We start from the raw sequence: 57671 nt of genomic DNA, 5'->3' as shown, positions 1-57671 counted from the left end.
ACCTTGCCCACCGGTGACGGCGACACCCGCTCGCCCTTACGCGCATGGGCATCACCGGAGTAACAGCCCGCCGATCCGGCCAGCAGCAGGGCACAGACCGCGAGCGCGGTGAGAACAGCGCGCGACCACGACATGCGGGGGAGACTAGAACACCGGTCCGACAGCCGGATCCCCCTGGAGGCTGGTTCTTCGTCTCCGTGAGTCGGATTTTCCGGCCGCGCCCCTCTTCTTTCCGGCCGCCCCCTCCCCGTCCCCTTGCGCCCGCGAATCCGCAATCCTACGGTGATGCATAGGAATCAGACGGCAGGGAGCAGGCATGAGCGGGGACGCACGCAAGACCGCCGAGGGACTGGCCTACCTCACCGGTTTCGGCAACGAACACAGCTCGGAGGCGGTGCCGGGCGCCCTCCCCGAGGGCCGCAACGCCCCGCAGCGCGCACCGCTCGGCCTCTACGCCGAGCAGCTCAGCGGTACGGCGTTCACCGAGCCGAGGGCGCACAACCGGCGCTCGTGGCTGTACCGCGTCCGCCCCTCGGCCGCGCATCCCGCGTTCACCCGCGCCGACAACGGCTCGATCCGTACGGCGCCCTTCACGGAGACGGTGCCCGACCCGAACCGCCTGCGCTGGAATCCCTTGCCCGACCCCACGCCCGGCACCGACTTCCTGGCCGGCCTGTGGACCCTGGGCGGCAACGGCGACGCGACCCAGCGCACCGGCATGGCCGTGCACCTCTACCACGCCGACGCCTCCATGGACCGTGTCTTCAGCGACGCGGACGGCGAGCTGCTGATCGTCCCGGAGCACGGCGGGCTGCTGCTGCGCACGGAGTTCGGGCTCCTCCATGTGGAGCCGGGACATGTGGCGCTGATCCCTCGTGGGGTGCGCTTCCGTGTGGAGCTGCTGGATGCTTCAGCCCGCGGATATGTGTGCGAGAACTATGGGGCGCCCTTCCACCTCCCCGACCTCGGCCCGATCGGCGCCAACGGCCTCGCCAACGCCCGGGACTTCCGCGCCCCGGTCGCCGCGTACGAGGACGTCGAGGGCCCGGTCGAGGTGGTGAACAAGTTCTGCGGCAACCTCTGGACGGCGACCTACGACCACTCCCCCCTCGACGTCGTCGCCTGGCACGGCAACCATGTGCCGTACGCCTATGACCTGCGCCGGTTCAATGTGCTCGGCTCCATCTCGTACGACCACCCCGACCCGTCGATCTTCACCGTCCTGACGTCCCCGTCGGACACCCCGGGTCTGGCCGGTGTGGACTTCGTGGTCTTCGCGCCGCGCTGGCTGGTGGGCGAGGACACGTTCCGGCCGCCGTACTTCCACCGGAACGTGATGAGCGAGTACATGGGGCTCATCGAGGGTGCCTACGACGCCAAGGCCGAGGGCTTCGTGCCGGGCGGCGGCTCGCTGCACAACATGATGTCGGCGCACGGCCCGGACCGTGAGACCTTCGACCGCGCGAGCGCCGCCGAACTGCGACCGCAGAAGATCGACGACGGGCTGGCGTTCATGTTCGAGACCCGGTGGCCGGTGACGGCGACGGCCCAGGCGGCGCACGCCGATCACCTCCAGCAGGGCTACGACGAGGTGTGGCAGGGCCTGCAACGCCACTTCCGCCCCTCGCACTGACCCCTCGCCGCCGACCGACACCCCGCACACCTCGCACCGACAACTCCCCACCGGTTCACGTCCCTTGCACCGATGCCTCCCTACCGGTACGGATGGCCCCGTGACCTCCTTCGCCCCGGACTCGATCGTCCTGAACCGCAAGCTGCCGCTCTGGTACCAGGTGTCGCAGTCCCTGCGCGCCTCGATACTCGGCCGCTCGCCCCGGGACCCGCTGCGGCTGCCCACGGAGGAGCAACTCGCGGGGCACTACGGCGTCAGCGTGCTCACCATGCGGCAGGCGCTGAAGGAGCTGGAGGACGAGGGCCTGATCACCCGGCACCGCCGCCGGGGCACGTTCATCGAGCCGGACGTCCAGCGGGCCACCCCGGTAAAGCTGTTGGGCTCGGTGGACGCGATCGTCGCCCAGCAGTCCGGCATGACGACGGAACTCCTGGACCACGGCAAGGCACCGGTGCCGCCCGAACTCACCGACCACTTCCCGGACTTGACCGAGGTGGCGACGTACCACCGCCTCCGCAGCGACGAGAAGACCGGCGAGCCGACGAACCACGCCCGCAACCACATCCGCCCCGAACTGGCCGACCGCCTCGACCTGGACGACCTCATCCGCCGGCCGATGACCAAGGTCCTGCGGGACGTCGTCGGCGCGGACATCAGCCGCATCACGGACACGGTCGAGGCCCGCCTCGCCGACCCGGAGACCGCCCGCCTCCTCCAGGTCCCGCTCCTCAGCCCGATCCTGCACTACACGGGCATCACCTACGACACACAGGGCAGGGTCCTGGACGTGGCTGTCATCCATTACCGAGGCGACCGGTTCTCCTTCTCGGTCACCCTCGACGCGTAGACGCTCCGCTGGCCGGCCGGTTCCTCATCTGCGGGCTCGGTGGGGGCTGGTCGCGCAGTTCCTCGCGCCCCTTGAGGGGCGCGACCCCCAACCCGGCTGCCGTAAGCAGGTCGTACGATGCCAGGCGTGACGCACGACGACGCTCCGCTGCTCGCGGACCTGATGCCGTGGTCCGTCGCACCGATCCGGCTCGGCCGGGGGTGGCCGACGGCACCTGACGCGGCAACCCTGAAAGCGCGCTGGGACACCCTGGTGAAGGCCGAAGTCCCCGACCGGGAAGTGCTGTTCGAGCCGACGCGCTCACGCACCCTGCACTCGGCGGTGTCCCAGCTCCCGGGCCAGCCCAGCGGCACGGAGAAGCTGATCCGCGCCACGGGCCCCTGCCCGGAACCGATCCGCGTCCTGCACGCCCCCTTCGACGAGCAGTGGCTGATCCCCGACCACCGCCTGATCGACGTGGCCCGCCCGGAGTTGTGGCGGGTGGCGGACGAACGCCAGATCTTCGTGGTGGAGACCCCGGTCGTCCCCGGCACCTCCGGCCCGTTCCTGCTCGCGTCCTCGATCCTCCCCCTGCTCCGCCCGGGCCGCGTCCGCCCCCTCTACCGCCGCCCCGCAGCCGAGGAACCGAACCTGGCCCCGGGCCTGCTGCCCCACCTCGCCACCCACCTCGGCCACTCCCCCACCCCGGCGGACGTCCTCGCCTGGACGGTGACGACGGCCCGCCCCGGCCCGACCGTCCCCCTGACCCGGAACCCCGAACTCTGGGCACGCGGCGTCGAGTTGGGCCACCGCCTGCTCTGGCTGATGCGCCGCAACGGCGACCGCCCCAAACTCCCCGGCGGCCGACGCCCCTACGTCCGCGCCCCGCTGCCACCCCTCCCCCTCACCCTCCACTACGACCGCGACGAGGAGACCCTCCACCTCGACGAGGGCCGCATCTCCCCGGTACCCCCCGAGTCCTGGGACTTCGAGGTGAGCGGAGTACGGGTACTGGAGCAGTGGTTCAACTCCCGCACAGCGGAGGCCGATCCAGGCACCCTGGCGGCGATCCGCCCCCCGACCTGGCAACAGACGTGGACATCTGAACTGCTGGAGCTGATCACGGTATTGGCGCTACTGGCGGAACTCCGGCCGCAGCAGGAGGAGTTGGAGGTGACGGACCAGATCACGGCAACGGAGCTACGCAAGGCGGGCGTTCTACCGGTGCCAGAGTCGGCACGCCGCCCCGCATCGGTCTTGGACCACCACGAGGAGGGCCCAGAGGGTCAATTCGCACTCATCTGAGACACCTAGGGGCGCGGGGCTGTATTTGATATGCGGCTCCGCCGCGTGGGCGCGACCAGCCCCCACGCGCCCGCAGCCGCCTACAACTCGTCCCCCTGCGGCGCAAACGCATCCAGAACCTTCCCAAGCGCCATATCAAAAACGGCATCCAGATCAATAGGCCCCGGATCCTCCATGAACGCCGCAGCCATCCGCGGATAAGCCCCACCCGCGATCTGACTCCCCAGGTACGCGATCCGCACCGCGTTCTCCTGATCCTCCGACCACGGCAACGCCCGAGACCGCTCAGCAGTCGCCAACTCATTGGTCACGTACATCGTCACGACCCCGTTGAGCATCCCGACAAGCTGCATCTTCGTGCCGTACGACGCCTCGACCGCATCGAGACAGGCGAGACAGTGCTCCAGATACCGCAGCGCATTGGGGCTGAAGCCATACACAGGTGACATCAACCGCGGCAGCCAGGGATGCCGGTGCATCAGCGTCCGCGTCTGATGGGCCACCCGGATCATGTCCGCCCGCCAGTCCCCCGACGGCTCCCACTCCTCGTGCTCGCCGCTGACCGCGTCGACCATCAGCTCGTACAGGTCCTCCTTGCGGGGGACGTAGTTGTACAGCGACATCGTCCCGCACCCCAACTCGGCCGCGACATGCCGCATGGACACCGCGTCCAGCCCTCCAGCGTCGGCGATCCGCACGGCCGCCGCCGCGATGTCCGCGCGGCGGAACGCCGGCTTCGGCCCCCGCCCCGCACGCTCGGGGCGCGCCCAGATCACTTCGGGTACGGCCGCTCGGTCCGCCATTGATCATCACCTCGACCACCATCCTAGTTACGTACACCGTACGTAGTGCGCTATGGTCGACCCATGACTACTACGTACGCTGTACTTAGTGAAGGTCTGGAGAAGCGCTTCGGCGCTGTGCACGCCGTGCGCGGGCTGGACCTGGCGGTGGCCGAGGGCACGGTCTGCGGAGTCCTCGGGCCCAACGGCGCGGGCAAGACCACGGCCGTACGACTGCTCACCACACTGCTGCGGCCCGACGCGGGCTCCGCGCGCATCGCCGGGCACGATCTGGTCCGGGAGGCTTCGGCCGTACGGCGTCGGATCGGCGTCACCGGGCAGTACGCGTCGGTCGACGGCGACCTCACGGGCCGGCAGAACCTGCGCCTGTTCGCGCGGCTGCACCGGGTGCGGGGTCCGGCGGAGCGGGCCGCCGAGCTGCTGGACCGCTTCGGCCTGACCGAGTCCGCCGACCGGCCCGCGTCCACCTACTCCGGCGGGATGCGCCGCCGCCTCGACCTCGCGGCGAGTCTCATACGACGCCCGGACGTGCTGTTCCTCGACGAACCGACGACCGGGCTCGACCCGGCCAGCCGGAACCGGGTCTGGGACGCCGTTCGGGACCTGAAGAGGGAGGGTACGACCGTGCTGCTGACCACGCAGTACCTGGAGGAGGCCGACCAACTGGCCGACGACATCGCCCTGGTGGACAAGGGGCGGGTCGCGCACAGCGGTTCACCGGCCCAACTGAAGGCGCTCATCGGCACGTACGCCGAGGTAGTCGTCGCGCACGCGGACGCCCTTGCGAAGGCGGCCGGTGTCCTCGACCGACTCACCGGCGCCGAGCCGTCGTTCGACCACGAGCGGAACGCCGTCGGCGCGGTCACCGGCGACCCGACACTCACCCTCCCCCGGCTGGTCCGCGAACTCGACGCGGCCGGCGTGCCGTTGCTCGACGCGAGCATGCGGCCGCCGACCCTGGACGACGTGTTCCTGCGCCTGACGGAGAGCAAGGAGTTGGCGGCATGAGCATGCTGGCGTACGACGGCACCGCGATGCTCGGCCGGCAGTTGCGACGGGTGCGGAACAGCCCGGCGCTGGTGATCCTCACCCAGACCATGCCGATCACGATGCTGCTGTTCTTCGGGTACGTCTTCGGCAGCGCGCTCGCGATGCCGGGCGACGCGTACCGCTCCTACCTCGTCCCCGGCCTGCTCGTCGCGACCGCCGCCAACGGCATCATGACGGGCATGTTCCAGGCCGCCCAGGACTCGCACCGGGGCGTGACGGACCGCTTCCGCACCCTGCCGATGAGCAGGGCGGCCGTACCCCTCGGGCAGGCGACCGCCGACCTGGTCGTCACGGCGGCCGGTACGGTGCCGTTCCTGCTGGTCGGTCTCGCGGTGGGCTGGCGGATCGAGGGCTCGGCGCTCCAAGCCGCCGCTGCCGTGGGCCTGTTGCTGCTGTTCCGGTTCGCCTGCGCCTGGGTCGGCATCCTGCTCGGGCTGGCCTCCCGCAGCGAGGAGGCGGCCGGTCAACTCGGCAGCGCGACCTTCATGCTGCCGCTGCTGTCCAACGCGTACATCCCGACGGACCGGCTGCCGGACTGGCTGCGCACCCTGGCCGAGTGGAACCCGATCAGCGCGGTGACAACGGCCCTGCGCCACCTGTTCGGCAACTCCCCCGTGCCCGAGGGCGCCGCCTGGCCGGTGGCCCATCCGATCGCCGGGTCGCTGGCCTGGTGCGCCGCGCTGATCGCCGTGTTCGCGCCGCTCGCCGTACGCCGGTACGCGCACGGCGAGCGGTGAACCGCTACCGCTGAGGCGGCAGTTCGGGGCCCAGTGACGAGAACTTCTCCTGGGACACCACCTGTTGAGGCGGCCAGGTGATGTTGTCCGGTGGCCAGGTCTGGCCGGTCCGCTCCAGGAACCACTCCGGGGGTTCGTACATGGGTGGTTCGTAGCCGTCGGGCAGGGCCGTCCGCCATACGACGCCCTCCGTGCGCTGCTTGAACTCGTCCTTGATCGCCCTGAGTTGCTCCGGCTGGGTGAGCAGGTCGATCGCCGTCGCCGTGAGATAGCGGGCGGCGGCGATGACGGTCGCCCGGCCGGGTGCCGACGCCGCGCAGGACGTGAGGGCCCAGGTGTGCAGCTTGCTGCCGATGGGGGCGAGGGCGGCGCCCATGGAGACGGTCGGGACGTTCCAGCTGATGTCGGCGACATCCGTCGAGCCGCCGCCGAGGAACACAGGGTTGGGCGGGGCGAGTTCGGCGATCTCGGTGTGCAGGCCCTGCTGCGGCAGCCCGAGCGACTCCTGGAGGTCCCGCGCCAACTGCTGCGCCTCCTCGGTGAATTCGGGCGGCCCGAGTTGCCGCATGTTGTCGTACATCAGCTCCGCGAAGGCCCGGGAGGGGAGTTGGTTCCAGCAGGCGGCGGTGATGCGGTGCCGAACCGATGTCTGCGAGGCCTTCGCCGCCGCTTCGGAGACGGCGATCACCTTGTCGAGGAGGACCTGGACGCGGGCGGGGCTGCCCTCGCGGACGTAGTAACTGATCTCCGCGATCTCCGGGGTGACGTTCGGGATGTCACCCCCGTTGTTGATCACCCAGTGGAGGCGTCCGCTCGGCGCCACGCTCTCCTCGCGCAGGAACTCGGAGAGGGTCGCCATCATCACGGCCGCGTCCAACGCGCTCTTGTTGCCGAGCGCGTGGCCGCCGTGCCCGGCCACGCCCAGGAAGGTGAAGGTCACCGCCGTCATCGCGGTGCTGGTGCCCCAGCCGGTGGCGTTGGAGGTCGAGGGGTGCCAGTCGAGGAAGGCGTCGAGGCCGTCGTAGACGCCCTGGCTGACCGCGTAGGTCTTGCCGATCAGGTTCTCCTCGGCGGTGGAGCCGAAGAACCTGACGGTGACGGGGAGTTGGTGTCGCTGCGCGGCCTGCGCCACGGCCGCCGCTGCCGCTGCCGCCGCCGTGCCGAGGGCGCAGTGGCCGCAGCCGTGGCCGGGACCGTAGCCCGGTGCGAAGGGGTCGTGGACGTACTCGCGCGGGTCGTGGTGGCCGACGCCGCTGTGCTGGGAGAGGCCGGGCAGCGCGTCGTACTCGCCGCTGAAGCCGAGGACGGGGCCGCCGGTGCCGTGGGAGAAGGTCGCGGTGAAAGCCGTGGGGAAGCCGGCCGTGCCGAACTCGACCTGGAATCCGGCCTGTTCGAGGAACGCAGCCTCGGCGAGCGACGACTTCCACTCACGGAGGCTGAGTTCGGCGTGCTCCCAGATCTCGGAGTTGAGGGCGGTGATCCGGTCCGTGTGCTCGGCGATCCAGTCCAGCGCGGCCGTCTTGGCGGGGCTGTCCCGGGCCAGGCCCGTGGGCGGGACGTAGGTGGGTGCCGCGATGTGGGCGGAGGCCGCCATCACCGGGTCGGCGGCGGTCGTCGTCTGGTGTTCGTGCTGGTCATGGGGGTCACACACGTGCGCCTCCGGGAGCGGCGAGGATCGGTGCATCAGCCATACGCATCATGCTCCCCACATGACAAAGGTGTCAGGCACGGGACATGATCCCCGGCATGGAGCCCTTGCCCGCGCCCCCGCCCCAGCCTCTCCCTCTGGAGGGCATCACCGTCGTCGCCGTCGAGCAGGCCGTCGCCGCGCCCTTCGCCACCCGCCAACTCGCCGATCTCGGCGCCCGGGTGATCAAGGTCGAGCGGATCGACGGGGGTGACTTCGCACGCGGTTACGACAGCGCGGCCGGTGGTCTGGCCTCGCATTTCGTGTGGTGCAACCGGGGCAAGGAGTCCATCGCGCTCGATCTCAAAGATCCGCGCGGTGTCCACGTCGTACGACAACTGATCGCCGGCGCCGACGTGTTCGTGCAGAACCTCGCGCACGGGGCCGCGGCCCGGCTGGGGCTGGACGCGGCGACGCTGTGCGCGGCGCATCCTCGGCTGGTCGCCGTGGACATCTCCGGGTACGGGGCGTCGGGCCCGTACGCCGACAAGCGGGCCTACGACATGCTCGTGCAGTGCGAGGCGGGGCTGGTGTCGGTGACCGGGACGCCGGAGCAGCCCGTGAAGGCGGGGATTCCGGCCGCCGACATCGCGGCGGCGATGTACGCCTTCTCGGGTGTGCTCGCGGCGCTCGTGCGCCGGGGTGTGAGCGGGCGTGGTGGGCCCGTGGAGGTGTCGATGCTGGACGCGCTCGCGGAGTGGATGGGGCACCCGTTGCATCACGCGATGCACGGTGGAACTCCCCCGGCGCGCACGGGACTTGCGCACGCCGTCATCGCGCCGTACGACGCCTATCCCACGGCGGACGGCGGGAGGGTGTTGTTGTCGGTGCAGAACGACCGGGAGTGGCGGCGGCTGGCCGAACAGGTCATCAGGAGGCCGGAGTTGGGGAGTGATCCCGACTTCGCGACGAACGCCGCGCGGGTCGTGAACCGGGAGCGCACCGACGCCCTCGTCGGTGCGGCGCTGGGTGGGCTCGGCGCCGACGAGGCCGTGGGGTTGCTGGAGCGCGCGGGTGTGGCCTGCGCGCGGCTGAGAGACGTACAACAGCTGGCGGAGCACCCGCAGTTGGTGGCCAGGGAGCGGTGGCGGGAGGTGGGTTCGCCGGTCGGGCCGCTGCGGGCGCTGCTGCCGCCCATCACCTTGCCGGGCGGAGGCGAGGCGCGGATGGGCGACGTGCCCGCGCTCGGGGAGCACACCGTGGCGCTGCTGCGTGCCGTGGGGATGGCGGACACAGAGATCGCAGCACTGCGCCGGGACGGTGTCGCGGCCTGAGCGCGGGCCCCCGGGAACTCCCCGGGGGCGCCGAGGAGTTGCTCAGCGCCCGCCGAACAGCGAGCGGCGCAGCCTGCGCAGTGGCGCGAAGAGCTTGACGCGGCTCACTCGGGTACCTGTGGCGCTGCGTTCCTGCGTGGTGTCACGCGACGTCAGCTCACGCATCAGCGAGGTCGCCTCTGCCGTCTCGCGCTGCGGGACGGCAGGGCCGCCCAGCACCGAGAGATGGCGGTCGAGGCGCGAACTCGTCGCGCTGCTCCCGCACGTGATCGCAGGGACCCTTGCCCTGCTGCGCACTATCTGTTCCATGTCACTCCCCACCCGTACGAGTCCACCCGGCCCGGGCAGGGTAACCCTATCGCCCCAACCGAGCACTCGTGTATCGAGGTCTCAGGATTCACCTTCCCCGTAAGGGTGTTGACGACCCCTCCTTGATTACTCTCCGAATCCAACCGATTTCAGGGCGAGTTGGACAACTGGCTGAGTTGTGGGCTGCGCAGAGCCCCCGTCGGGCTCGACGGTCACTGCGAGTGATGTTGCGGTTTTGTCGAGTCCGGTGGCGACCAAGGGCGTGTCGTCCTTGAAGAGCCCGAGGGAGCGCGGTTGCACATCGGGGCGCATCAGCCACAGTTGATGCACGCGCCCGCTCGGCAGCGCGCCGTATCCGCTCAGGGTGACGACCGCGCGCCCCTCCGAGGCGGAGGCGATCACGCCGATGCTCCGGCCCGCGGTGTCCGCACCGGTGGTCGCGCGGGCGTCGGGAGCTGCGAGAACGTGGGCGATGTCACGTGACTGCGCCTGCGCGGCGTCCAGCTTGTCCTGTGTCTTGTTCGCCTGCACGGCGAACAGCGAGGCCACGACGAGGGCGGCAGTGGCCGTCGCGGTGGCGAACGGCACGAAGAACGGGCGCCGTTGGGGCACGCGGGCGCGCGAGGCCTGCGGCTGTGTGCCCCACACATGGGCCGGCAGCCGGGGTGTGTACTCCCGCGCCTGTGGCTCCCGCACATGTTCCCGCAGCGGTCCGGGCTCCTGCGGGGTCTGCCGTACGGCGGCCAGCACGCGGTCGCGCATGGCGAGCGGCGGCTGGGCCACGGTGGACCAGGCGAGGCGTACCGCGTCCTCGCTCATGGCCCGCACCTCCTCGGCGCAGCGGTCGCAGCCCCTGAGGTGTTTCTCGAACTGGCGGCGCTCGTCGGGTTCCAGGGCGTCCAGGGCGTAGGGAGCCGCGAGCGAGTGGACATCCCCCCGGCCGAACAGTCGGGCGAGAACGCTCATGCGACACCTCCCAGGCAGTCGCGCAGCCGGGTGAGTCCGTCACGCATGCGGGTCTTGACCGTGCCCAGCGGCAGCGAGAGCCGCTCGGCCACTTCACGGTACGTATAGCCGTCGTAATAGGCGAGGGTGACGGACTGCCGTTGCAGCGCCGTGAGGCGGTCCAGGCAGCGGCGCACCAACTGCCGTTCCAGGCCTGCCTCGACCTCCTCGGTCACCTGGTCGAAGGCGGGGTGGTGGGAGCGGCGGGCCTCGCGCTGCTCGCGTTCGCCGGCCGCGCGGGCGCTGCGCACCCGGTCGACGGCCCGGCGGTGGGCGAGGGTGAGGACCCAGGACAGCGCGCTGCCCCGGCCGGGGTCGAAGCGGGCGGCGGACCGCCACATCTCCAACAGCACCTCCTGGGACACCTCCTCGGACTGCGCGGGGTCGCGCACCACGCGGCGCACCAGTCCGAACACCGGCCCGGACACCAGTCCGTACAGCTCCTCGAAGGCCCGCTGATCACCTGCCGCGACCTGCACCAGGAGCTCGTCGGCCTCCACCCGTCCCCCACTCTTCGACCGCACGCGGCCCATCCCCTCATCACATCCCGTCACACGAGGCGTTCGTAGCGAACACCTCTACGGATGGGTTACGGATCAGGGAGCCCAAAACGCGGGTCAAGGGACGGATTGGAAGGCGCCAAAAAAACTTTTCAGGTTTGACCAATCCGCCCCGGCACCTGCTCCGAATCCTCGTGCGTCAGGCAAGTTGGCACTGAGGACGGACGGCATGACACCTATCTCCAGGAGCGGTGCGGGACGCAGGAAGCTCGCGGCCCTCGTATGTGGCGCGCTGGCCGCCGGGGGGCTCGCAGCCGCCGGTACGGCCGCGCTGGAACCGGGAGTGGCCGCGGCCTCCTCCCACCGGGAGGCTCCCCTCATCTCGGGGACCCCGCAGTACGACAACACGGACCTGTACGCGTTCGTCAGTCCGGACAAGCCGGACACCACGACGATCGTGGCGAACTGGATACCGTTCGAGGAGCCCGCCGGCGGCCCGAACTTCTACCAGTTCGCGGACGACGCCCAGTACGACGTGCACATCGACAACAACGGTGACGCGCTGGACGACTTCATCTTCCGCTACACCTTCAGCACGCAGATCAAGAACAAGAAGACGTTCCTGTACAACACGGGTCCGGTGACCAGTCTCACCGACCCGGACCTCAACATCACGCAGTCGTACGACGTCGAGCTGATCAAGCTGAAGAAGGGCAAGGCGGTCTACAAGACGAAGATCGCCGACGACATCCCGGCGGCGCCCTCGGACGTCGGCGACGCGTCGATGCCGGACTACGCCAAGCTGCGGTCGCAGGCGATCTACAAGACGACCAACGGCGGCGCGACCTTCGCCGGTCAGGCCGACGACCCGTTCTTCGCGGACCTGCGCGTCTTCGACCTGCTCTACGGCGGCAACCTGAGCGAGGTCGGCAACGACACCCTCAAGGGCTACAACGTCAACACGATCGCCCTCCAGGTGCCGAACGACCTGATCCGGCAGTCCAAGTCCCGCCCGACCGTGGGTATTTACTCCACGACCCAGCGCAAGAACGCCAAGGGCTACTACACGCAGGTCTCGCGCCTGGGCAACCCGTTGGTCAACGAGGTCGTCAACCCGCAGAAGGACAAGGACAAGTTCAACGCGTCCGAGCCCAAGGACGACGCGCAGTTCCTGAAGAACGTGACCGAGCCCGAGATCCCGAAGCTCATCGAGTCGATCTACAAGATCAAGGCGCCGAGCGAGCCGCGCAACGACCTCGTCAGCGTGTTCCTCACGGGCGTCAAGGGCCTCAACACCGAGCAGCCGTACGCGAAGCCGTCGGAGATGCTGCGCCTGAACACGTCGATCGCACCGGCCGCGCACCCCAAGCGCCTCGGTGTCCTGGACGGCGACAACGCGGGCTTCCCGAACGGGCGTCGGCTCACCGACGACGTGATCGACTCCGCGCTCCAGGTCATGGAGGGTGAACTGGTCGGTTCCAAGAACGACTTGGGCGACGCGGTCGACAAGAACGACAAGGGCTTCGAGAAGTACTTCCCGTACGTCGCCGAGCCCACCTCGGGTTCGCGCGGCCCGCTCGCCAAGGGCACGACCAGCGGCAGCGACGTCAAGAACCAGCTGGGCGACGCGTTGCAGCCGGCGGGTTCGTCCTCCGACAGCAACAACATGATGCTGATGGTCGCGTCGGCGGCCTCGGGTGTCGCCGGCGTCCTGCTGATCGGCGCGGCCGTCGCGTGGTGGCGCCGCCGGATGACCCACCGCCCGTACTAAACCCCCCGACTGGCGCGGCCCGCACTTCACCTTCCCCCACGGTGCGGGCCGCGCCACCCCGTGTTGCGACTTCCTTGAGCAGTACGGCACGGGCACCCGACTTCTTTGAGCAGTACGGCACTTGCCCCACGTATCCCCACGTACCCACCGATCCGCAGATCCACGGAACCACTGATCCACCCAGGCGATGGAGGAACGGCATGGCCCCGCGCGAGAACGACCACAAGCCGCCGAAGGACGAGCAGCCGGCGGCGACACAGCGGGAGTGGGAGCGACTGTGGGAACAAGGGGATGATTCGGGGGACGGGGGCGGAGAGGTGGGCGCCGGGCCGGAGGGTGGTCGTAGCACGAAGGCGGACACCGGACCGGAAACCGAGCGGAGCGCGAACTCCGGAGCCCAGGCCGACAGTCGGCGCGGCGCGGAGTCTGACACCGAGCCGACCGACGCACGGAGCGTCGACTCCGTCACCGGACCGGACGGCGCGCGCGGTACGAAGACGGCCGCAGGGCCGGCGCGTGAGCGGGACGCAGAAGCGGCGGCAGGGGCCGGAGCGGAATCAGCGCCGACCGACAACTCGGTTCACGGCCAGGAGCCGCAAGCCCCGGGCGCCGAGGCCTCCGAGACCGCGGACGCCACCCACACCCAGACTCCCGATGCCTCCACCGAGACTCGTGAAGCTCCGAGCCCCACCGCCGCAGAGTCCCCCGAGCCGACCCCCACCGGCGACGAAACGCCCCCAACTCCCGCGCACGGAAACGCCGATGAACCGGCGCCCTCCCACAACCACGCCACCGCCGACGAACTGGGCGCCCCCCACACCCACGACCACACCGACGGACCGGCCACCACCCACACCCACGACGGGTCAACCGCCCCCCACAGCCACGCGGCCTCCGATGAAGCCCACACTCACCCCCATCCCGGTGACGCGGACCGCATCGCCGCCGTCCGCCGGGTGGCCGCCGCGAGCCGCCGCTGGCGTACCGTCCAACTCGCCGGGTGCGCCGCCCTGTTGGCCGTGGCGATGACCGCCGGGGCCATCGCCATCGGCGCGGCGAAGGACAGCGGTGCCACCGGGGTCGCCGCGTCGAGTGCCGTGTCGCCGGAGTTGCTCGCCAGTGGGAGTCTGGACGCGAGTATCGCCTCGTTGCAGGCTCATCTCAGGACGCAGCCCAAGGACTTCGACGGGTGGGCGACGCTCGGGCTGGCGTATGTGGAGCAGGCGCGGACGAAGGGTGATCCGTCCCGGTACCCGCAGGCGCAGGCCGCGTTGCAGCGGTCGTTGAAGATCTCGCCCGGCAACGAGAACGCCCTGGAGGGTCGCGCCGCGCTCGCCGCCGCCCGGCACGAGTTCGCGGAGGCGCTGACCTACGCGGACCAGGTCCTGAAGGAGAACCCGTACAGCGAGCGCGCCCTGTGCTCGCGGATCGACGCGCTCGTCGAACTCGGCCGCTACGCCGACGCGTCGAAGGCCGCCGACCTCGCCGACGCCCGCAAGCCCGGCGTCCCGGTCTTCACCCGCTACGCGTACGTGCACGAGCTGCGCGGTGACGTGACCACGGCCCGCAAGGTCCTGGAGCAGGCCCTCGCCGCCGCCACCTCCCCCGGCGACATCTCGTACGTGGCCGGCACGCTCGGCCAACTCGCCTGGAACCAGGGCGACTACAAGACCGCGCTGAACGATTACGGCCGCGCCCTCGCCGCCGACGAGAACTACCTCCCCGCCCTGGAGGGCCGCGCCCGTTCCCAGGCCGCCCTGGGCGACCGCGCCGAGGCCATCAAGGGCATGGAGCTGGTCGTCTCCCGCTACCCGCTGCCCCAACCCCTCGTAGAACTCGGCGAGTTGTACGAGAGCCGGGGCGCCGCGGGCGACAGGGCGAAGGCCGACGACCAGTACGCCCTCGTCGACGCCTGGATCGCGCTGGCCCGCGCCAACGGCGTCAACGCCGACCTGGACACCGCGCTCGCCGCCGCCGACCACGGCAACATCAAGTCCGCCCTGAAGGCCGCCCGCGCCGAATGGGCCCGCCGCCACACCGTGCACACCGCGGACGCCCTCGCCTGGGCCCTGCACGTCAACGGCCTCGACAAGGAGGCCCTCCCCTACGCCCGCCGGGCCACGGCCACCAACTACCACAACGCCTCGTTCATCTACCACCTCGGCATGATCGAACTCGCCACGGGCCACAAGGCGGACGGCCGCGCCCACCTGACCAAGGCCCTGAAGCTCAACCCGGGGTTCTCACCGCTCGGCGCGAGCAAGGCCCGTAAGGCGTTGGAGGCGACCAAGTGACGCCGGTCCGACGCCTGTTGGCTTCCGCGGCGACCGTCCTCACGGCCGCGAGCGCGCTCCTCCTGGTCCCCACGGCCACCGCGAGCGCGCACCCCCTCGGCAACTTCACCGTCAACCGCTACGACGGCCTCGTCGTCGCCCCCGGCCAACTGCGCGTCACGCACATCGAGGACCTCGCCGAGATCCCGGCGACCCAGGTCAAGCCGGAGATCAAGCGGTTGGGCATGACCGAGTGGGCCCGGCAGCGCTGCGACAAGGCAGCCGAGGGCAGCAAGGTCACCGTCGACGGCCGTACGGTCGCCCTCACGCCCGGCAGCAGTACCGCGCGCCTGCGTCCGGGGCAGGCCGGGCTCAACACCCTGCGGGTGGAGTGCGGTTCGACCGCCGCGCTGCCCAAGGGGAGCAAGGTCGCCCTCGGCTTCCACAGCGCGGGGCTGACCACCGGCCCGGGCTGGCGGGAGATCACCGCGCGCGCCGACCGGATGACGCTCACCAAGTCGGACGTGGCGACGAAGTCGAACTCGCACGAACTCACCAGCTATCCCAAGGACTTGCTCTCCTCCCCCGACGACACCACGACCGTGTCCCTGCACGCGCGTCCCGGCGGCCCGGCGCTCACCGACGCCGACCAGTCGACGTCGGAACCGCCCGCCGCCTCCGTGCTGCCGCGCGGCGCCGACCGCTGGACGGAGGCCCTGAACAACCTGGTGGCCCGCCACCACCTCACCGTCGGCTTCGCCGCCCTCGCCCTGCTCATCGCGATCGCCCTGGGCGCGATGCACGCGCTCGCGCCCGGTCACGGCAAGACCCTGATGGCGGCCACGGCGGCGGCGCGGGGCGGTCGCGCCCGCCTCAAGGACGTCCTCCCGCTCGCCGCCTCGGTCACCGTCACCCACACCCTCGGCGTGGTCGCCCTGGGCCTCCTGGTCACGGCCGGCTCGGCCGCGACGCCCTCGGTGATCGCCTGGCTGGGCATCGCGAGCGGCGTCCTGGTCCTCTTCGCCGGCGCCAACCTCGTACGCCGTGCCTGGCGCAACCGCCCACGCCCGCAAGCCAGTTCACACCCCCACCCGCATCCCCATCCCCACGATCACCACCAGCACGAGCCCGCCAAGGCCCCCGAGCGCGCCCTGGTCCTGGTCTCCGCGCACGCCGAAGCCGGGTCCACCCACACCGAGACCCACCCGCACCCCCACAGTCACGATCACGGCGACACTCACGATCACGGCCACGACCACCCCCATCCCCACGACCATGGCCACACGCACGACCACGACCACGCCGTAGAACACACGCACGGCGGTTTCACCCACACCCACGAGACCGCCCCCACCGTGCGCGGCACGATCCTGCTCGGCTTCGCCGGTGGGCTCGTGCCGAGTCCGTCCGCCGTGGTCGTTCTCGTGGGGGCCGCGGCGCTGGGTCAGGCGTGGTTCGGGCTGCTGCTCGTCGTCGCGTACGGCGTCGGTCTCGCCCTCACCCTCACCGCCGCCGGATTCGCCGTCGTCAAGCTGGGTACAGGGATGAACCGAGTGCTGGACCGGCGCCCCCGCTGGACCACCAGCCCCATGGCAGTGCTGGTCCGCCGGACCCTGCCGCTGGGATCGGCGCTCGTCGTCGTGGCCCTCGGGGTCGGACTGGTGCTCAAGGGGGCGGCATCAGCGCTCGGCTGAGTTACGTTTGGCGAGAATTCGCCCGGCTGCGAATGGGGGGAGCCCATGTCCGAAGATCCGGGCACTGAACGTGTGATCGCGGGCCGCTACCGGCTCCTGTCCCCCCTCGGTGAGGGTGGGATGGGCACGGTGTGGCGGGCCCGCGACGAGGTGCTGCAACGCGAGGTCGCCGTCAAGGAGGTGCGCGCGCCGGGCGGACTGGCATCCGACGACGTGGAGCGGATGTACGCCCGGCTTGAGCGCGAGGCGTGGGCGGCGGCGCGGGTCGCCAACCGCAACGTCGTGACGGTGTACGACGTGGCGACGGAGGACGGTCGCCCGTGGATCGTCATGGAGCTGGTGCGGGGCGTGTCCCTGGCCGATCTCCTGGACGCCGAGGGGCCGTTGACGCCGCAGCGGACCGCGCACATCGGTGCCGAGGTGCTGGCCGCGCTGCGGGCCGCGCACGACGCCGGGGTGCTGCACCGGGACGTGAAACCGGCGAACGTGCTGATGTCGAACGACGGTCGGGTCGTGCTGACCGACTTCGGTATCGCGATGGTCGAGGGGAGTTCGGCGCTCACCATGACCGGTGAGGTCATCGGTTCGCCCGAATTCCTCGCCCCGGAGCGGGCGTTGGGCCGTACGCCGGGACCCGAGTCCGATCTGTGGGCGCTCGGCGTGCTGCTGTACGCGGCGGTCGAAGGACAGTCGCCGTTCCGTCAGAACACCCCGCTGAGCACCCTGCGGGCCATCGTCGACGAGGAGTTGCCGACCCCGCGGTTGGCGGGGCCGCTCACCCCGGTCATCGAGGGACTGCTGCGCAAGGACCCGGCCGAGCGGATGTCCGCGGAGCAGGCGGAGCAGGATCTGCGGCTGGTCGCGGCGGGCGGTACGCCGCGCGCGTCCACGGCGCCGACGACGCCGTACTCGCCGACGATGGCGGGGTATCCGCAGGACGGCTACTCCCAGCAGGACTCGCGGACGCCACCGCAGCCGGTGCAGGGCTTCGGGCCGCCGCCCGACTCGTACTCGACGCCGACGGCCGCGGACGAACCGCACCGCAACCGGGGGGCGGCCGTCGCGCTGGTCGCGGGGCTGATCGCGCTGGCCCTGGCGATCGGCGGACTGACGTACACGCTGATCAACCGGAACAACGACAAGGACTCGAACGCGGGCCAGGGCACGAGCACCCCCAAGAGCCAGCCCTCGGACAAGACTTCACCCAGCGCCAGCAGCACGACCACGGCTCCGAGCGACACTCCGAGCCCGAGCAGCAGCAAGTCCTCGTCGACGCCGCAGTCGGTGAAGGCGACGGTGGAGGGCGCCAACACCGAGTACTCCGGCAGTTGTCCGCCACCGAACGCGAAGGCGCCGACCTTCACGGCCAGCATCACGGTGGGGAAGCTGCCCGCGGAGGTGTCCTACCGGTGGGTGACGAAGACCGGTTCGGTCTCCAACCCGGGCTGGAAGACGCTGTCGTTCCCGTCGGGCGGCGGGAAGACCAAGCAGGACCGGGTGTTCCTCACGACGTACTCGAACACCGGGACGTTCAAGAACGAGATCAGCGTCGAGATCCGCAGCCCGGTGAAGGCGGAGTCCAACTCCGTGCCGTTCTCGGTGACATGCGTGGCGGAGACCCCGTCGGACGGGGCCTCCGCGTCGGACTCGGCGACGCCCTCGGAGTGAGGGGTCAGACCGCTCCGGCCAGTACCGGCAGATAGCCGCCGGACTGGCCGGCCGCGGTCGGGTGGTACGACTCGGTGATGCTCAGCAGGTTGAGGCTGTGCAGCCAGGAGCTGCCGGAGCAGATCTCGTGGCCGCTGAACGTGGTGCGTACGTCGCCGAAGGTGAAGCCGTGGTCGGCGGCGCGCTTGGCGAGGGCGGCGTCGAGGTAGTCGGCCGCGCCGTTGATGGCGGAGCGCTTGGTCGCGGAGAGGCCGAGGCAGGTGGTGCCGAGTTTGTAGAAGCGCGGGTAGCCGAGCACGACCACGTGCGCGGAGGGGGCTTTGGCGCTGATCGTCGAGTAGACCTTGTCGAGGAGACCGGGGAGCGTCGAGTCGACGTACGTCTTCGCGGTGGCGATCCGGGAGAGGCAGGAGCTGTCGGACTGCAGGACGCAGGTCGTCATGACGTCGCTGAAGCCGGCGTCGTTGCCGCCGACGCTGATCGAGACGAGGCCGGTCGAGGTGCTGAGGGTGCCGAGCTGGTTGGCGAGAACATCACCCGTACGAGCGCCCGAGCAGGCCTTGAAGTCGAACGTCGAGGGTGAATGCGCGGCCGCCCAGAGGTAGGGGTAGGCCTTGGTGCTGCGGTCGCAGGACCCGCTGGAGCTGATCTTGCCGCCCGCGCCGACCCCGGAGGAGTAGGAGTCGCCGAGGGCCACATAGCCGCCGGTGGCGGCCAGTTGGGACGCCTGCGCCGTCATCGCCCCGGTGAGGGCGAGTCCGGCGGCGAGGAGGAGCGAGGTCACGTATGCCGTAAATCGGGAACGTCTCATGGAACCTCCCTTAGCAGGATCTCTGCCACAACTGTCGTAGCAGTGACGCGCGTTGACGGGAAGTGTGCATGCCAATGGAGAGCCCGACGGAGAGGTCGACGGGGCGCTTGATTGCGTGCTCATGACAGCTCTGTGACAGGCCGTCAACTCCCTTGAACCAGACCGGTTCATGACCCAGGCTTTGCTCAGCCTTGGTGCGGAACGCAACGCTCCACGGCCGTGCGCGCGTCAACGCGCGCATCCCCACAGTCGCGCGCCGACCCGGGCGCGCGCCGCCTGGAGGAGGACTCCCTCGTAATGGCACTCCTGCGTAGCAACAAGCTCCGGCTCGCCGCGATCACCGGCGCCGCCACCGCCGCTCTCGTCGGCGGGCTCACCGCACTCCCCGCCCAGGCCGCCCAGGCCACGGGCACGGTACTGGCCGCCGGCTCCCCCACAGCCGTCGACGGCAGCTACATCGTCACCCTCAAGAAGAGCGCCGGCCTCACGGCGTCCTCGACCGCGGGCAAGGGCCTGGTCAAGGAGTACGGCGGCACGGTCACCAAGACGTTCGGCACGGTGCTGAACGGCTACACGGCGAGCCTCTCCGCGACCGAGGCGAAGAGACTCGCCGCCGACCCGGCCGTCGCCGCGGTGGAGCAGAACCAGCGCGTCCACCTGACCGACACCACCCAGTCCAGCGCGCCCTGGGGCCTGGACCGCATCGACCAGGCCGCGCTGCCGCTGTCGGGGACGTACACCTACCCGGACAGCGCGGGCGGCGGTGTGACCGTGTACGTCATCGACACCGGCGTCCGGATCACCCACACCCAGATCAGCGGCCGCGCCGTCTACGGCTATGACGCGGTCGACGGCGACACCACCGCCTCCGACGGCAACGGCCACGGCACGCACGTGGCCACGACGATCGCGGGCTCGACGTACGGCGTCGCCAAGAAGGCGAACATCGTGGCGGTCCGGGTGCTGGACAACAGCGGCTCGGGTACGACGGCCGGGGTGATCGCGGGCATCGACTGGGTGACCTCGAACCACACCACGCCGGCGGTCGCCAACATGTCGCTCGGCGGTTCCGCCTCCACCTCGCTCGACACGGCGGTCGCCAACTCCATATCGAGTGGCGTGACTTACGCGGTCGCGGCGGGCAACAGCAGCGCCAACGCCTCCTCGTACTCCCCCGCCCGGGTCGCCACCGCGATCACGGTCGGCGCCACCACCAGCGCGGACGCCAGGGCGAGTTACTCCAACTACGGTTCGACACTGGACATCTTCGCGCCCGGCTCGTCGATCCTGGCGGGCTACAACACCAGCGACACCGCCACCGCCACCCTGTCGGGCACCTCGATGGCGACCCCGCACGTGGCGGGCGCGGCGGCCGTATACCTCTCGGGCCACACCTCGTCCACGCCGGCCCAGGTCGCCACGGCGCTGGTGAACGGGGCCACTTCGGGTGTGGTGACCAGCCCGGGCACGGGTTCGCCGAACCTGCTGCTGAAGCTCGTCCCGTAACACCCTGCCGCTCCACCCGAACAACGGTTCCCCGGGGGCAGCACACGCCTCCGGGGAACATCCATTCGAGGATGCGCGAGAACCGGTGGAAGCGGCTTCCCCACCTTGACGTGCCCGGTCGGGCTGCGCGACATTGAAGTCCGGCATCCGGCGTGCTGGGGGGCAAAGTCGCCAATGCAGACCTTCCATATCAAGAGACCATCCATCGCCGACACCGAGCGGGCACGGCCAGGACCGGGGAGGGACCTGGCACCACTGCTCGCGGGTGCGGCAGTCGCCGTGGGAGGGGTCGGGGCGCTGCTCGCGCTCGTCGACTCGGGATCGCCGTTGCGCGGTCCGTTCGCACTGTTCTTCCTCTTCGCGGCGCCGGCTTCGGCAATTGCCGCGGTGCTGCGCGGAATTGATCCCTTCGGCCGTGTTCTCACCTCGGTGGCGGGTGCGGTGGTCATCGACATGCTGGTGGCCCAGGGAATGCTGGCCGTGCACCGGTGGTCGGTCGACGGTGGAATCGTCGCGGTGGCGGTGATCAGTGGCCTGATTTCGCTATCGGTATTCATACGGCATATGCCGGGCCGTACAACGGCTGACAAAGTTGTGTAACGGTCAAACCAACAAAAACGTGAGACCTCCTTCCAGGTCTTGCCATACAGGTTCAATCATCAATACCGTCGTACATCTCACCCGCACTGGACCATCATCGAGCGGCTCTAGGGGAGGGCTCAAGGACCGCGATGAATCCGGGGCGGGGCGCGGTAGGGGGGTGCCGTGCTCGGTGACCGCTTTTGTGACCGAGTCGTCCGCGCGGCCGGCTTTCATGTTTTCCGGGGGTCGACCAGTTTTGCCAGCTCACCATGCGTGCACGGAGATCCGTATTCTCCGTGGCGCCCGTGAGAACCCCCCTTTCGAACCGGAGCACGAAGCCGGGCCGCCCAGGGGCGGGCGGTCCGCCGGACGAGAGGGACCAGACTCGTGAGTTCTGTTCTGCGCCCAGCGACATCGGGCCAAGATCCGTTAATGTCGGCCACATACCGGCCGATCTCCTCTCACCTGGCGATCACACCGCCGGTGAGTGTGGTGATTCCCGCCATGAATGAGGCGGAGAATCTTCCCTACGTCTTCAAGACACTTCCGGCGTGGATACACGAAGTGGTTCTTGTGGACGGCAATTCCACCGACAACACCGTCGAGGTGGCCCGCGAGCTGTGGCCCGGGGTCAAGGTCGTCGAACAGCAGGGCAAGGGCAAGGGGGATGCCCTGATCACCGGGTTCGAGGCGTGCAGCGGCGACATCATCGTGATGGTCGACGCGGACGGCTCGGCCGACGGTCACGAGATCGTCAGCTATGTCTCCGCTCTCGTCTCGGGCGCGGACTTCGCCAAGGGCTCACGCTTCGCCAACGGCGGCGGCACGGACGACATGACGTTCATCCGCAAGCTCGGCAACTGGGCGCTGTGCACGATCGTCAACCGCAAGTTCGGCGCCCGCTACACCGATCTCTGTTACGGGTACAACGCGTTCTGGCGGCACTGCCTCGACAAGATCGACCTCGACTGCACCGGCTTCGAGATCGAGACGCTCATCAACATCCGGGTGGTCAAGGCCGGTCTCAAGGTGCAGGAGATCCCCAGTCACGAGTACCTCCGTATCCACGGCACGAGCAATCTGCGCGCCGTGCGGGATGGGATCCGGGTGCTCAAGGTGATCCTCAAGGAGCGCTCCAACCGGCGTGCGCTGCGCCGCCGTTCGCACTCCACGATGATCGACACGCTGGACCCGCAACGCGATCCTCAGCTCGACCAGCAGCTCGACCCGCAGCTCAACTCGGTCCGGGGAGAGGTGTCTTGAGCAGTCACGACATCTCCGTCGTGATCTGCGTCTACACCGAGGACCGCTGGGAGGACATTCTCGCGGCGGTCTCCTCGGTGCGGGCGCAGTCACGGCCCGCGCTGGAGACGTTGCTGGTCGTCGACCACAACCCCGCTCTCCTGGACCGACTCACCAGGGAGTACAAGGACGTTGGGGAAACCGGTGAGGTCCGCGTGCTGGCGAACGCGGGTCCGCGCGGTCTGTCCGCGGGCCGCAACACCGGCATCGCCGCCTCGCGCGGCGAGGTCATCGCCTTCCTCGACGACGACGCCGTGGCCGAGCGGGAATGGCTGCGGTACTTCGCCGAGGCGTACGCCGACCCGAAGGTGATGGCCGTCGGCGGCCGCACGATGCCGATCTGGGCGTCGGGGCGCAGGCCGGCCTGGTTCCCCGAGGAGTTCGACTGGGTGGTGGGCTGCACGTACAAGGGCCTGCCGCCGGGCCGGGTCCGGGTGCGCAACGTGCTGGGCGGCAACGCCTCGTTCCGGCGTACGGCGTTCGACGCGGCCGGCGGCTTCGCGACCGGCATCGGGCGCGACGGCGACAAGCGTCCGCTGGGCGGCGAGGAGACGGAACTCTGCATCCGGCTCACCCGGGCCAGGCCGGACGCGGTGCTGCTGATCGACGACCGGGCGGTGATCCACCACCGGGTCCCCGCAGTCCGCGAGCACTTCGGATACTTCCGCACGCGCACGTACGCCGAGGGTCTCTCCAAGGCCCTGGTGGCCCGAAGTGTCGGCGCCGACAAGGGACTTGAGTCGGAGCGCCGGTACACGACCCGGGTCCTGCCGGCCGGAGTGGCACGCGGCCTGCGCGACACCGCACTCGCCCGCCCGGGCGGCGCGGGCCGAGCGGGCGCGATCATCGCCGGGGTGTTCACGGCGGCGGCCGGGTACGTCGTCGGAAGCGTCCGGGCCCGACGCGGCGGGGTCACTTACGCGGTGGTCGAGATCCAGGGGGACGCACGCGAGCGCGGGGGCGGGCGCGGGCGCGGGCGTGGGCGTGGAGGCGGTAATGAGCGCGGGGGGCGGACATGAGAACGGGGACGCACACGGGCGCGGGGAGACACCTGGACGCGGGGAGGCACCCGGGCATGGGGACGCACCCGGGCGCGGGAGCGGACACGGGCGCGGGGAGGCACCCGAACTCAGGAAGGCACCCGGACACGGGGAGGCACCCGGTCATGGGGACGAACCGGAACGCGGGAGCGGACACGGACGCGCGGACGCACCCGGGCGCGGCGGCAGTAATGAGCACGGGGTCGGACATGAGCACGGGGCCGCACCCGAACGCGGGAGCGGACACAGGCGCGGGCACGCACCCGGGCACAGGGAGGCACCCCGACACGGGGAGACACCCGGGCATGGGAACGCAGCCGAACGCGAGAGCGGACACGGACGCGAGGACACACCCGAACTCAGGGAGGTACCCCGACGCGGGGAGGTACCCCGACGCGGGGACGCACCCGGGCACGGGGACGCACCCGAACGCGGTGGCGGCGACGAGCGCGGGGGGCAGCCATGAGTGACGCACCGGTGCCGATCCTGATGTACCACTCGGTCGCCACCGCCCCGAACGACGCCACCCGCGCCCTCTCCGTCGCGCCGGAGGCGTTCGCCGAGCAGTTGGCGCTCCTCGGCGATCTGCGCTTCACGCCCATCAACACCGCTGATCTCGCGGCGAGTTGGCGCTCCGGCAAACCGCTGCCCGAGCGTCCGGTCCTGATCACCTTCGACGACGGATACGAGGGTGTGCACCGGCACGCGCTGCCCGCGCTGGCCCAACACGGCTTCGCGTCGACCCTGTTCGTCTCCACCGGCTGGATCCGGGGCGCCCACGACACCGGGGGCGGCCTGGACACCATGCTCGACTGGGACCAGGTGCGCGAACTCGCGGGCGCGGACGTCGAGATCGGCGGTCACAGCCACACCCACCCGCAGCTCGACCAGCTCGACGACGACACCCTGCGCACGGAACTGGTCCGCTGCAAGGAGATCGTCGCCGACGAACTCGGGTCCGTACCCGTCTCGTTCGCGTATCCCTACGGCTACTCCAGCCGCCGGGTGCGCCAGGCGGTGCGGGATACCGGGTTCGCGCAGGCGCTCGCCGTCGGCAACGACCTCGCCCGGCGCCGCCAGGGACCGTACGCGCTGCGGCGGGTAACTGTGCGCCGCAGTACGGGAGTCGAGGAGTTCGAGCGGCTCGTCGAGGGCCGTGCGATCGCCCGCAACTTCGCCAGGGACCGTGCCCTCACCCAGGGCTACGCCATGGTCCGCAGAGTTCGACAGGTCCGCCGGAAGGCCAGCCGTTCCCGTGTCTGACACGACGACCACCACCCAGGACGCGGTGCCCGAGACCGAGGCGCCCCAGCAGACGGGGCGCCGACTGCGCCTGCCGGGAAGGAACAAGTCCCCCGGCGGCAGCCCGCTGTTCCGCAACGCCTACGCCCTGATGCTCAACACCGGGATCTCCGCGGTGCTGGGGCTGGGCTACTGGCTGATCGCCGCCCACTACTACTCGCCCACCGCGGTCGGCCAGGGTTCGGCGGCCATCGCCGCGATGAAGCTGCTGGCCGGGCTCACGGCGGTCACGCTGACCGGCGCCCTGGCCCGCTTCATCCCGGTCGCCGGACGTGCCACCGGGCGCCTCATCTTCCGTACGTACGCGGGCAGTTCGATCGTCGTCGCGTTCGGGGCCGGGATCTTCCTGCTGACGCTGAACGACTGGGGACCCTCGTACCGCTTCCTGCACGGGCCGATCCCCGCGCTCGGCTTCGTCGTCGCGGTCATCGCCTGGAACCTGCTCACGCTCCAGGACGGGGTACTGACCGGGCTGCGCAGCGCGCCCTGGGTGCCGGTGGGCAACACCGTGTTCTCGGCGGTGAAGTTGGCGCTGCTCGTCGGGCTGGCGTCGGTGTTCGCCGCGAGCGGTGTCTTCGTGTCCTGGGTCGCCGCGATCGCGTTCTCCGTGGTGCCGCTCGGCTGGCTGGTGTTCCGGCGGTTGGTGCCCCGGCACATCAAGGCGACCGCGGAGCACGCGAGGCCGCCGACGCTGCGGGAGATCGGCAGGTTCCTCGCCGGGGACTACACCGGCTCGCTGTTCTCACTCGCCGTGGTCTATCTGGTGCCGGTGATCATCGCCTCGCAGGTCAGCTCCGAGGACAACGCGTACTTCTACATCACCACGACGATAGGCGGCACGATCAACCTGCTCGCCATCAACATGGGCGCCTCGCTGACCGTCGAGGGCTCCCACGACCCGGCGCGCATCGCCGCCAACACCCGGGCCGCGCTCAAGCGGATGGCCCGGATCATGCTGCCGATCTGCGGACTGCTGTTCATCGGCGCCCCGTACATCCTGGGCGTGTTCGGCGCGGGCTACGCGGACGCGGCGACGCCGCTGCTGCGCTGGTTCGCGGTGGGCGCGCTGCTGCGGGTCCTCATGGAGACGTACTTCGCGGTGCTGCGCGCGCAGAGCCGCACCGCCGGACTCGCCTGGCTACAGGGCCTGTTGTGCGCCCTGGTGCTCAGTCTGACGCTGCTGCTGCTCCCCCGCATGGGCCTGACCGGCGCGGGCGTCGCCGAGATCTCCAGCCTCGCGGTGATCGTGGCGATCGCCGCGCCCAAACTCTTCAAGACGCTACGGGCCGCACCGGCCGCGGAGTTGCCCGAGGACGCGGCACCGGACGGCGACCTCGCCGACCTGGGCGCGCGCGAGGTGCCGGTCGCCGCACCGCGCCGTCGCGGCCCGGCCTGGGCGCTCGACTCCGACACCCTCGCGCTCGGCATCCACGTCGACTTCGACCACCTGGAACGCCGGCCGGACGTACGCCCGGGCCCCGGCACCCCGCCCACCGGCACGCCCATCGTGTCCGGCGAGCAGCGGCCGACCTGGGCGCTCGGCATCAAGCGGTCCGAGATCGTGGGACTGCCCGTGGAGGAGCGGGAACCCGGTTCGGAGTCCTCGGTGAGCCCGTCCGCCGAGCCGGAGGTGGACGCGCCGTTCGAGGCCGCGGGCGGCTCCGACCGGGTGGTCGTACCGGAGGAATCGCTCGTACGGGAACAGGCCCGGGAGGACGCGGCGGAGAAGGAGCGGGAGGCACAGGAGTCCGAAGTACCGCCGCCCGCACGCCCGTTGTCCCTGCGCGAGCGCCTGGTGCCCACCCGCCCCGGTGTCGTGCTCGGCTGTCTGCTGGTCGCCGCGCTGCTCCTGTACTGGGTGCCCGCGGCACGGCTGGGCGAGTCCGACCTGGACCGCATGGGCGGGCTGGGCCTGATCTCGGTGCTGCCGCTGCCCACGCTGGTCGGCGCCGCGCTGCTGATCGTGGTGTTCGCCGCGCTGCTGTGGCTGGGCCGCGAACACAAGGCACTCCTGCTGATCACCCTGCTCGCGACGGTGATCTCCCTGCACGCGCTGCCCGCGGTGATCGAGACCGAGCCGCGTTTCCCGACAGCCTGGCAGCACCTCGGGTTCATCGACTACATCGACCGCACCGGGTCGGCCGTACCCGACCTGGACGCCCGCTGGAGCTGGCCGGGCTTCTTCGCGGTGGCCGCGTTCATCGGCAAGGCATGCGGGATCACCGACTGGACCGAGGTGATCCGCTGGTGGCCCACGGCCATCCAACTCGCCTATCTGGCACCGATGTTCCTGCTGGTGCGCTCGCTGCGGGCGAGCTGGCGGGCGAAGTGGACCGGCATCTGGATCTTCGTGCTCAGCGGCTGGGTCGGGCAGGACTACTTCTCCCCGCAGGGCTTCACCTTCCTGCTCTACCTGGCCTTCGTCGCGATCCTCCTGGTCTGGTTCCGGGCACCCCACGTCCTGTGGACGAGGATGCGTCCCGGCGAGGCGGAGGTCGAACCCACCGACCGGCGCCAACAGGCCGTCCTGCTCCTGGTGTTGATCGGTCTGTTCGCGGCGAGCGTCCCGGCCCACCAGCTCACGCCGTTCGTGATGCTGGGCGTGCTCACGGTCCTCGTCCTGCTCGGCCGCTCCGAACTCCGCGGCCTGCCCATCCTGTTCGGGGTACTGGTCGCGGTCTGGCTCGGTTTCATGGCCGAGCCGTACTGGTCCGGGCACTTCAACGACCTCTTCGGCGGGGTCGGCGGCGTCGGCAGCAATGTGTCGACGTCCGTCTCCGGCCGTATCCAGGGCGGCAGTTCGACCCACAAACTGGTCCTCTACACCCGCGTCCTGCTGGCCGGCGGCGTCATGGCCTTCGCCTGCTGGGGCTGGTGGCGCCGCCGCGACCACAAATACCGCGAACGCTCCCTCCTCGTCCTCACCTTCGTCCCGTTCCTGGGCTTCGGCATGCAGTCCTACGGCGGCGAGATGGCGCTGCGCGTCTTCATGTTCGCGGTGCCGGGCGCGGCCCTGCTCGCGGGCCTCGCCCTCTTCCCGCGCACCGGCGCCACCGCCAAGGAACGCGAGAAGGACCGCGTGAGCCTCGCCCCGCTGGCCGCGCTGCTCGCGGGTCTGCTGCTCATGGGCGGCTTCCTGGTGGCCCGTTGGGGCAACGAGGGCTTCGAGCGGGTGCGGCCCGGCGAGGTCGCGGCGATGAACTACGTGTACGCCCACGACAAGCCGACGGTACGGCTGCTGTGGCTGAGCGACGACACGGTCAACGACGTGACGCCGGCGATGCCGTGGGGCGCGAAGGACATGGAGCGGGTCAACTACGTCCCGACGCTGGCCCCTTCGGACCCGGTGCTGGTGTCCGGTCTGGTCAAGGCGCTCAAGGACGCGGGCCCGAACTCGTATCTGATGCTCAACAAGAGCCAGGTCGTCTCGCTCCAGCTGGACGCGGGCTACTCGGCGACCTGGGAGTCCCGGCTCATCCAGAACCTGGACAACCGGCAGGAGTTGAAGAAGGTCCTCGTCAACGCCGACGTGACCATGTACTCCCTGCGCGAGCAGCCGGCGGGTGCGGTCCCGAAGCCCGATCCCGGGCCGATCGGACCGCAGATCACCTGGACGCCGTGGTCGGTGGTCGGCGCGCTCGCCGCCCTCGCCCTGATCCTGATGCTGACGGCCCGAGAGGTCGTCCGGGTCGCGGTCCGGCCGAGTGTGCGTCAACTCCGGTGGATGCAGAGCAGTTTCTGGTTCTCGCTGCCCCTGCTGGCGGTGGTGCTGGCCTCGCTGGTGCAGCGGTTCCTGACGATGAAGTGACCGTGAAGGAGCGGAGTTCCGGGGCTCTACGGGGTCAAGTGGCTTATCGGGTCAGCCACTTGACCCCGTAGGCCACCATGTCGAACTGCTTGCCGTCGACCTCCGCGCTGATCTGCCGGTCCAGGGTGTTCACGACCAGGATGGTCTTGTCGGTGGCGAGGACCCGTACGTTGGGCACGTCGTCGGCGGCGACCGACACGGTCTCGTACTTCGCGCCCGGCCCGAAGGCCGCGTCGAAGCGGGAGACCAGGTCGTACATGGGGAGTTGCCGCCCGCCGTCGGAGCTGTCGGTCGGCGTCCACAGGCAGCCCGCGCAGTCCGTGCCCTTCTCCTCCTCCGGGTTCCAGTAGAAGCCGGAGGTGGTACCGCCCTTGGCCAGGGCGATCATGCCGGTGGCCTGGACGGCGACGCGGTGGGTCTCGGACCAGCCCTTGCGGTCGTCGTTGCCGTCGGCGGGCTCGACGTAGTACTCGGCCCACCACAGCGGCAGGTCGTGCGTCTGCTCACGGACCCACTCGCTGACGGCGGTGAGTTTGTCGGTGGCCCCGAACTCGTTCGGCAGCAGGTCGTCGTCGTTGGTGTAGCTGGAGCCGTCGACGACCACGAAGTCCGCGCCGACCTTGTTCTTGTTCCAGTAGTCGAAGGCGTCGATGATCCGCTGGTCCATCGCGCCCCAACTGCCCTTGAAAGTACTGGAGGCGTTCGCGTCGCGCGGGTCCACGCTGTCCATCACCAGATAGGGACCGCCGACCATGATCTTCGGGTTGACCTTCTTCAGCGCCTTGTAGACCAGGTTGTAGAGCCGGGTGTAACCCTCGTAGTCCCAGCGCTGTTTGGCGTCGTTCCAGAAGCCCTTGAACTCGTTCCACACGATGAAGTGGGTGACGTCCGGGTACCGCTTGGCGACGGTCGCGGCGAGCGCCGCGTAGTCCGCGTAGTGGTCGGGCTTCGGCGCCGTCTCCAACGAGGCCTGGCTCCAATTGGTGTTGTCGACACCGGACTTGCCGCCCTTCATCCAGTCCGGGGAGCAGCACAGCGTGATGACCGGGGTGCCGCCCGACTTGCGCATGAAGTCGACACGGCGGTCCAGGGCGCCGAAGTCGTAACGCCCCTTCACCGGCTCGGGGTTGTCGGCGCCCCAGCCCATGATGGCCTGGTCCTGCGGGAGTTGGGACTTGGCCAGCAGCCCCTCGACGCGCTCGGTGGCGGTGTCGCTGCCCTCGTCGGCGCTGTACTGGGTGTGGGTGAAGCCCCAGCCGACCTCGGGCCGGTCCTCGTCGGGCGGGCTCGCCGGGGTGCCGTGCACCTTGTCGCCGTCGCGTGAGGTGCCCGTGGTGCTGCCGCCGCCGGGCAGCGTGTTGATCAGGGTCACGATCAGCGCCAGTGCGGCCACACCGACGCCGAGCAGCGCGGTGAGCCGCCACCGCAGTGCCCCCGAATTCCACCCATGACGTCCCATCAAGGGCAACAGTAACGTCGGTGCCGGGCGGTGGGGCAGGTCTCCGCGTGCACAGCCTTGTAACAGGGCGGAGGGGATACACAGCGGACACAGTCAGGACACATCGGATGCCCCGGACGGAACCGACACTCGGGGGCGCACTGCGGAAAGCGGGTGCACACGGCGTCCGTGTGCCGGATCATGGCCCCATGTCCGCTAACCCACACGACGCTCTGCCGATCCGGCTCAACGTCGACGACTCCGACTCCCCGTCCGACGTCGTCGACGCGCTGTTCCTCGGCCGCTTCGCGACGGGCGAGCAGCCGTACTCGCACGCGGCGAACATCGACCGTGTCCGGACCGGGGCGACCCTGCTCCCGCCGGGCGCCCGCGTGCTGCGCGCCGCCCGCGACGACGACCGCAGCGCGACCCTCGCCGAGGGCGACGGCTGGACCCTGCTGATCTCCCGCTGGAACCGCGGCGCCGACGTCACGGTCACGGCGACCAGCGAAGAGCTCGCCGAGAAGGTTCTCGACCAGGCGACCGACGGCGCGGCGGACGAACCCGAACCGCAGCCGGAGAACGTGACGATGGGGTTCTGGTACGTCTCCCCCAGGCGCGGCCCGCACCGGACGACCCGGCAGATCTCGGCGGGCACGTGGGACGAGGTGCGCGCCAACTACACGCGTCCGGTGGCCGACGCGATGAACACCCTGATGAAGACGACCCCGGAGGACATCGCGGGTCGGCTGCTGTTGCTGCACGGCCCGCCCGGCACCGGCAAGACCTCGGCGCTGCGCACGCTGGCCCGTTCCTGGCGGGACTGGTGTCAGGTGGACTGCGTGCTGGACCCGGAGCGGCTGTTCAGCGACGTCGGCTATCTGATGGACATCGCGATCGGCGAGGACGACACGACGGGCAAGGGCCGCTGGCGGCTCCTCCTCCTTGAGGACTGCGACGAGTTGATCCGCGGCGAGGCGAAGCACACGGCGGGCCAGGCCCTGTCCCGGCTCCTCAACCTCACGGACGGCCTCCTCGGCCAGGGCCGCAACGTCCTGGTCGGCGTCACCACCAACGAGGACCTGGAGCGCCTCCACCCCGCCGTCGTCCGCCCGGGCCGCTGCCTCGCCCGCATCGAGGTCGGCCCCCTCACCCGCAATGAGTCGGTGAACTGGCTCGGCACGGAGGAGGGCGTGGGCCGCGAGGGCGCGACCCTGGCCGAGCTGTACGCGTTGCGCCGAGGCACGCAACCGACATCGGTACCGGACCAACGGGAGGGCGCGGACGCGGGGTTGTACCTGTAGCGACACCGGCTCCGCCACTCCGGTAGCCACGCCGACCGAGCCGCCCTTCCGACAACACCGGCTGCGCTACGCCTCGTAGTCCGTCGGCAGCCCATCCCATACGGCCGCCATTCATTTCCGCCGCAACGGCGCTCAGCAACAGCGGCGCACAACGGCGGTGCCGAACTCCCCTCACCCCTCCCCATAAGCCGCCCGCAGGGCATCCCGCACGGCCGCCACCGCATCCCCCTCCGTGAGCCCCAGCCGCCGAACCTTCTCCGCATAGGCCTGCGCGGCCAACGACGCCTCACGCTCCGCCGCCGAGCCCGCCGCAGCGACGAACGTCCCGTTGCGCCCACGCGTCTCGATCACCCCGTCCGCCTCCAGCGCCCGGTACGCCTTGGCGACCGTGTTCGCGGCGAGGCCGAGCGACTCGGCCAGCCCCCGGACGGTGGGCAACCGGTACCCCACCGGCAGCACCCCCGCCCGCGCCTGCTCGGAGATCTGCGCCCGCACCTGCTCGTAGGGCGCGGCACTGTCATCGATGTGGATCTTCAAGGTCACGGCCCGATTGTCCCGCACCCACCACGGAACGCACCCTCCGGAAATCCGGCGAAGACACCCTCCGGAAAATAAGAGGCACTCCCGCGCGCCCCCGCCGTAGCGTGCGACCCCATGACCGTGATCGCACGCGACCTGCGCCCCGATGTCCGGGCGGACCTGGACGGTTTCGTCGAGGTCCGCCGACTCGCCCTCCCCTACGTGCTGTTCACCCCGGAGTCCGTCGCCCACGACATCGCCCACGCCCAGCCGGAGGCCGCGCTGCGCAGGCTGGTCGCGGAGGAGGACGGCGAGATCATCGGCACGGCCCAGGTCGGCATCGCCTACGACAGCCCGGAACCCGACCGCGGCTTCGTCAACGTGTACGTGCACCCGGAGCGGACGCGCCGGGGCGCGGGCTCACTCCTGGCCCGCGCCGCCGAGGAGCACCTGGCCGCCGTGGGCGCGACCACGCTCTACGCCTGGGTTCTGGACGAGCCGGCCAACCACGCCTTCGCCGAACGGTTCGGCTATACGGCGAGCCGTTCCGCGTACTTCCTGCGCCTGGACCTGGCGCAGGGCGCACCCCCCCCGCTCCAGGACCCGCCGCCGGATGTCGAGATCCGCCCGGGCTCCGACTTCTCCGACGACCCGCGCCCCCTGTTCGAGCTGGACGCGGAGACGACGGCCGACGAACCCAGCGACATCGGCGTCGAGTTCACGGACTACCGGGCCTGGCTGGACGGGACCTGGCAACACCCCTTGTTCAGCCAGGAGTTGACGTCCGTGGCCCTCGTCGACGGACGCCCCGCGGCCTTCAGTGCCGCCCGCACGGACGACGGCACCCGCTACGGCACGGTGATGACCGGCACCGCCCGCGCCCACCGCGGCCGAGGCCTCGCCAAGAACGACTCCCTGCACCGCGCCCGCGCCGCGGGTTACACGGAGGCGTTCACGGGCAACGACACCGGCAACGGCCCGATGCTCGCGATCAACACCTGGTTCGGCTACGAAACCTGCGCCACGGAGGTGCGCTATGTCCGCGAACTCACCTGAACCCATTCGCCGGTTGGACGTCATCCTCGTCAAGGCCGGCCGCACGAAGATCCGTTACGCGGCCGAGCTGCTCTTCGACGACGGCACCCGCCTCGCCGTCCGCGCCCCGTGGGCCGGTGACGGCGTCCGCGACTTCGGCTTCGTCCGCTTCGAGCACGGCGACATCTTCACCGAGTACTACTGGCGGGACCGCTGGTACTCCCTGAAGGAAGTCCGGGACCACGCCGGGGAGTTGAAGGGCTGGTACTGCGACATCACCCGCCCCGCCACACTCTCCGGCACCGAACTCGTCGTAGAGGACCTCGATCTGGACCTGTGGATCTCCGCCGACGGGACGGACGTACGACGGCTGGACGAGGACGAGTTCGAGGAGAGCGGACTGGCCGGGTCGGACCCCGCGGCCGCGGCGGCTGCCGTGGCCGCGCTCGACGAGCTGGAGAGGCTGGCCCGTGAGGGCGGGTTCGACGCGCTGGTGGCGTGACGGCGGGCGGGCTCGGTCAGACGTCGGGCGGACTCGCTCAGGGGATGGCGGGGATGGCCACCACCGCGTACCGCTCGTCGTCCACGCCCTTCCCCCACAGCTGCGGGTCGTCCGACAGCCGCTCCACGTGCACGTACCCGGCCAGGGGCGCCAGGAGTTCGGTGAGGCGGTCGGCGGGTATGCCGACCGGGCTGACCGTCCCCCAGCGGCCCTCGATCAGCACGAGCCGCCCGCCGGGGCGCAGCAGCCCGCGCCAGTGCCGCAGGACCCGGCCGGGGTCGGGCAGCGCCCACAGCACATGCCGTACGAGGACGACGTCGAAGAGCTGCTCGCCCACCGGCGGTGCCGCCGCGTCACCGATCAGGAACGCCGCGTCACGGCCGGCCAGCTTGGCGCGGGCGAGGTCCACCATCGCCGGGGAGAGGTCGACGCCGGTGACGTGGTGCCCCTGCTCGGCCGCGAGGAGCGACAGGCTGCCGGTGCCGCAGCCGAGGTCGAGGATGTCGGCGGCGCGGTCGGGCAGCCAGCCGTGCAACCGGTCGGCCCAGGCCCGGCGGATCTCCGGGTCGCGCAGCCCGTGATCGGCCTCTTCGTCGAAGGTCGCGGCCTCCGCGTCCCAGTCGACGTTCGCTACAGGTTCACTCATGCGCCCAGCGTGACACCCGCCACTGACAGTCCCAGCGTGACAGCCGCCACAGACAGACCGGCGCCGATGAGTCACTCTCCCCGGAACGGTCTACCCCGTGAGAACACGACCCGGGTGGACACAAGGAGGCAGCCATGCGCCGCGTGACCGTGCAGAAGCCCCTGAAGAAGTCGGACACCCGTCGGGTACGGGACGAGACCGACGAGCGCCCTGTCGAGCGCCCCGAGGTCCGAAAGGACATCGCCCGCACATGGTGGCCGGACGGCTGACCCCGGTCCGCCGCCTGCCCGCCCCCGGTCAGCCCGGCCGCTTCCGATAGTGGACGCGGTCGTACGGCCCGTCCGTGCGCCGCTCCACGACCTCGTACCCGAACCTCGGGTAGATCTCCTGGTTCTCCCACATCAGCGCGTTGGTGCAGAGCCTGACCTCGGCCGGCCCGAGTTCACGCGCGCGTGCGTCCACGAACTCCAGGAGCAGCCGCCCAGCGGCACTTTCGCCATGTGGTCCGCCTACGTGTGGTCCGCCTCCATGGGCTGCGGCACCACACCGATGCGCGGAATGTAGTGGCGGTACGCCACATCGGTCACAGCCTTCACCACGGGCACATCGGCGACGGCCGCGACGCGAACCCCGTCCGCTCCGCTCATCCGCACCACCTCTCCGGACGCACGGGACCGTCCCTCCCTGAGCCCTCAGTTAGCCCTGCCTTAACACGACCATAAGGATCTCCCTCTCCCGTCTCCAGCAGGCGATTTCGCGGTTTCCAGGGGCTAGCTTCTGATCACCCCCACGGGATCCGTCCCCCGCGCCGAGCACCGTCCGAGGAGTTGGAGTTCCGCCATGCCCGCACGCCGTAAGGCCGCCGCTGTCGCCGTCCTCGGTCTGACCCCCCTCGCGCTGACCGCACTCAGCGCGGCGCCCGCGGTGGCGCACGGTTCGATGGGCGACCCCGTCAGCAGGGTCGCGCAGTGCTACGCGGAGGGGCCGGAGAGCCCGAAGTCGGACGCGTGCAAGGCGGCGGTCGCGGCCGGTGGCACGCAGGCGCTCTACGACTGGAACGGCATCCGGATCGGCGACGCGAACGGGCAGCACCAGACGCTGATCCCGGACGGCAAGCTGTGCAGCGCGAACAGCGAGGAGTTCAAGGGCCTCGACCTGGCCCGCGCCGACTGGCCGGCGACCAGCGTGAGCAGCGGCTCGTACACCTTCAAGTACCGCGTGACCGCCCCGCACAAAGGCACCTTCAAGGTCTACATCACCAAGTCCGGCTACGACCCCGCGCAGCCGCTCGCCTGGGCGGACCTGGACCTGGAGCACCCCGTCGCGACCTCCACCGACCCGGTCGCGACGGGCGGCTTCTACACCTTCTCCGGCGCCCTTCCGCAGCGCTCCGGCAAGCAGCTCCTGTACGCGATCTGGCAGCGCTCGGACAGCCCGGAGGCGTTCTACTCCTGCTCGGACGTCAGCTTCGGCGGCAGCGGAAGCGGCACGGGCGCCAACGGCGGTGGCACGGCGGGCAGTTCGAAGCCCACCCCGGTCGCTCCCACGACTCCCGCGCCCACCGCCTCCGCCCCTTCCAGCCAGCAGATCGCGGCCGGTGCCGACAAGTCGACGGTCGAGCACAACGGCCACGGGGACGCGGACGCGAGCACGTCGGCGGAGCCGGCCGCCGCGACGGACCAGGCGACCACCGAGGGCAACGAGCCGCAGGCGGAGGGGAGTTCGAAGAACCTCGCCGAGACAGGCGCCAACGACAGTTCGCCGTATCTCATCGTGGGCGGCGCGGCCTCCTTGGCGCTCGGCGCCGCGGCCCTGTTCGCCTCGGTCCGCCGCCGCGCGACCAACGGCGGTGGACGGCACGGCCGTTAGTACGGCCCGTGCAGGGGGCGGGGCCTGTCCGGCGGCTCAGGTCGGACAGGCCCCGCGGCGTGCCTACGGTCAACTGAGCGCCGACAGGCAGTTGGTGGTGGTGGCGTGCGCGGGGTCGAGGGCGTTGGCGACCTCGTGGAAGGCGATCCGGTCGGTGAGCCCGAGCAGGGCGTGCTCGGACAGATCCACTGAACACAGGTTCTGGATCAGCACGTTGTGCACGTCGGACCCGCTCAGGAACTGACTCGTGTAGGGCGTGACGACCTCGTCGTACTTGGTGGCGATGACCGTGTAGTGGACGCCGGGGACGGTGTCGCCGCCCGCGTTCAGCTTGGCGAGGAACGCCGAGCCGGCGACCTGGTCGGCGAGGCCGGGAGCGGCCGCGGCGATCACGTCCTCGGCGCCCGGGAAGTACGGCAGGAGTTTGGTGAGGCCGTCCAGGGTGGTGCCGTGGTTGTCGGGCGCGATGCCGACGAAGGTGTCCACCTTGGCGGCGCCACCGAGGAACTTGAGGTAGTAGCGGGGCATCATGCCGCCCTGCGAGTGTCCGACCAGGTCGACCTTGGCGGCGCCGGTCGCGGCGAGCACCTTGTCGACGTAGACCTGGAGTTGGGCCGCCGACTGGTCGATGGGGCCGAGGCCGTATACGAGGGGGACGCCGGGGAGCTGGCCGTAGTCGAGGGAGAAGACGCAGTAGCCGCGGACTTCCAGGTACGGCGCGAGGGCCAGCCAGTTGTCGGTGGCGTTGGCGAAGGTGCCGTGCACGAGGACGACGGGGTCGGGGTGGGCGGCGGAGGGCCGACAGCTGTAGTCGTTCCAACCACTGCTGGGGGCGCTCGCCGCGTGCGCGGCGGTGGCGGGAACGGCGGCGACCGCGGCGGTCAGGAGCAGCGCGGTCAGGGGTCTGAGCAGTCGTTTCCAGGGCAGCATCGTGTGATCTCCTTGCGGCTCAAGGGAGTTGCGACGGCCTTACGCCCTGTGATCCGGATCACAAGAATGCTGTTCACTCGTCAAGTTACGAGCGAGTAGGTGAAGTGTGAAGTTACGCGTCAGTAAAAACTTCCAGTGATAACCAGTCACCAGGCCGGCCTGAGGGGACCGTAGGGCGCAATACGCCGCAAACGGTCACACAACACGCGCACTTCACTCTCCCCCAGCAGTTCGACCCACGGCTGCACGGCCTCCAGGGCCGCCTCCTCCGCGGCTCGCGTGCAGGCCCACCCCAGCTCGGTGAGCACGACCAGCCGGGCGCGCGCGTCACCGGGGTGCGGACGCCGTTCGGCGTACCCCTTGCGGACGATGTCGTCGACGAGCTGACTCGCGGCCTGCTTGGTGATTCCGAGATGGGCGGCGAGGTCGGTGGCCGTCGCCCCGTCCGGCGCGAGCCGCGCGAAGGCGAAGCCGTGCGCCGGGCGCACCTCGAAGCCGCGGGCGATGACCCCGTCATTGATGCGCTTCGTCAGATCGCCCGCGGCGGCGAGCAGAGCGGCGGTCAGGGCGATGGCCTCGGAGTTCTCCACGACGGCATTGAAACACCCTTGACGGATTGGTCAAGCTGCTTGACCATGTTGAGGACATGGTCAAGCAGCTTGACTATCTACTTCTGGAGGCAGTCGTGCCCGTCATCCATCCGTCCGACGCCGTCGTCCACGAGATCCACGGCGCCCGCTTCGTCTCGTACGCCCATCCCGGCACCGGCAGCAAGGAGTTGTGCGCATGGCGGGGCGAGATCCCCGCCGGCACCAAGGCTCCCCTGCACACCGTCAACCACGAGGAGATCCTGCACATCCTCGAAGGCGAGCTGGTGATCACGCTCGACGGCCGTACCGAACGGGTCGGCGCGGGTGACACGTTGATCGTCAACCCGGGGGCGACCTTCGGCGTCGAGAACCCCACCGACCGGACCGTGATCACCTGGGTCACCACGACCATCGGCCTGGAGGCGGAGCTGGCGGACGGCACGCGCATTGTCGCGCCGTGGGCCAACTGACGTACGAACAGGGGGCCTTGGTCACATGTGGACGATCGGAGCGCTCGGCTCACCGCTCTCAGGGCGGCCCTTGCGGAACATGAGCGCCGCGATCACGGCGCCGGCGACGAAGAGGCCGGCCGACCACCAGTAAGCGGTCGAGTAGCTGTGCAGCCGGGCCTGCGCCACGGTGGCCCGGGTGGGTGTCCTACCGACGAGGTAGGCGGTCGCGGCGCTCGCGGCGAGGGTGTTGAGCAGAGCGGTGCCGATGGCACCCCCGACCTGCTGCATCGTATTGACCGCCGCGGAGCCGACGCCCGCGTCCTCGACCCTGATCCCGTGAATGGAGAGGCTCATCGCGGGCGGCAGCGACAGGCCGATACCGGAACCGATCAGGAGCAGTCCGGGCAGCACACCGGTCGCGTAGCCGCTGTTCAGGTCGAGCGCGGTCAGCAGGGCCAGGCCGGTGGCCGACGTCAGCAGACCCAGGGGCACGAGGATCTTGGGGCCGATCTTCGGCAGCAGCACGCTGATGGACAGCTGGGCGACGACCATCAGGCTGCCCATCATCGGCAGGAACGCGAGGCCCGTCCTGACGGGGCTGAAGCCGCGCGAGGACTGTAGGTAGTAGGTCAGGAAGAGGGAGACCCCGAAGAGTCCGGCGCTGGCGATGGCCATCACCAGGAAGGACGCGCCCCGGGTGCGATCGGCCAGGACCCGCAGGGGCAGCAGCGGATGCGTGGCGCGGGTCTGCCACCAGGCGAAGGCGGCCAGCAGTAGCACGGCGGCGGCCAGGGGCGCCCAGGTCATCGGCGAGGACCAGTCGTACGTCTCGGCGTTCGCGAAGCCGTAGACCAGGCCGAAGAGACCGGCCGAGCCCAGGACGGTGCCGGGGAGGTCGAGCTTGGGCCGTACGGCCGGGGCGCCCTTGCGCATCAGGGCGAGTCCGCCGGTGAACGCGATGACGGCGAAGACCAGGTTGACGTAGAGGGTCCAGCGCCAGTTCAGGTGCTCGGTGAGCAGTCCGCCCAGCAGCAGTCCGAAGGCGCCTCCCGCACCGCCGATGGCCCCGAAGACGCCGAAGGCGCGGGCCCTGTCCTTTGCCGTGGTGAAGGTGACATTGAGGACGGCGAGAGCGGCCGGTGCGAGCAGGGCGCCGAAGAGTCCCTGCATGACACGCCCGGTCACCAGCACTTCGAAGTTCGGCGCCGCGCCGGCCAGGGCCGAGGAGCCGGCGAAGCCCGCGATGCCGACCAGGAAGGCGATCTTCCGGCCGAAGAGGTCGGCGAGCCTGCCGCCGAGGAGCAGCAGACTGCCGAACGCCAGGGCGTAGGCGGTGACGATCCACTGCCGGCTTCCGTCGCTGAAACCCAGGTCGCGCTGCGCGGACGGCATCGCGATGTTCACGATCGTGACGTCCAGCACGACCATCAGCTGGGCGATCGCGATCACGATCAGCACCCACCAGCGACGACGGTCGGACGCGTCTTCGGCCGCGACGGGGACCGGCGGCGGGGGTGCCGCCGTTTCCTCTTCGTCGGTCAGGGGCTTGGGCGATGTGGACATGGGGCTCTCCGGGGCGAAAAAGGCAAGCGAAACGAAGCCGTTTCGGTACGCCAGTGTACCCACATAGTGGCAGTAACTGCCACCAAGCTTTATCTGCCGCGAGGCAGTGACTGCCGAATTCCTGGGATCGGTGCCGTATCCCGCCTCGGCGAACGGGTCATACCGCGTCCGGCCCACCCGGGCCGGGCGCCGGAAGGGGGACATCGCCGGTACGGAGAAGTTCGAGAGCGTGCTCGATGGCCAGGCCCAGGGCGGCGGGATCCTCACCGCCCGCCCACTCCGCGACCGCGATCTCGACGACGGCCGCGATGTTCGCGGCGGCGAGGGCCGCGACCATGTCGGTGGTACGGCCTCCGGTGCGCCGGCCGATCTCCTCCGCGAGGCTCTCGCGCCACAGCCAGTTCACGGCACGCAGCTCGGCGTGGAGGGACCGGGTCCGGACGATGATCTGGTAGACGACCTTGCGCCGCTCCGAGTCGCCCTCGATGGTCCGCCGGACACTGTCGACCACCTCGAACAGGGCCTGCGGCAGCGGGACTTCCTCGGGCAGAGCGCGCAGTTCCTCAAGCGCGGTGTTCAGGGTGTCCTCGGTGAAGCGGACGACGAGCGCTTCCTTGGTCGGGTAGTAGCGGTACACCGTCCGGGGGCCGACCTCCGCCGCGGCGGCGATCTGATCGACCGTCGTGGCGTCGAACCCCTGCTCGCTGAAGAGCGCGATGGCCGTGTCCGCGATGAGCTGACGGGTCCGCTCCATCTTGATCTCTCGAAGTCCCACTCCACACCCTCCACACACCGGTCCACTGCCCTTGCCTGTCACATACTGCCATATGGCGCACACCGCCATACGGCAGCAAGAGCCAGTACAGTCGAGGCGGGACCCGGACGCCCGAGACCCGGATACCAAGCCCTCCGCCGTCCGAGCCCCCGGCATCCCTGACATCCCCGATAGAAGAGAAAGCAGACGATCATGACATTCAGCCGCCGTCAGTTCTCCGCGCTCGGCGCGGGAGTCGCAGCAGCCACGCTTTCCGGCGTCCCGGCAGCCGGGGCGACGACCCGTGGCTCCGGGCCCGCGGTGCGCAACGTCGTACTCGTGCACGGCGCCTACGCGGACGGCTCCTCCTGGGCGAAGGTCATCCCGCTGCTACAGGCGGCGGGCATGAACGTCACCGCCGTACAGAATCCGCTGACGTCCCTCGCCGCCGACGTCGCCGCCACGAACTTCGCGCTGGCCCGGCAGGACGGCCCCACGATCCTGGTCGCGCACTCCTACGGCGGCACCGTCATCTCCGAGACCGGGCTCGCACCGAACGTCGCCGGGCTCGTCTACGTCGCCGCCCGTGCCCCGGAGGCCGGTGAGGACTACGCCGCGCTCTCCGCGAACTTCCCCACCCCGCCGGTCACCGCCGGGATCGTCACCTCGGGCGGATTCAAGTGGATCGGCCGGTCGGCGTTCCTCAAGGACTTCGCCAACGGCGTGCCCAGGAAGGAAGCCCTCGTGCTCTACGCGGCCCAAGGGCTGCTCTCGACCGCCGCACCCACCACGAGCGTCGCCGCCTGGCACCGGAAGCCGTCCTGGTACGCGGTCTCGAAGGACGACCGCACCATCGACCCCGAACTCGAACGCTTCATGGCCCGGCGCATGAACGCCACGACCATCGAGGTCGACTCCGGCCACCTGTCGCTCGTGACACACCCGGAAGTGATCACCAGGCTCATCCTGCGCGCCGCGGCGAACAGTTGACGCCCCCGCGCCTCAACACCCCGGTCGATACGACGTTCTCGTTCCGTAAGGTTTTCGACCACCCCAAGCGCATCGAACGGGACGAAGCTGAGCGGTGAACGTGGGCGGCTACCGTCCACGCGACGTAACGGTGCGGGGAATGGAGTGACCATGGTGGTCCGTGGTGTCGGCGGGATCATCCTCGTCGTGCTCGGCGCGGTCTGGATCGCGCAGGGCGTCGGCGCGATGAACGGCTCGGCCATGTCCGGCCACGGTCAGTACGCGGTGCTGGGTGTGGTGGTCGCGCTGATCGGGCTCTTCCTGCTGCTGCGGGCCTGGCGGGTGCGGAACACCCCCCGCCAACGCCCTTGAGCGCGGGGACAGTTCCGGGCGACAGAGGTCAGTCCGCCAGCGCCGCCGGGCGTACCGCCTCCTGCCCGAAACGCCGCCGGGCCCGGTCCGCGGCGGCTTCGACCGCGCGGGCGCGGGCGTCCCCGGGATCCATGGAGAGTTGACGGTAGGCACAGCTCGCCGGCCGCAGGTCGTCGGCGCGGAGCGCAAAGGCCCGGACCCGCGCCCGCTGCAATCCCAGAGAGGTCAACAGGCCCAGGGCGGTGGCGGCGACGGCGGGTGAGTGGTCGGTGGGTTCCGGCAGCACCCGCGTACGCGTGGTGGAGCTGCGGTCGGCGTATCTCACCGTGAGGGTGAGTCGGCCCGCGAACTTCCTTTCTCCGCGCAGGCGTTGGCCGATCCGGTCGGCAAGTCCCAGGACGGCCCGGTGGTGTTGGGCCGGGTCCAGGCAGTCCCGGCTCAGGACCAGGTCAGCGGCAAGCTGCGCCGCCGGTTCCGCGGGGACGACCGGGCGGGGGTCGTGGCCGCGGGCGCGCTCGGTCAACAGCCGTGCCTGGCCCGCGCCGAGGAGTCGTTGCAGGGTCGCCGGAGGCAGGTCGCCGATCTGGCCGATGGTGTGCAGGCCGTATCGGTGCAGCGTGTCCGCCGTGGCACGGCCGATCCCGGGCAGCGCGGTGACCGGCCGGGGGTACAGCCAGTCGGCCGCTTCCCCGGTGGGCACCCAGGTGGTGTCCCCCGGGGCGGACGCGTCGGCCGCCATCGCCGCCAGCATGCGGTTGCCCGCGAGGCCGGCGCTGCTGTCGATGTCGTAGAGGGCCTTCAGTCTCATCTTCACCGTCTGGACCGCGTCGTAGGCAGACATGTCGAAGTACCGGAGCGCCGAAGTCAGGTCCACCTGAAGGGCGTTGGGCGGGATGGCCTGGACGTGGGGCGTGATCCCGGACACCAGTTCGATTATGTCGTCGTACCGAGCCTCGCTCAGCGCGGCATGCAGATGGAAGTGGGCGATGTGCCGCCGACGCGTGGTCATCCCGCTCATCCCGCACTCCCCGGGCTGCGGTGGCCGAACTTCTTCAGGTCGGCCGAGCGGGTGCCCGCGGGCTGGAGGTCGGCGTAGGGGTGGAGGCGGGCGCCTGTGGTGCCGTTGGCGAGGGTGCGTTGGGGCTGGGCGGGCGTCGGATGCGGGCGGTCGGCGCCCAGGAGAGCGAGCGCCGCCTCGGGACCGTCGTCCCGGCGGGCGCCCGCGATCTCGTCCAGGTCCCAGGCCATGGAACCGACGACGGTACGACGGGTGCCGCGCACCTGGACCGTGCCGCGCACCAGCAGCAGCCCGCTGTGGAAGACGGTGTACGCGCAGGCCGGATGGGAGTCCTCGAAGAAGGCGAGGTCGACCAGGCCCGAGCCGTCCTCCAGGGTGACGAAGATGATCCGCTTGCCGCTCGCGATCGGCGGGGTCTGCGTCGAGGCCCGCACCCCGGCGACCAACACCTGCTGCCCCGCGCGCAGTTCGGCCAGGTGCGCCGCGTCCGTCGCGCCGATCTCGCGCAGCAGCCGGTGGTGATGCTCCATCAGATGCCGGGAGACGTCGATACCGAGGGTGCCCAACTCGGCGCTCAGCGCCTCGCGTCCGGTCATCTCCGGCAACCCGCTCGGCTCCACTCCCCCAACGGCCCCCGTGTCCATGGGCAGTTGGCCGGCCCCCGCGGTCCGGTTGCGGGACTGCCGGTGCAACTCGGCGATCTGGAGCAGCAGATCACGCCGGGTGAGGCGACCGTCGTGCAGACAGGCCAACGCGCCGATCTCCGCGAGGCGTTCGGCGACCGGTCTGCTGGGACGGCCCCGCTGCCAGAAGTCCGACAGCGATCCGTACGGCTGCCCCTCCTCGATCCGCGCGCACTCCTCCTCGCTGATACCGCGCACCCCGGACAGCGCGAGTCGCACGCCCCACTCCTCCTTCTCGGTCATCTCCACGGTGTGCTTCACCCGGGAGCGGTTGATGTCGACGGACAGGATCGGCACACCGCGCCGGCGGGCGTCGGAGACCAGGACGCGCTTGGGCCACATCCCGGGGTCGTGTTCGAGCAACCCGGCCAGCAGGAACGCCGGGTGGTGCGCCTTCAACCAGGCACTCTGCAAGGCCGGTACGGCGAAGGCGACCGCGTGGGCGCGGCAGAAGCCGTACGCCCCGAAGGCCTCGACGGTCTTCCAGACCTCGTCCCGGACGGCCGCGCTGTAGCCACGCGCGCGTGCCTTCTCGTGGAACCAGTCCTTGATCCGGGGCAGTTGCTCCTTGTCGCCCAGCGCCCGCCGGGTGATCTCCGCGAAGGCCCGTTCGCAGCCGGTCAGCACATGCAGGGTGTCGATGATCTGCTCGTGCCAGATAGTCACGCCGTAGGTGTCGGCGAGCACGGGTTCGAGGTCCCGGTGCGCATACACCGGCGTACCGCCATGACGCGCGGCGATATAGCGCTCGGGCATCCCGCCGGCGACCGGGCCGGGGCGGAAGAGGCTGATGTCGGCGATGACGTCCTGCACGTCGCGGGGTTGGAGCCGGGACAACAGGTCCTGCTGGCCGGGGGATTCCAGTTGGAACAGGCCCAGCGTCTGGCTCTCCTGGATGAGCTTGAAGGCGAACACGTCGTCGAGCGGCACCTGTTGGGGGTCGTCGAGGTCGATGCGATTGCCGGTGGCGCGTTCGATCTCGGTGACGGCGTGGGCCATCGCGGACTGCATGCGTACGCCGAGGACGTCGAGTTTGATGTTGCCGAGCGCTTCGATCTCCTCCTTCGCGGCCATCGCCATGGGGTAGTCGCCCTGCGGGGTGGGCTGCACCGGCAGCCGGTCCAGGAGAGTGGCGTCGCTGATGACCACGCCGCAGGGGTGCATGGCCATGCCGTGGACCAGGGAGTCGAGGCCCTCGGCCAGTTCCCACAGCGGCCCGAACCGACCTGCCTCGCCTGCCAGTTGGCGTAGTTCGGGCAGTTCGGCGAGCGCGCTCGTGATGTCGGAGGCACGCAGGTGCGGGAAGCTCTTGGCGATCCGGTCGACGTCGGCCGGGGCGATGCCGAGCGCGAGGCCGGTGTCGCGCAGTGCCCTGCGCGCGCGGTAGGTCTCGGGCATCGCGGTGACCGCCACCCGCTCCTTCCCGAACCGTTCGAAGATCGTGTCGTAGCACTCCAGGCGGCGGGCGGACTCCACGTCGATGTCGATGTCGGGCAGCGATTCGCGGCGGGTGCTCAGGAAGCGTTCGAACAGCAGGCTGTGGTCGAGCGGGTTGGCGGTGGCGATGTCCAGCGCGTGGCAGACCAGCGAGCCGGCGCCGGAGCCGCGCGCGGCGACCCGGATGCCCTTGGCCCGGATGTCGGCGACGACCTGGCCGACGGCGAGGAAGTACGCGTCGTAGTTCCAGTGGGAGATGACGGCGAGTTCCTCCTCCAGCCGGTCGCGTGCCGCCCGGTCACGGTCGAGGCCGCGTCGCGCCAGGCCCTCCTCCGACCTCAGGCGCAGCAGCCCGGCCGCGCCGCCCGTCTCCGGTCCGGCGCCGAAGAGCGACGGTTCCGGGAAGTGCGGGGTGCCGAGGCCGAGGTCGGCGGCCGGGTCGACGGCACACCCGGCCGCGGTGTTCGCGGTGTCCGCCAGCAGCCGGCGGGCCCGGCGGACGTCCGCTCCCGCGCACTCGGCGATCATCCGGGCCACGACCGTCATCTCCCTCTCGTCCTTGAGCCAGCGCTGCCCGCTGTCCAGCCGGCGCCGATCGATCGGGCGCAGCAGGCGTGCCGCGTCCAGGACGTCGGCGAGGCGGTGCTGGGCGGGGTCGGCGTAGCGGACGGCGTTGGAGAGCACGGCGGTGGTGCGGGTGCGGTCGGCCAGGGCGAGGGTGCGGGCGGCCAGCCGCAGGGAGCCCGGAGCCGTGCCGAAACGATTCTGCGCTACGGCCTCCAAGCGGACCCCCTTCCCGAAGATCTCCCGCCAGGGCGCCAGCAGCTTCATCGCGACGTCCTCCCGGCCCACCGACAGCGCCCGCACGGGCTCCGAGAGTGGCCCGAGCAGCACGGTCAGTCCGGGGCCGCCGTACGCGCGCAGCGCCTCCCACGGCACCACCGGCGCCGCACCGGACAGGGCACCCTCGTGCGCCGCCGACGTGATGCGGCACAGCCGCGCCCAGCCCGCCCGGTCCTGGGCGAGCAGCACGAACCGCAGGGGCGGCTCGACCACGTGCGCGCCACCGCGGGCGGGGGTGCGCGGGCGCTGTACGGGCGGCGGGGGTGCGAGGGCCTCCACCGCCAGGTCGATGCCGAAGATCGGCCGGACCGCTGTTCCGGCGCACGCCTGCGCGAAGCGAACGGCGCCGGTGACCGTGTCCCGGTCGGTGAGCGTGAGCGCCGTCATGCCCTGCCCGACCGCCCGCCGGACGAGCTGTTCGGGGTGGGAGGCGCCGTAGCGGGCGGAGTAACCGGACGCGACGTGCAGATGGGCGAAGCCCGCCATGCCGCACCTCCATCGCTCCACCCCTTTTCGGCCATCCGTCCGATATGTTCATCGCACGCCCGTTCGATTACTCTAGCCCCATCAGCCCCGGTCAGCGACCTCATTCGAACATGCAAACGATTCCTTGGGGAGGTGTGCGGTGGCCGAAACAGACACCACTCCGTCAGCTCCCCGCCCAGGCCGGGCAGTTGGCGGAGAAATACTTTCCGAACACACGTACGACATCCGTTCGGCCCCTTCCCGCCTGCGTGAAGACCCCGCCGCCGAGACCGTGGGGACATGACAGAGACCCCGGGTGCCGGTACGTCCCGTACGTCCTTCTTCGGTGAGGTGAAGGACGCGGTCACCCTGCGGGCCGGCCTGCTCGTCGTCGGTGTGGTCGCGCTTCAGCTGCTCTTCATCGCCTCCTACGTAGGGGCGCTGCACAATCCGAAGCCCCGGGATGTGTCTTTCGGGGTCGTCGCCCCGCAGGTCACGGCCGAGCAGACGGTGGCCCGGCTGAAGCGGCTGCCCGGCTCACCGCTCGACCCGCGCGCGGTGTCCGACGCGGCGACCGCGCGGAGGCAGATCCTGGACCGTGACATCGACGGCGCCCTCGTCATCGACCCGCGCGGCACCACGGACACGCTCCTGGTCGCCACCGGCGGCGGCACCGTCCTCGCGACCACCCTGGAGACCATCACCGCCACCCTGGAGAGGACCGAGCAGCGCACGGTCCGGACGGTGGACGTGGCGCCGGCCTCGTCCCAGGACTTCGACGGGCTGTCGTCGTTCTACCTGGTCGTCGGCTGGTGTGTCGGCGGCTATCTGTGCGCCTCGATCCTGGCGATCAGCACCGGCGCCCGGCCCGCCAACCCGCGCCGCGCGGTGATCCGGCTGGTCACCATGGCGCTGGTCGCGATCGTCGGTGGTCTCGGCGGCGCGGTGATCGTCGGGCCGGTCCTGGGCGCGCTGCCGGGCAGTGTCATGGCGTTCTGGGGGCTCGGCGCGCTGATCACGTTCGCCGTGGGAGCGGCGACCCTGGCCCTCCAGGGGGTCTTCGGGGTCGTGGGCATCGGTCTCGCGATCCTGCTGGTGGTGATCGCGGGCAACCCGAGCGCGGGCGGTGCCTTCCCGCTGCCGCTGCTGCCGCCGTTCTGGAACGCGATCGGGCCCGCCCTGCCACCGGGCGCCGGCACCTGGGTGGCGCGCTCGATCGCCTACTTCAAGGGCAGCGCCGTCACCGGCCCGCTGCTCGTCCTGTCGGCCTGGGCACTCGCCGGGATCGTGGTCACCCTGCTGGCGGCGACGCTGCGCCGGAAGCACGAGGACCTCCTGGACCGACCGGGACTGTCAGACCCGTCTGCAACCCTGGACGCATGATCAGCACCCTCGCCGTCGAGAACTACCGCTCCCTGCGCCGCCTGATCGTCCCGCTGACGCGACTGAACGTGATCACGGGGGCGAACGGCACGGGCAAGTCGAGCCTCTACCGCTCGCTGCGCCTGCTCGCCGCGTCCGCGCGCGGCGGCGCCGTCGCCGCGCTCGCCCAGGAGGGCGGGCTGCCGTCGGTCCTGTGGGCGGGCCCGGAGAAGATCGGCCGCGCGGTGCGCGAGGGCAGACATCCCGTGCAGGGCACGGTCCGCTCGGGCCCGGTCAGTCTGCAACTGGGCTTCGCGGGCGACGAGTTCGGGTACGCGATCGACTTCGGGCACCCCAGCCCGTCCCCGGGGACCGACCGCGTGGCGTCCATGTTCAACCTCGACCCGGAGATCAAACGCGAGTCCATCTGGAGCGGCCCCGTCCTGCGCCCGGCCTCGGTGCTCTCCGACCGCGCGGGAGCCGCCGTCAAGCTGCGCGGCGCGGGCGGCGGCTGGTCCCGCGCCCACGGCACCCTGCGCCCGTACGACAGCATGCTCGGCGAACTGGCCGACCCCCAGCACGCACCCGACGTCCTGGCGGTACGGGAGTTCATCAGGTCCTGGCGGTTCTACGACCATGTCCGCACCGACGCGGACGCGCCGGCCCGCGCTGCCCAGATCGGCACGCGCACACCCGTGCTCAGCGGTGACGGCTCCGATCTGGCCGCCGCCCTGCAGACGATCCGCGAGGTCGGCGACGCCGAGGCGCTGGACACGGCCGTGGACGCGGCCTTCCCCGGCAGCCAGGTCCACATCGCCGACCTCGGCGGCCGTTTCCAACTCGCCCTGCGCCAGCACGGGTTGCTGCGCGCGCTCACCGCCGCCGAGCTGTCGGACGGCACCCTGCGCTATCTCCTGTGGGCGGCGGCCCTGTTGACGCCCCGGCCCCCGTCGCTGCTCGTGCTGAACGAGCCGGAGACGAGCCTCCACCCGGACCTGATCCCGCCGCTCGCCGATCTGATCCTCACCGCCACCAAGGACACCCAGATCGTCGTGGTCACCCACGCCCGACCGCTCGCGGACGCCCTCCAGAAGGGCGCGATACGGCACCGTCTCGACGTCAACTCCATAGAGCTGGTGAAGGAGTTCGGGCAGACGACGGTGGCGGGCCGCGAGGGCCCGCTCGACGAACCGCTGTGGTACTGGCCCACGCGCTGAGCCCAACCCCCGGTCCGTGCGCGAAAGTCCCGCCCCCTCACGCGCGGGGACGGGACTTCACGGTGCCGTACGGGCAGGTCAGCCGATCTGCGCCCCGAACGTCGACAGTGCCTCGGTGACCGGCTGGAAGAAGGTCTCGCCGCCCGAGGTGCAGTCGCCGCTGCCGCCGGAGGTGAGGCCGATCGCCGCGTCGCCGTCGAACAGCGAGCCGCCGCTGTCACCGGGCTCGGCGCAGACGTCGGTCTGGATCAGGCCGTTGACGATGTCGCCGTTGCCGTAGTTCACGGTGGCGTCCAGGCCGGTGACCGTGCCGGTGTGCACCTGGGTCGTCGAGCCGCTGCGGGTCACCTTCTCGCCGACGGTGGCGTCGGCGGCGTGGGTGATGGTCTGCGAGGAGCCGTTGTAGAGGTCGACCGCGCTCGGGTGGGCGACGTCCGAGGTGTACTTGACCAGGCCGAAGTCGTTGTCCGGGAAGCTGGACTGCTCGTTCGTGCCGATCTGGTTGCCGCTGGAGTCGGACCAGGTGGAGATGGCCTCGGTGCAGTGCCCGGCGGTGATGAAGTACGGCGCGCCGCCCTTGACCACGTTGAAGCCGAGCGAACACCGCCCGCCCGAGCCGGAGATGGCGTCGCCACCTGCGATGAAGGGCTTGAACTCCCCCTTGGTGCGCTGGAGTTCGGCCTTGCCGCCGAGCCCGTCGACGACCTTGCCGAGCTTGGTCCACTCGGCGTCGGAGACCGTGCGGTCCGCGGTGACGACGACCTTGTTGGTGGTCGGGTCGGTCGCCCACGAGGTGCCGGGGATGGTCGCGTCCTGCTTGAGGGTCGTACGGGCGCTCGTCAGCTCGGCGAGGGAGTTCTCGACGATTCTCGCCTTGGCGCCGGCCGCCTCGACGGTGTCGGCGGCCGTCCGGTCGAGCACGTTGACCACGAGGCTCTTGGTCTTCGCGTCGTAGAACGTGCCGGCCGCGTCGGTGCCGAGGTTCTCGCCGAGCGTCGAGGCGAGCTTTCCGGCCGCGAGGGCCGAGAGGGTGTGGGGTGCGGCCGCCCGCGTGGTCTCGCTGGCGTTCGCACTCTGCAAGGTGACTCCCGCGACGACAAGTGCGGCTATGCCCGCGCCTGCCACGGCCACCCGTCGCCTGGGTATGCGTCGGTGCTTCAACTCGTGTCCTCCTGTGGGGGGTCGGCCCGCCAGGTTATGGGGACCCGACCGGCCGAAAGGTAGGTTGACGAGCGCCTACTCTTCCTAATCGCACAGGGAGCGCACAAGGTCGACTTCAGGTCGTGCGCGTAAAGCGGTTGCACGCCCCCTCGCTTTGAATGTTCACGGTCATCCCAGGCCGTTCGCACTGCAAACACTGGGTGCGAGCACCGCTCATCAGCCAGTGAGGTCTAGTCCTGTCTTGAAATCGCTCCACCGGAGTCCGGATCCGACTGGGGCTCGGCGGGCGGAAGTTGCTCCTGCACCGGTTGCGGCGCCACAGCGGCAACCGGCGCCGCGGGAGCAACGGGCGCTGCGGGCGCGGCAGGTGCGGCCGGAGCCGGTGCCGCTCGCTCCAGGAACCGCAGCAGCTCGACCGGGAACGGCAGCACGAGCGTCGAGTTCTTCTCGGCCGCGACCGCCACCACCGTTTGCAGCAGCCGGAGTTGGAGTGCGGCAGGCTGTTCGGACATCACCCCGGCGGCCTCCGCCAGCTTCTTCGAGGCCTGCAACTCGGCGTCCGCGTTGATGATCCGGGCCCGCCGCTCACGGTCGGCCTCGGCCTGCCGGGCCATCGAGCGCTTCATCGTCTCCGGCAACGACACGTCCTTGATCTCGACCCGGTCGATCTGCACGCCCCAGCCGACGGACGGGCTGTCGATCATCAACTCCAGGCCCTGGTTGAGCTTTTCGCGGTTGGAGAGCAGATCGTCGAGGTCGCTCTTGCCGATGATCGACCGCAGCGAGGTCTGCGCCATCTGCGAGACGGCGAACCGGTAGTCCTCGACCTGCACCAACGCGTCCGCCGCGTCGATGACCTTGAAATAGACGACCGCGTCCACCCGGACCGTCACGTTGTCGCGGGTGATGCCCTCCTGCGCGGGCACGGGCATCGTCACGATCTGCATGTTGACCTTGCGGAGCTTGTCCACGAACGGGACGACCATCGTGAAGCCGGCCCCGCGCACTTCGGGCCGCAGTCTGCCGAGCCGGAACACCACGCCCCGCTCGTACTGTTTGACGACCCGCGCGGCCGCCATCGTGTACACCACTCCGACGGACGCGAGTGTCACTCCCGCCGTCACCAGCTCCTCGACCATCACGGCCCCCCAGGGTCCGACGTGGCGCATCAGGTGCTTGCTCCGATACCACGACGGTAACTCCGTGTGCCGCACAAGAGCGAGCCCCCGCACGCGAGTTGCGTACGGGGGCTCACCCGCTACCGGCTGCAGTCCGGAGCGGAAGTGATTCAGGCGGGCGTCAGCCGACGCTCACGCCGTAGTAGCTCAGCGCCTCGGTGACCGGCTGGAAGAAGGTCGTGCCGCCGGAGGTGCAGTCGCCGCTGCCGCCCGAGGTCAGACCGTAGGCCACGGTGCCGCCGTACAGAGGACCGCCGCTGTCGCCGCCTTCGGCGCAGACGGTGGTCTGGATCATCTGGTACACGATGTCGCCGCTGCCGTAGTTGACGGTGGCGTTCAGGGCGGTGACCCGGCCGCTGTGCGTGCCCGTGGTGGAGCCACGACGGTAGACGGTCGTGCCCACGCTCGGCGTGGCCGCGCTGGAGATGGTCTGGCTGCCGACCGCGCTCGGGTGCGCGATCGAGGTGTTGGTGTACTTGACCAGCGCGAAGTCGTTGGTCGGGAAGCTGTAGCCGACGTTCGTGCCCAGCGTCGTGGTGTGCCCCGAGTTGGAGTACCAGGTGGAGGCGACCTCACCGCAGTGGCCCGCGGTCAGGAAGTAGTACGTGCTCCCGCTGTGCACGTTGAAGCCGAGCGAACAGCGGTACGCACCGCCGTAGATGGCGTCGCCACCGGTGATCAGCTTCTTGAACTGACCGGCCGTGTGCTTGATCGTGATCGCGTCGGCGGTACTGCCCGCCTGCGACTTGATCTTCGCGATCTCGGCCTGGGAGACCGTGCTGTCGACGGTGACGACGACACGGTTCGTCGTGCTGTCGACCGCCCAGGCGGTGCCCGGGACATCGGCCTTGAGCACGGACGAGTTGGCCGCGGAGAGCTGGGTCGCGCTGAACGTCCGGGCGTCACTGGCGCTCGCGGTGGGGACGGCGAACGCGGCAGCGGCGGCGAATCCGGTGGCCACGGCGATCAGCCTGGTCCGTCTCGCGATTCCGCTGCGCGGGGTGGTGCGCTTGATCCTCACGTTTCGTTCCCTCCTAGGGGAATTCGGGGGCCCGCGTGGGGTCGGGGCCCGTGAGGCGCAGTCAGGGTCGGGCGTCCGGTTTCCGAACACGCCGTGCCCCTGACAAGCGCTGTGGGGGAGTATTCGGCCGCCCGGCCGATGGGCGCAAGGGCGCCTTTCGGCCGTACGACCTTCAACTGGCCCACGATCTACGCGAGTTGATCACCCGAACGCAGTGGACCGAAATGCGGCCCGCCGCAGGTCAACGCACCGTCTGCCGAAGGACGCGCTCCCCCGCCTCGATCGCGAGGCCCAGCGTATTCCCGGGCGGCGGGAAAGGGCAGATGAAATGGTCGGCGAACGCGCACGGCGGGAGCACGGCCCGGTTGAAGTCGACCGTCGTGCGCCCCTCCGCGTCGGGCGCCGCCGGGTACAGGAACGGGAACCGGTAACTGCCGTCCCCGCCCGTGGAGTCGGCGAACACCGCCCACAACGTGCCGTCGTCCTGCACCGCCACCTGCGAGGTCACCTCCAACCCGTCGAGCCGGAAGGCGAGTTCACCCGCGACCCCGAGCCCGCGTTCGACACCGTCCGCCGTGCCGGGGTCGTAGTCGCGCACGCCCCAGACGCCCTCGCCGACCAGGACGACCGGCCGGCGCCCGCCGAGCCCGACGCGGGCCGTGCTCACCGGGCCGGTGTCCGCGCCGAGGCGGACCGAGCCGGTGAAGGGTTCCCCGTCGCGGGTCGGTCCCGTCCGTTCGTCCGCCGGCACGGTGAGAGCGCCCGCGTCGCCGTCTAGGACCCATACGCCGGGGATATCCGGAAGGTGACCGTCCGGGTAGTCCTCCAGCCAGTGCGTGCCGGTGAGGGCGAGGGGGCCATAGGGAGCAGACACGGTCTCCATCCGCCGCTCGTGTCACCCCTTCCCGGCCGGGTCGGGGAGCCCGAGATGTGAGCGCAGGGTCGTGCCCCGGTATTCCGTGCGGAACGCGCCACGTTCCTGGAGCAGCGGCACCACCCGGTCCACGAACTCGTCGAGGCCGCCGGGGGTGAGATGCGGGACGAGGATGAAGCCGTCGGCTGCGTCCTGTCGTACGAAGGTCTCCAGTTCGGCGGCGACCGCCTCCGGGGTGCCGATGAAGGACTGCCGGCCGCTCGTCTCGATCACGGTCTGCCGGATGGACAGCCCCTTCTCGCGGGACAGTGCCCGCCACTTCTCGGCCATCGCGACGGTGTCGCCGCGCCGGGTCCGCCCCTGGGTGAGCGACGAATCCGGCACCGGGTCGAAGTCGGGGAACGGGCCGTCGGGGTCGTAGGAGGAGAGGTCCGTGCCCCAGATCTGTTCCAGGGCGAGGACCGCGTTCTGCGGGGAGACCTGCTGCCGCCGGATCTCGGCTGCCCGCTCCTCCGCCTCGGCGGCGGTGTCGCCGAGGACGACGCCGACACCGGGCATGATCTTGAGATCGTCCTCGCTACGGCCGTACTTCGCGAGGCGTCCCTTCACGTCGGCGTAGAAGGCGCGGCCGTCCTCCAGCGTGCCGTGCCTGGTGAAGATGACGTCGGCGGTCCGGGCCGCGAACTCCCGGCCCTCCCCCGAGTCCCCGGCCTGGATGACGACCGGGTGCCCCTGCGGTGAGCGCGGCACGGTGAACTCGCCCGCGATGTCGAAGTGTTGACCCCGGTGGGCGAAGGGGCGGGACAGTCCGTCGGGGGTCCAGGAGTCCCACAACTCCCTTGCCACGTCGACGAATTCGGCCGCTCGGGAGTAGCGGTCCGCGCGGTCGAGGTATCCCCCGCGCCGGAAGTTCTCGCCGGTGAAGGCGTCGGAGGAGGTCACCACGTTCCAGGCGGCGCGGCCCGCGCTGAGGTGGTCCAACGTGGCGAGTCTGCGGGCGAGTTCGTACGGCTCGTTGAAGGTCGCGTTGACCGTGGCGGCCAGCCCGATCCGCTCGGTGACGGCGGCGAGCGCGTTCAGGACCGTGAGGGACTCGGGGCGGCCGACGACGTCCAAGTCGTGGATACGGCCCTTGTGTTCGCGCAGTCGCAGCCCCTCGGCGAGGAAGAAGAAGTCGAAACGGCCGCGTTCGGCGGTGCGGGCGAGATGCTCGAAGGAGGAGAAGGCGATCTGGGACTTCGACCGCGGATCGGCCCACACGGTGGTGCTGTTGACGCCGGGGAAGTGCGCGGCCAGATGGATCTGCTTGCGAGAAGGCCTCCGTACGGTCATGACGCTCCCCCGGTCACGGCGTACCGGTTGGCGGGCCGGGCCAGGCCCAGGTGCTCCCTGAGCGTGCTGCCCGGGTAGAACGTGCGGAACAGGCCCCGGTGTTGGAGCAGCGCGACCGTACCGTTGACGAGCCGCTCCAGGTCGCGGCGGGGTTCGACGGGGGTGAGGTGGAAGCCGTCGACGGTACGGTCGCCGTGCCAGCCGGCGATCAGCTCCGCGAGGTCGACGGGACCACCCCGGTACAACGGGCCGTGCGCGGTCTGCCGGGGGCCGCCCCCGCCGTGGCCCGGCTCGGCCGCGTGCTCGCCGTCGCCGAGGTCGACGACGAGGCTCGCCAGGACTCGCAGGGTGTCGGGATCGCGGCCGAACTTCTCGGCGGACGCCCGCAGTTCGGCCCGTACGGACCCGGCCTGCGCGGAACTCGCCGCGCGGACGAGGGCCACATCGGCGTACCGGGCGGCCGTCCGCCGGGCCTGGCCCTCGGTGGCGTCGACCACGCGGACCGGGTGGCCCTGCGGTGGTCTGGGCACGATCGAGGGGCCCTTGACCGAGAACTCGGAGCCCTGGAAGTCGACGTGGTGCAGCCTGTCGCGGTCGACGAAGCGGCCGGTGGCCGTGTCCCGTATCTCGGCGTCGTCCTCCCAGCTGTCCCACAACTGGGCGGCCACCTCGGCGACTTCACCGACCTCCGCCCACAACGCGTCGGCGGGCGCGGCGTGCCGGCGGCCGAAGAGGCGGGCCTCGCCCTCGGTGGTCGACACGTCGAGCCGCCAGCCGGCCCGGCCCCGGCTGACCCAGTCGAGGGTCGCGACCGCGGCCTGCACCTGGAAGGGCTCGGTGTGTGTGACGGTCACGGTGGGCACCAGACCGATCCGGCCGGTCGCCGGGGCGACACGGGACAGGACGGCGAGGGCGTCGGGTCCGGGGCGAGCGAAGGTGTCGTCGAGCGTCACGAAGTCGAGGCCGCCGCTCTCGGCGAGCCGCGCCAACTCGACGTAGGAGTCGGCGTCGTAGGCCGACCGCTGGTCGACGGCGGCGGCCAGATGCAGGCCCCGGCCGTGCGAGGAGGTCATGTGGGGAGTCCCTTTCTGCGCACGTCACAGCACCTTGGACAGGAAGGTCCGGGTGCGTTCGTGCCGGGGTCGGTCGAGTACGTCGGTCGGGGTGCCCTGCTCGACGATCCGCCCGTCGTCCATGAAGACGACGGTGTCGGCGACCTCGCGGGCGAAGCCGATCTCGTGGGTGACGACGATCATCGTGGTGCCCTGGTGGGCCAAGTCCTTGATGACGTCGAGGACTTCACCGACCAGCTCGGGGTCGAGCGCGGAGGTCGGTTCGTCGAAGAGCAGCAGTCTCGGCTCCAGGGCGAGCGCGCGGGCGATCGCGACCCGCTGCTGCTGACCGCCGGAGAGCTGTTTCGGGTAGGCGTCGGCCTTGTCGGCGAGCCCCACCCGGTCGAGGAGTCGGCGCGCGCTCTCGACTGCCGCCTTGCGGGGGCGTTTCAGCGCGGAGACCGGTGCCTCGATGATGTTGTCCAGCACGGTGAGGTGCGGGAAGAGGTTGAAGTTCTGGAACACGAACCCGATCCGGGTGCGCTGCTTCAGTACCTCGCGCTCGCGCAGTTCGTACAGCTTGTCGCCGGAGCGCCGGTAGCCGACGAGTGTGCCGTCGACGCTGATCGTGCCCTGGTCGACCTTCTCCAGGTGGTTGATGGTGCGCAGCAGCGTCGACTTGCCGGACCCGGACGGGCCCAGGATCACGGTGACTTCGCCCGCGCGCACGGCGAGGTCGATGCCCTTGAGCACGTCGAGCGACCCGAAACTCTTGTGGACGGACCTGATGTCGACCATGACGGTCATGGTGTGAATCCCTTGTACTGGCAGCGGAGTTGGCGGTCGAGGGCTACGAGGTGGCCCGACACGCGAGGTCCCGCAGGAACTCCAGTACGGCCCGGGCGGTGGCGTCGTTCTGCCGGAAGGCGGGGCCGCCGGTGCGCGGCCGGGTGAAGGCGCCGGGCGTCCGTACGTCGGTGTAGGGCCCGAGCGCGAACCGCCGGGGATGCGGCTGCCCGTCCCGGCCGAGGATCCGCCCGTCGGTCCGGTCCACCCGCAGCAGCCCTTCGGGACTCTCCACCACGGCCCCGTCGTCGTGCAGTTGACGCAGCAGCGGGTCGACGGACCGCCCGACCGTGGGCTCCGGCAGCCGCGCCTCGACCAGCGCCCGCGCCTCGATCGTCACACCCGGCACGGTCGCGCTCGACGCCCGGAACACCCCGTCCTCGGCGGCCACTGCCATGTCCGCGCCGACGAACCGCACGACGCCGGCCCGGGACAGCGCGAGCAGTTGGCGCAGCCGGGGTCCGGGCGGCCCGGAGGCGAGATAGCTGAAGAAGCCGTGCCACCAGGGCCCGACGTCCCCGAGCCGGATCAACTGCCCGTAGACGGAGAGCAGTCCGAGGAAGACGGACAGGTCGGGGCTGTTGGAGGGATCATGACGGCGACTCAGATCGCCTTCCACATAGGCCCGTAGCCCGTCCTGGAACTCCTCGTGCGACGCGTACCGCACCCCGTCCAGCGGGTGGTCGAGTGCCGCGAGGTCGAGCCGGTCGGCGGGGTCGGGCACCGCGGACGCCACGAGGGCCTCGCGGTCCGCCGCCTCCCCGGCCGCGTACTTCTCCTCGAAGTCGGTCCAGGCGATGCTCGTCCGCTCGGGGTGCACACCGAACAGCCGGTGGTAGTGCGCGAACCCCAACTCCTTCTCGATCAGGGGCCATACGTCCCGCCGGAAGTCGAATCCGCCCGGCAGCGCGAGTACCGCGTCGACCTCGGCGGGCCCGAAGAACCGTGGCAGCGGCGGCCGTTCGCCGCTCCACTCGTAACCGATCTTCGAGTGGTACGGCACTCCGCGCCGCGACCCGACGTACAGCACCGGCTCCTTGCCCGAGGGGACGTAGGTGTCGCCGTCGTAGCGCCCGCCCCTCCCCTCCGTGAGCAGCACCATCAGGTCGACGAAGGCGAGGCCGAAGCCGCGGACGAGGACGGGTTCGCCGGGGGCGAGGGCGGAGAGATCGCTGTCGGCGGTGAAGTCGGGCGGCAGGTGGACCAGGTCGTGGGCGCGCGCGTACGCCGCCAACTCACGCTGGTCCTCGTCGAGTTCGGCGTCGAGGTGGCCGAGGGCGAGGACGACGAGGTCGGCGGGGAGCGGGCTCGGGCCGCCCTCCAGCCACACCTGCTGGCGTCCGTCGCGCGGGC

50 protein-coding genes and 1 pseudogene (2 of these 51 only partly in view) are annotated in these 57671 nt (G+C 70.5%); 26 read left to right on the top strand and 25 right to left on the bottom strand.

The features are described from left to right. On the bottom strand, window positions 1-134 hold the 5' portion of the coding sequence (locus OG194_RS37545; protein WP_327405193.1) for a hypothetical protein. 436 nt of this gene lie to the left of the window's left edge; only the first 134 of its 570 coding nucleotides appear in the window; the start codon lies at window positions 132-134; the stop codon falls past the left edge of the window. A 182-nt stretch (window positions 135-316) separates the two neighbouring features. Here OG194_RS37545 and hmgA point away from each other — a divergent pair, with 182 nt between their 5' ends. The 3 genes from hmgA to OG194_RS37530 all read left to right on the top strand — a co-directional run bounded on the left by hmgA (window position 317) and on the right by OG194_RS37530 (window position 3764). Beyond that, window positions 317-1633 (top strand): homogentisate 1,2-dioxygenase, encoded by a 1317-nt coding sequence (gene hmgA, locus OG194_RS37540; protein ID WP_327405192.1) that lies wholly within the window; start codon window positions 317-319, stop codon window positions 1631-1633. Between the two features lie 100 nt (window positions 1634-1733). Continuing rightward, window positions 1734-2480: a GntR family transcriptional regulator gene (locus tag OG194_RS37535; protein WP_327405191.1), complete on the top strand. Its 747-nt coding sequence runs from the start codon at window positions 1734-1736 to the stop codon at window positions 2478-2480. Window positions 2481-2597: 117 nt separating this feature from the next. Beyond that, on the top strand, window positions 2598-3764 hold the full coding sequence (locus OG194_RS37530; protein WP_327405190.1) for a type ISP restriction/modification enzyme: 1167 nt from the start codon (window positions 2598-2600) through the stop codon (window positions 3762-3764). An 80-nt stretch (window positions 3765-3844) separates the two neighbouring features. Here the strand turns inward: OG194_RS37530 and OG194_RS37525 are convergent, their stop codons facing one another. Further along, complete coding sequence (locus OG194_RS37525) at window positions 3845-4567, bottom strand: TetR/AcrR family transcriptional regulator (RefSeq protein ID WP_327405189.1); 723 nt, start codon at window positions 4565-4567, stop codon at window positions 3845-3847. A gap of 63 nt (window positions 4568-4630) precedes the next feature. Between OG194_RS37525 and OG194_RS37520 the strand changes: the two genes are divergently transcribed. Together OG194_RS37520 and OG194_RS37515 are read left to right on the top strand one after the other, a co-directional pair. After that, window positions 4631-5575: an ATP-binding cassette domain-containing protein gene (locus tag OG194_RS37520; protein WP_327405188.1), complete on the top strand. Its 945-nt coding sequence runs from the start codon at window positions 4631-4633 to the stop codon at window positions 5573-5575. Then, window positions 5572-6354: an ABC transporter permease gene (locus tag OG194_RS37515; protein ID WP_327405187.1), complete on the top strand. Its 783-nt coding sequence runs from the start codon at window positions 5572-5574 to the stop codon at window positions 6352-6354. The genes OG194_RS37520 and OG194_RS37515 overlap by 4 nt, the downstream gene beginning before the upstream one ends. Before the next feature lie 4 nt (window positions 6355-6358). Here OG194_RS37515 and OG194_RS37510 read toward each other — a convergent pair whose 3' ends face one another. After that, on the bottom strand, window positions 6359-8005 hold the full coding sequence (locus OG194_RS37510; RefSeq protein WP_327405186.1) for an amidohydrolase: 1647 nt from the start codon (window positions 8003-8005) through the stop codon (window positions 6359-6361). A gap of 83 nt (window positions 8006-8088) precedes the next feature. Between OG194_RS37510 and OG194_RS37505 the strand changes: the two genes are divergently transcribed. After that, window positions 8089-9315: a CaiB/BaiF CoA transferase family protein gene (locus OG194_RS37505; protein ID WP_327405185.1), complete on the top strand. Its 1227-nt coding sequence runs from the start codon at window positions 8089-8091 to the stop codon at window positions 9313-9315. A gap of 42 nt (window positions 9316-9357) precedes the next feature. Here OG194_RS37505 and OG194_RS37500 read toward each other — a convergent pair whose 3' ends face one another. The 3 genes from OG194_RS37500 to OG194_RS37490 form a co-directional block, all read right to left on the bottom strand. Continuing rightward, window positions 9358-9624: a hypothetical protein gene (locus OG194_RS37500; RefSeq protein WP_327405184.1), complete on the bottom strand. Its 267-nt coding sequence runs from the start codon at window positions 9622-9624 to the stop codon at window positions 9358-9360. A gap of 126 nt (window positions 9625-9750) precedes the next feature. Further along, complete coding sequence (locus OG194_RS37495) at window positions 9751-10590, bottom strand: anti-sigma factor (protein ID WP_327405183.1); 840 nt, start codon at window positions 10588-10590, stop codon at window positions 9751-9753. Beyond that, window positions 10587-11129, bottom strand: coding sequence for a sigma-70 family RNA polymerase sigma factor (locus OG194_RS37490; protein ID WP_019059221.1), 543 nt, complete (start codon window positions 11127-11129; stop codon window positions 10587-10589). Before OG194_RS37490 ends, OG194_RS37495 begins: the two co-directional genes overlap by 4 nt. A 229-nt stretch (window positions 11130-11358) precedes the next feature. On the opposite strand from OG194_RS37490, the gene OG194_RS37485 reads away from it, so the two are divergent. The 4 genes from OG194_RS37485 (at window position 11359) to OG194_RS37470 (ending at window position 18535) form a co-directional block, all read left to right on the top strand. Further along, a complete protein-coding gene (locus tag OG194_RS37485; RefSeq protein WP_327405182.1) occupies window positions 11359-12900 on the top strand; it encodes a DUF4331 domain-containing protein in 1542 nt (513 codons plus the stop codon). Between the two features lie 200 nt (window positions 12901-13100). After that, a complete protein-coding gene (locus OG194_RS37480; protein WP_327405181.1) occupies window positions 13101-15194 on the top strand; it encodes a tetratricopeptide repeat protein in 2094 nt (697 codons plus the stop codon). Then, window positions 15191-16867, top strand: a complete 1677-nt coding sequence (locus OG194_RS37475; protein ID WP_327405180.1) for a HoxN/HupN/NixA family nickel/cobalt transporter — start codon at window positions 15191-15193, stop codon at window positions 16865-16867. The genes OG194_RS37480 and OG194_RS37475 overlap by 4 nt, the downstream gene beginning before the upstream one ends. 45 nt (window positions 16868-16912) lie before the next feature. Continuing rightward, window positions 16913-18535: a serine/threonine-protein kinase gene (locus tag OG194_RS37470; protein WP_327405179.1), complete on the top strand. Its 1623-nt coding sequence runs from the start codon at window positions 16913-16915 to the stop codon at window positions 18533-18535. Between the two features lie 4 nt (window positions 18536-18539). Here the strand turns inward: OG194_RS37470 and OG194_RS37465 are convergent, their stop codons facing one another. Beyond that, window positions 18540-19346: an SGNH/GDSL hydrolase family protein gene (locus OG194_RS37465; protein ID WP_327405178.1), complete on the bottom strand. Its 807-nt coding sequence runs from the start codon at window positions 19344-19346 to the stop codon at window positions 18540-18542. Between the two features lie 297 nt (window positions 19347-19643). Between OG194_RS37465 and OG194_RS37460 the strand changes: the two genes are divergently transcribed. The 6 genes from OG194_RS37460 to OG194_RS37435 all read left to right on the top strand — a co-directional run bounded on the left by OG194_RS37460 (window position 19644) and on the right by OG194_RS37435 (window position 28886). Next, the gene (locus OG194_RS37460) at window positions 19644-20852 is read left to right on the top strand and encodes a S8 family peptidase (protein WP_327405177.1); all 1209 of its coding nucleotides are present in this window, start codon (window positions 19644-19646) and stop codon (window positions 20850-20852) included. 174 nt (window positions 20853-21026) lie between these two features. Beyond that, window positions 21027-21452, top strand: a complete 426-nt coding sequence (locus tag OG194_RS37455) for a hypothetical protein (RefSeq protein WP_327405176.1) — start codon at window positions 21027-21029, stop codon at window positions 21450-21452. A 369-nt stretch (window positions 21453-21821) separates the two neighbouring features. After that, window positions 21822-22697: a glycosyltransferase family 2 protein gene (locus OG194_RS37450; RefSeq protein WP_327405175.1), complete on the top strand. Its 876-nt coding sequence runs from the start codon at window positions 21822-21824 to the stop codon at window positions 22695-22697. Then, the gene (locus OG194_RS37445; protein ID WP_327405174.1) at window positions 22694-23755 is read left to right on the top strand and encodes a glycosyltransferase family 2 protein; all 1062 of its coding nucleotides are present in this window, start codon (window positions 22694-22696) and stop codon (window positions 23753-23755) included. Before OG194_RS37450 ends, OG194_RS37445 begins: the two co-directional genes overlap by 4 nt. 483 nt (window positions 23756-24238) lie before the next feature. Further along, window positions 24239-25039 (top strand): polysaccharide deacetylase family protein, encoded by an 801-nt coding sequence (locus OG194_RS37440; RefSeq protein WP_327405173.1) that lies wholly within the window; start codon window positions 24239-24241, stop codon window positions 25037-25039. After that, window positions 25032-28886 (top strand): lipopolysaccharide biosynthesis protein, encoded by a 3855-nt coding sequence (locus tag OG194_RS37435; RefSeq protein ID WP_327405172.1) that lies wholly within the window; start codon window positions 25032-25034, stop codon window positions 28884-28886. Before OG194_RS37440 ends, OG194_RS37435 begins: the two co-directional genes overlap by 8 nt. 43 nt (window positions 28887-28929) lie before the next feature. On the opposite strand, the gene OG194_RS37430 is transcribed toward OG194_RS37435, so the two are convergent. After that, window positions 28930-30345: a GH39 family glycosyl hydrolase gene (locus OG194_RS37430; protein ID WP_327405171.1), complete on the bottom strand. Its 1416-nt coding sequence runs from the start codon at window positions 30343-30345 to the stop codon at window positions 28930-28932. Window positions 30346-30533: 188 nt separating this feature from the next. On the opposite strand from OG194_RS37430, the gene OG194_RS37425 reads away from it, so the two are divergent. Next, entirely contained in the window at window positions 30534-31628 is a 1095-nt protein-coding gene (locus OG194_RS37425; RefSeq protein WP_327405170.1) for a DUF5925 domain-containing protein, read from the top strand. A 171-nt stretch (window positions 31629-31799) separates the two neighbouring features. Here OG194_RS37425 and OG194_RS37420 read toward each other — a convergent pair whose 3' ends face one another. Beyond that, window positions 31800-32171, bottom strand: a complete 372-nt coding sequence (locus OG194_RS37420; RefSeq protein WP_327405169.1) for a GntR family transcriptional regulator — start codon at window positions 32169-32171, stop codon at window positions 31800-31802. 111 nt (window positions 32172-32282) lie between these two features. Here OG194_RS37420 and OG194_RS37415 point away from each other — a divergent pair, with 111 nt between their 5' ends. Continuing rightward, complete coding sequence (locus tag OG194_RS37415; RefSeq protein WP_327405168.1) at window positions 32283-33203, top strand: GNAT family N-acetyltransferase; 921 nt, start codon at window positions 32283-32285, stop codon at window positions 33201-33203. Beyond that, window positions 33184-33684, top strand: coding sequence for a DUF402 domain-containing protein (locus OG194_RS37410; protein WP_327405167.1), 501 nt, complete (start codon window positions 33184-33186; stop codon window positions 33682-33684). The genes OG194_RS37415 and OG194_RS37410 overlap by 20 nt, the downstream gene beginning before the upstream one ends. 37 nt (window positions 33685-33721) lie before the next feature. Here OG194_RS37410 and OG194_RS37405 read toward each other — a convergent pair whose 3' ends face one another. Beyond that, window positions 33722-34330 (bottom strand): class I SAM-dependent methyltransferase, encoded by a 609-nt coding sequence (locus OG194_RS37405; RefSeq protein WP_327405166.1) that lies wholly within the window; start codon window positions 34328-34330, stop codon window positions 33722-33724. A gap of 134 nt (window positions 34331-34464) precedes the next feature. On the opposite strand from OG194_RS37405, the gene OG194_RS37400 reads away from it, so the two are divergent. Beyond that, the gene (locus tag OG194_RS37400; protein ID WP_267930306.1) at window positions 34465-34599 is read left to right on the top strand and encodes a hypothetical protein; all 135 of its coding nucleotides are present in this window, start codon (window positions 34465-34467) and stop codon (window positions 34597-34599) included. A gap of 28 nt (window positions 34600-34627) precedes the next feature. Here OG194_RS37400 and OG194_RS37395 read toward each other — a convergent pair. Next, window positions 34628-34977, bottom strand: a pseudogene (locus OG194_RS37395) (GNAT family N-acetyltransferase). Window positions 34978-35170: 193 nt separating this feature from the next. Between OG194_RS37395 and OG194_RS37390 the strand changes: the two are divergent. Beyond that, window positions 35171-36199, top strand: coding sequence for a lytic polysaccharide monooxygenase auxiliary activity family 9 protein (locus OG194_RS37390; RefSeq protein ID WP_327405165.1), 1029 nt, complete (start codon window positions 35171-35173; stop codon window positions 36197-36199). A 69-nt stretch (window positions 36200-36268) separates the two neighbouring features. On the opposite strand, the gene OG194_RS37385 is transcribed toward OG194_RS37390, so the two are convergent. Together OG194_RS37385 and OG194_RS37380 are read right to left on the bottom strand one after the other, a co-directional pair. Further along, on the bottom strand, window positions 36269-37129 hold the full coding sequence (locus tag OG194_RS37385) for an esterase/lipase family protein (RefSeq protein ID WP_327405164.1): 861 nt from the start codon (window positions 37127-37129) through the stop codon (window positions 36269-36271). A 146-nt stretch (window positions 37130-37275) separates the two neighbouring features. After that, window positions 37276-37719 carry a MarR family winged helix-turn-helix transcriptional regulator gene (locus OG194_RS37380; RefSeq protein WP_327405163.1) on the bottom strand — a complete coding sequence of 148 codons (444 nt, stop codon included), beginning with the start codon at window positions 37717-37719 and terminating at the stop codon, window positions 37276-37278. A gap of 95 nt (window positions 37720-37814) precedes the next feature. Between OG194_RS37380 and OG194_RS37375 the strand changes: the two genes are divergently transcribed. Next, on the top strand, window positions 37815-38189 hold the full coding sequence (locus OG194_RS37375; protein WP_327407342.1) for a cupin domain-containing protein: 375 nt from the start codon (window positions 37815-37817) through the stop codon (window positions 38187-38189). A 21-nt stretch (window positions 38190-38210) separates the two neighbouring features. Here the strand turns inward: OG194_RS37375 and OG194_RS37370 are convergent, their stop codons facing one another. Further along, window positions 38211-39734, bottom strand: coding sequence for an MFS transporter (locus OG194_RS37370; protein WP_327405162.1), 1524 nt, complete (start codon window positions 39732-39734; stop codon window positions 38211-38213). Between the two features lie 157 nt (window positions 39735-39891). Then, the gene (locus OG194_RS37365; protein ID WP_327405161.1) at window positions 39892-40509 is read right to left on the bottom strand and encodes a TetR/AcrR family transcriptional regulator; all 618 of its coding nucleotides are present in this window, start codon (window positions 40507-40509) and stop codon (window positions 39892-39894) included. 192 nt (window positions 40510-40701) lie between these two features. Between OG194_RS37365 and OG194_RS37360 the strand changes: the two genes are divergently transcribed. Together OG194_RS37360 and OG194_RS37355 are read left to right on the top strand one after the other, a co-directional pair. Further along, window positions 40702-41478, top strand: a complete 777-nt coding sequence (locus OG194_RS37360) for an alpha/beta fold hydrolase (protein WP_327405160.1) — start codon at window positions 40702-40704, stop codon at window positions 41476-41478. Window positions 41479-41628: 150 nt separating this feature from the next. Next, window positions 41629-41829: a hypothetical protein gene (locus OG194_RS37355; RefSeq protein WP_327405159.1), complete on the top strand. Its 201-nt coding sequence runs from the start codon at window positions 41629-41631 to the stop codon at window positions 41827-41829. A gap of 28 nt (window positions 41830-41857) precedes the next feature. Here the strand turns inward: OG194_RS37355 and OG194_RS37350 are convergent, their stop codons facing one another. Continuing rightward, window positions 41858-42838, bottom strand: coding sequence for a DNA polymerase Y family protein (locus OG194_RS37350; RefSeq protein WP_327407341.1), 981 nt, complete (start codon window positions 42836-42838; stop codon window positions 41858-41860). Between the two features lie 5 nt (window positions 42839-42843). After that, window positions 42844-46296 (bottom strand): DNA polymerase III subunit alpha, encoded by a 3453-nt coding sequence (locus tag OG194_RS37345; RefSeq protein WP_327405158.1) that lies wholly within the window; start codon window positions 46294-46296, stop codon window positions 42844-42846. Window positions 46297-46575: 279 nt separating this feature from the next. Between OG194_RS37345 and OG194_RS37340 the strand changes: the two genes are divergently transcribed. Together OG194_RS37340 and OG194_RS37335 are read left to right on the top strand one after the other, a co-directional pair. Beyond that, on the top strand, window positions 46576-47658 hold the full coding sequence (locus OG194_RS37340) for a DUF3533 domain-containing protein (protein WP_327405157.1): 1083 nt from the start codon (window positions 46576-46578) through the stop codon (window positions 47656-47658). Then, entirely contained in the window at window positions 47655-48854 is a 1200-nt protein-coding gene (locus OG194_RS37335) for an AAA family ATPase (RefSeq protein WP_327405156.1), read from the top strand. The genes OG194_RS37340 and OG194_RS37335 overlap by 4 nt, the downstream gene beginning before the upstream one ends. 78 nt (window positions 48855-48932) lie before the next feature. Here OG194_RS37335 and OG194_RS37330 read toward each other — a convergent pair whose 3' ends face one another. The 8 genes from OG194_RS37330 to OG194_RS37295 form a co-directional block, all read right to left on the bottom strand. Then, window positions 48933-50015, bottom strand: a complete 1083-nt coding sequence (locus OG194_RS37330; RefSeq protein ID WP_327405155.1) for a S1 family peptidase — start codon at window positions 50013-50015, stop codon at window positions 48933-48935. A 230-nt stretch (window positions 50016-50245) separates the two neighbouring features. After that, the gene (locus OG194_RS37325) at window positions 50246-51154 is read right to left on the bottom strand and encodes a slipin family protein (protein WP_327407340.1); all 909 of its coding nucleotides are present in this window, start codon (window positions 51152-51154) and stop codon (window positions 50246-50248) included. A 160-nt stretch (window positions 51155-51314) separates the two neighbouring features. Beyond that, complete coding sequence (locus OG194_RS37320; RefSeq protein ID WP_327405154.1) at window positions 51315-52214, bottom strand: S1 family peptidase; 900 nt, start codon at window positions 52212-52214, stop codon at window positions 51315-51317. A gap of 241 nt (window positions 52215-52455) precedes the next feature. Further along, window positions 52456-53097 carry a DUF1684 domain-containing protein gene (locus OG194_RS37315; protein WP_327405153.1) on the bottom strand — a complete coding sequence of 214 codons (642 nt, stop codon included), beginning with the start codon at window positions 53095-53097 and terminating at the stop codon, window positions 52456-52458. Window positions 53098-53109: 12 nt separating this feature from the next. Next, on the bottom strand, window positions 53110-54420 hold the full coding sequence (locus OG194_RS37310; RefSeq protein ID WP_327405152.1) for an NtaA/DmoA family FMN-dependent monooxygenase: 1311 nt from the start codon (window positions 54418-54420) through the stop codon (window positions 53110-53112). Continuing rightward, window positions 54417-55493, bottom strand: coding sequence for an LLM class flavin-dependent oxidoreductase (locus OG194_RS37305; protein ID WP_327405151.1), 1077 nt, complete (start codon window positions 55491-55493; stop codon window positions 54417-54419). The genes OG194_RS37310 and OG194_RS37305 overlap by 4 nt, the downstream gene beginning before the upstream one ends. A 24-nt stretch (window positions 55494-55517) precedes the next feature. Continuing rightward, window positions 55518-56279, bottom strand: coding sequence for an amino acid ABC transporter ATP-binding protein (locus OG194_RS37300; RefSeq protein ID WP_327405150.1), 762 nt, complete (start codon window positions 56277-56279; stop codon window positions 55518-55520). Between the two features lie 43 nt (window positions 56280-56322). Further along, window positions 56323-57671: the 3' portion of an FAD/NAD(P)-binding protein gene (locus OG194_RS37295; RefSeq protein ID WP_327405149.1), read on the bottom strand. The gene runs 430 nt beyond the window's last position; the window shows 1349 of its 1779 coding nt (coding positions 431-1779); its start codon lies off the right edge, out of view; its stop codon occupies window positions 56323-56325.

This window comes from Streptomyces sp. NBC_01288 (assembly GCF_035982055.1).
Classification (GTDB): domain Bacteria; phylum Actinomycetota; class Actinomycetes; order Streptomycetales; family Streptomycetaceae; genus Streptomyces.
Note: the sequence above shows the minus strand (reverse complement) of the source record. Positions and strands in the feature narration are given on the sequence as shown.

Coding starts and splice junctions, on each gene's coding strand:
- OG194_RS37460 (WP_327405177.1), top strand. CDS start 19,644: ATGGCACTCCTGCGTAGCAACAAGCTCCGGCTCGCCGCGATCACCGGC.
- OG194_RS37455 (WP_327405176.1), top strand. CDS start 21,027: ATGCAGACCTTCCATATCAAGAGACCATCCATCGCCGACACCGAGCGG.
- OG194_RS37335 (WP_327405156.1), top strand. CDS start 47,655: ATGATCAGCACCCTCGCCGTCGAGAACTACCGCTCCCTGCGCCGCCTG.
- OG194_RS37325 (WP_327407340.1), bottom strand. CDS start 51,154: ATGGTCGAGGAGCTGGTGACGGCGGGAGTGACACTCGCGTCCGTCGGA.
- OG194_RS37505 (WP_327405185.1), top strand. CDS start 8,089: ATGATCCCCGGCATGGAGCCCTTGCCCGCGCCCCCGCCCCAGCCTCTC.
- OG194_RS37465 (WP_327405178.1), bottom strand. CDS start 19,346: ATGAGACGTTCCCGATTTACGGCATACGTGACCTCGCTCCTCCTCGCC.
- OG194_RS37485 (WP_327405182.1), top strand. CDS start 11,359: ATGACACCTATCTCCAGGAGCGGTGCGGGACGCAGGAAGCTCGCGGCC.
- OG194_RS37385 (WP_327405164.1), bottom strand. CDS start 37,129: ATGCTGCCCTGGAAACGACTGCTCAGACCCCTGACCGCGCTGCTCCTG.
- OG194_RS37345 (WP_327405158.1), bottom strand. CDS start 46,296: ATGGCGGGCTTCGCCCATCTGCACGTCGCGTCCGGTTACTCCGCCCGC.
- OG194_RS37390 (WP_327405165.1), top strand. CDS start 35,171: ATGCCCGCACGCCGTAAGGCCGCCGCTGTCGCCGTCCTCGGTCTGACC.
- OG194_RS37425 (WP_327405170.1), top strand. CDS start 30,534: ATGTCCGCTAACCCACACGACGCTCTGCCGATCCGGCTCAACGTCGAC.
- OG194_RS37410 (WP_327405167.1), top strand. CDS start 33,184: ATGTCCGCGAACTCACCTGAACCCATTCGCCGGTTGGACGTCATCCTC.
- OG194_RS37500 (WP_327405184.1), bottom strand. CDS start 9,624: ATGGAACAGATAGTGCGCAGCAGGGCAAGGGTCCCTGCGATCACGTGC.
- OG194_RS37315 (WP_327405153.1), bottom strand. CDS start 53,097: ATGGAGACCGTGTCTGCTCCCTATGGCCCCCTCGCCCTCACCGGCACG.
- OG194_RS37300 (WP_327405150.1), bottom strand. CDS start 56,279: ATGACCGTCATGGTCGACATCAGGTCCGTCCACAAGAGTTTCGGGTCG.
- OG194_RS37530 (WP_327405190.1), top strand. CDS start 2,598: ATGCCAGGCGTGACGCACGACGACGCTCCGCTGCTCGCGGACCTGATG.
- OG194_RS37440 (WP_327405173.1), top strand. CDS start 24,239: ATGAGTGACGCACCGGTGCCGATCCTGATGTACCACTCGGTCGCCACC.
- OG194_RS37525 (WP_327405189.1), bottom strand. CDS start 4,567: ATGGCGGACCGAGCGGCCGTACCCGAAGTGATCTGGGCGCGCCCCGAG.
- OG194_RS37355 (WP_327405159.1), top strand. CDS start 41,629: ATGGTGGTCCGTGGTGTCGGCGGGATCATCCTCGTCGTGCTCGGCGCG.
- OG194_RS37470 (WP_327405179.1), top strand. CDS start 16,913: ATGTCCGAAGATCCGGGCACTGAACGTGTGATCGCGGGCCGCTACCGG.
- hmgA (WP_327405192.1), top strand. CDS start 317: ATGAGCGGGGACGCACGCAAGACCGCCGAGGGACTGGCCTACCTCACC.
- OG194_RS37430 (WP_327405171.1), bottom strand. CDS start 30,345: ATGGGACGTCATGGGTGGAATTCGGGGGCACTGCGGTGGCGGCTCACC.
- OG194_RS37310 (WP_327405152.1), bottom strand. CDS start 54,420: ATGACCGTACGGAGGCCTTCTCGCAAGCAGATCCATCTGGCCGCGCAC.
- OG194_RS37520 (WP_327405188.1), top strand. CDS start 4,631: ATGACTACTACGTACGCTGTACTTAGTGAAGGTCTGGAGAAGCGCTTC.
- OG194_RS37360 (WP_327405160.1), top strand. CDS start 40,702: ATGACATTCAGCCGCCGTCAGTTCTCCGCGCTCGGCGCGGGAGTCGCA.
- OG194_RS37515 (WP_327405187.1), top strand. CDS start 5,572: ATGAGCATGCTGGCGTACGACGGCACCGCGATGCTCGGCCGGCAGTTG.
- OG194_RS37400 (WP_267930306.1), top strand. CDS start 34,465: ATGCGCCGCGTGACCGTGCAGAAGCCCCTGAAGAAGTCGGACACCCGT.
- OG194_RS37350 (WP_327407341.1), bottom strand. CDS start 42,838: ATGACCACGCGTCGGCGGCACATCGCCCACTTCCATCTGCATGCCGCG.
- OG194_RS37405 (WP_327405166.1), bottom strand. CDS start 34,330: ATGAGTGAACCTGTAGCGAACGTCGACTGGGACGCGGAGGCCGCGACC.
- OG194_RS37305 (WP_327405151.1), bottom strand. CDS start 55,493: ATGACCTCCTCGCACGGCCGGGGCCTGCATCTGGCCGCCGCCGTCGAC.
- OG194_RS37370 (WP_327405162.1), bottom strand. CDS start 39,734: ATGTCCACATCGCCCAAGCCCCTGACCGACGAAGAGGAAACGGCGGCA.
- OG194_RS37340 (WP_327405157.1), top strand. CDS start 46,576: ATGACAGAGACCCCGGGTGCCGGTACGTCCCGTACGTCCTTCTTCGGT.
- OG194_RS37415 (WP_327405168.1), top strand. CDS start 32,283: ATGACCGTGATCGCACGCGACCTGCGCCCCGATGTCCGGGCGGACCTG.
- OG194_RS37495 (WP_327405183.1), bottom strand. CDS start 10,590: ATGAGCGTTCTCGCCCGACTGTTCGGCCGGGGGGATGTCCACTCGCTC.
- OG194_RS37480 (WP_327405181.1), top strand. CDS start 13,101: ATGGCCCCGCGCGAGAACGACCACAAGCCGCCGAAGGACGAGCAGCCG.